Source organism: Ihubacter massiliensis (genome assembly GCF_024125305.1).
GTDB classification, from domain to species: Bacteria; Bacillota; Clostridia; order Peptostreptococcales; family Anaerovoracaceae; genus Hominibacterium; species Hominibacterium faecale.
Window position 1 is genome coordinate 518,264 of sequence record NZ_JAMXVH010000001.1, and the last position, 57,671, is coordinate 575,934.

The window sequence follows — 57,671 nt, forward strand, 5'->3', positions numbered from 1 at the left end:
AGAGAACTCCAATGTCTTGAGGCAGGCGAATCCCTGGCTGATTTTCTTGCTGCCGCTGGGCGGGCTTTTGATTGTGAGCTGTTACCAGCTTTGCGGGATCAAATCCCCCATCGGAACTGACCGGGTAATCGGGTCGGTTCGGGCCGAAGAAGAGGTGCCGGTTATCCTGGGGCCGCTGATTTTTATCAGTACGGTCATCACCCACCTTTTGGGCGGATCTGCCGGCCGTGAAGGCGCGGCGCTCCAGCTGGGAGGCAGCATCGGCACCCACGTGGGAAAACTATTCCGTTTGGACGAAAAGGATATGTCGCTGATCGTGCTCAGCGGCATGAGCGGCGTCTTCGCCGCCCTCTTCGGAACGCCGCTGACTTCTGTGTTCTTTGCGCTGGAAGTCATTAGCGTGGGCGTCATCTATTATTCCGGCCTGGTGCCTTGTCTGGTTTCCGCGTTGGTAGCATACAGTATTTCCGGCTATTTTGGCTTTGATCTGGAGATTGAAAAAGTGCTGGCAATACCGGACTTGGGACTCTTTCCTGTCCTGCGTGTAGCAGTCCTAGGCGTTTGCTGCGCTGTGATCAGCATTGTCTATATCTTTACCATGGATCGCATTGACGACGGTTTTGAAAAACTGTTCCGCAATCCGTATTTGCGCATTTTAGCAGGAGGAGTGATTTTGGTTGGGCTATCAATGCTGTTTCCATCGGGAAATTATAACGGATCGGGCATGGGAGTGATCTTTCAGGCGTTGGACGGACATGCGGATTGGTGGGCCTTCCTGGTTAAAATTCTGTTTACTGCTATTACCCTTGGAGCAGGGTTTAAAGGCGGAGAGATTGTACCGACTTTCTTCATCGGCTCAACGATGGGATGCTGGGTTGGAAGCCTTTTGGGGCTGGAGCCTGGATTTGCAGCGGCTATCGGCCTGATCGCTACCTTTTGTGCGGTGGTTAACAGTCCGGTAGCATCGATTTTGCTGGGGATTGAGCTCTTTGGCGCTCAGGGTTTAATCTTTTTCGGTATCGCCTGCAGCATCAGCTATATGCTTTCCGGCTATTATGGGCTGTACGGAAGCCAGAAAATCATGTATAGTAAGACTAAAGCAAAATATATCAATATAAATGCAAGATAATAAGGAGGATGTTATGAAAATCGCTTTTGTAAACGGGCTTCTGATTGACGGCAACGGCGGAGAACCTGTAAAAGATTCATTGGTGCTGGTGGAAGACAAAAAGATCGCTTATGCGGGCCCGAAAAAGGAGTTTGACGGCAGCTACCAGGTGCGGGACATTTCCGGCAAGACGATCATGCCGGGACTGATCGACACACATCTTCACTACAGCGGAAACCTGAGCGATAACGATACGGAATGGGTCATGGAGCCGATCTTCCAGAAAGCGGTAGTAGCTGTGGCTCAGGCCAGAGAAGCGCTGGAAAACGGTCTGACCTCCGTAGGCGAAATCTCCCGTTTTGGCCCTTATATCAGAGATATGATTGAAGCGGGCGTTGTCCCAGGTCCGAGAACTGTGACCGCTGGAGTTGGATTCTGCAGGACTGCCGGCCATGGCGATTCTCATAAACTGCCTTTGGAATACAATGAGGCGTCACACCCCTGGGCGGAGCGGGTGGACGGCCCGTGGGAACTGCGTAAGGCAATTCGCCGCAGAATCCGCGAGAATCCGGACGCTATAAAAATCTGGTCCACCGGCGGCGGAATCTGGAGGCACGATGCAAAGGCGGATTCCCATTACACGATGGAAGAAATTCAAGCTGTGGTAGATGAAAGCAATATGATCGGACTTCCGGTCTGGTCCCATGCCGAAGGCTACGAAGGAGCCCTCAATTCCTGCAAAGCGGGTGTTTCCGTTATCATTCACGGCCAGGAACTGAACGAAGAATGCCTGGAGATTATGAAGGAAAAGGACATCACCTTCTGCCCGACCTATCAGTTCTTTACAGAATGGTTTACTGTTTATGAACCGCCGTACCGTCCGATTCACGATCAGTATCCAGGAGAAACGACGGCGGAAAAAGAGCTGAACCGAATTACCGACAACCTGCTCAATGCCAACAAGAAAGGGATCCGCATTACAATCGGATCGGATTCTTTCTGCAGCACCTTGACGCCTTACGGCAAGTATGCGATTACAGAGATGTATGCTCTCAACAAGGCGGGAATGACCAACATGGAGGTGCTGGTGGCAGCGACTAAAAACGGCGCTGAAATGCTTCGGATCGATGACATTACCGGCACTCTGGAGGAAGGAAAATTTGCCGATTTGCTGGTGCTTGACGGAAATCCGGCGGAAGATATGAAGGCTGTTTCCACTGATCATATGGAGGTGATCATGAAGGAAGGGGCCTTTGTAAAGGGCGAATAATCAAAAGCACCAAAAGTTTGAACGCTTATTTTACGGGACTGATAAACTTTGTCAGTCCTGTTTTAATGCAATGGATCGTTTTTGAAAAGAGCTGCATTTTGTGATATAATTTTCCTAGTTTCATATTTCTGAGAGATAAAAACACGGTCCGGCTGGTAGTCCGGGCGCAGAGCATCCGCTCTGTCAGTAACCTGCCTCCTTTGGTTGTCCATTCTCTTTTTTGAAAAAAGAAGGAGGATTTTGTCATGCAAAAAATCAGGGCTACGTTTACCGTGTTTTTTGAAGAACCTTTCTGGATCGGCGTTTATGAGCGAATCTGTGAAGGGCAGTATCAAGTCTATAAAGTGACTTTCGGCGCCGAACCGAAAGATTATCAAATCTATGAGTTTTTATCCGAGAATTGGAGAACGTTTCGTTTCAGCAAGCCGCAGCCAATGGAAAAATTTCCTGAGCGGCGCATCAATCCAAAACGAATGCGCAGGGCAATCGCAAAGGACCTGTCCCAAACAGGGGTGGGGACAAAGGCGCAGCAGGCCCTGAAACAGCAGCAGGAGGAACGCAAAGCAGAGACGAAAAAAACAAATCGACAGAGAAAGCAGAGAATGAAGCAGGAGCAGTTCCAGTTAAAGCAGAAAAAGCGGAAAGAAAAGCATAAAGGGCATTAATCGAGAGTGGCCCAATCGCCTATATCAAACCGGTAAACAGCTGGTTTATTCTATTCGGTTGTCATCCAGATCGATACCGATGTCGTTATTGATCACTCGGCCGAAGTTGATGGCATTGTCGCCGAACTTGGCCCGGATATTGTCGATGGTACGTTCAATCTTTTCCTGTTCCTGGCGGGCATGGCCCTCCAGATCAAAGAGAGAGAGCTGTTCCGATTCGTTTTCATCGCATAAGTTGATCGCCGTAATGGTCAGCATGCGGATCGGATCCCGCAGACGCCAGGATGAAGCGATGATCTCAATGGAAGCGTGAAAAATCTCTTCGGCCAAATTGGTCGGCGCAGACAGTTGTTTTTGCCTGGAAATTACCTTAAACTCCGGGTCCTTGATATCCACTTTTACACCAAACCCTTTCATCTGATATTTGCGCAGCCGGCTGGCTACTATATCGGAAAGGGCTGTAACAGCGACCTTAATATCGTCCATCCCCTGAAGGTTGCGGCGAAAGGTGGTTCCGTTGCCCACTGATTTTATTTTTTCCCGCTCGCTGTAGCGGCTGACCGGACTGCTGTCCAAACCGTTGGCGTATTCGTAGAGCATGCTTCCCTGCTTGCCCAAGAGCGCGGTCAGCAGCGTCCGGTCAGCACGGGCCAGATCGCCGATGGTTTGGATCCCTGTCTTATTGAGTTTGTCTGCCGTAGCGGCGCCGACAAAAAACATGCTTCGAACATTCATCGGCCACAAAATATCTTTATAATTGTCTCTGCTTATCACGGTTGTACCGTCCGGCTTATGATAATCGCTGCCCATCTTTGCAAAGATCTTGTTGAAGGAAACGCCTACGGAAAGGGTAAGTTCCAGCTCTTTTTTGATGGTTTCCCGCAGAGTATCCGCGATTTCCCGCCCTGTTCCAAAAAGCTTAAGGGAGGCTGAGACATCCAGCCAGGATTCGTCGATGCTGAAAGGCTCCACCATGTCGGTAAAGCGTTGATAAATTTCATTGATCTTGAGGCTGTATTCTTTGTATTTATGATGATGAGGCGGCAAAAGCTGCAGCTTCGGACATTTTTTCTTCGCCTGCCATACGGTCTCTGCTGTCTTAATTCCATATTTCTTCGCTTGGGCGTTTTTGGCTAATATAATACCGTGACGGTTCTCCGGATTCCCGCAGACCGCTACCGGGTGATTCTTTAATTGAGGATATTTTAATAATTCAACAGAGGCGTAAAAGCCATCCATGTCGCAATGAAGTATTGTTCTGTCCATGTCTTTATTATAGCTGATTTCGCCGCAGGTATCTACGGTAAGTTGCAAGATTGATCATATGCTGCTGCACCGGTTTCATGATGTTTTTTTGTGAATAATATCAAAACAGCTGAAATTATGATATACTAAAAAGGCGAAGTCTGAATAATCAAACAATGAAGTGGAGGAAGGAATAATGGATCGCAAAGAAGATGCACGCAGCAAAAAGATTATTTTCGTGTCCAGTTGTCTGCTGAACACCAACAATAAAGTCCTGGGCCTGGCCAGATATCCAGGGATGTGCAAAGAGGTATTCGATACATTACATAAATATGGACTAGGGATCAACCAAATGCAATGTCCGGAGACCCTTTATCTGGGAATCAAACGGTGGTGGGCGACCAAAAATCTGTATGACAATCATGGCTTTCGCAGCTTTTGCAGAGAGCTTGCGGAGCAGGCGGTCACATATATGGAAGAATATGAGCGGGCCGGATATGAAACGGTCGGCGTTCTGAGCTGTGACGGTTCTCCCACCTGCGGCGTGGATATAACCAGCTGGGATGATCGGTGGGGTGCCAGCCCGGTTGACCTTTCATACAATGATGCCATTGTTGAGGGCTCAGGTGTTTACATAGAGGAATTGAAAAAGGCAATTCAGGCACGGGGGCTGAAGATGCCGCCGTTCTATGGCTTGGCGCTGGATGACGAATCTGTGGATATGAATCAGATCCTTTCTGATTATGAGGCGTTTATTAAAAGCATTTGCGAATAAGTGGATTTTTCGTGAAAGAACCGGATAGGGGTAGATGAAACAGCTGCATGTGTGATATAATCTTAAATAGTTTCGATCAATTGTCCCGTGCTTGAAATGGGACAAGGAATAAGAATGCTTAGATGAGAAAGGGTTGATGAGATGTTAAAAAAGATCAATAAGGTACTTAGAATTATATTTATTGGATTTATTTTGATTTATGGAATCATTAAAATATTTGATGTCGTTCCCAAGGAAAAGAAGGAGAAGCGAGTAAGACACGTGGATAAGACTACCAGTGAATTTGACGAATTATGGTAGCAGTATTAGGGCTAAGGGGATATTATGAAAAATGTGATGGTGTGTGTTACGCAGCAGAAGACCTGTGACCGGCTTATACGGTACGGACATGAGGTTTTGAATGGACAGGACGGAGAACTGTTCATTATTCATGTTGCGCCGAAGGATTTTAAAATCCTGGGAAGTTCTGAAGAAGGGGAAGCTTTGGATTATCTGTATGGTAAGGCCATTGAATATGGCGCCAATCTGACAGTGGTACGTTCCAACAATATTTTGGAAACGCTGGTAGATTTAGTGGAAAAAAATCAAATTACTCAGGTGATCTTAGGAAAATCCGGACAAGTAAAAAACGAAACGAACCTGATTTCGAAATTTGGAGAAAAGATTAGTGAGCAGGCGGAACTGATTGTCGTTCCGTGAGCCTGACAGCAAGGGAGGACATAAATTTGAGAGTATTGACGATTATCAGCGGTATACTATTGGTTTTAACGGGTGTTTTCTGCTTTGCCAATCCGGGAGAAACCTTTTTATCGCTGGCATTTGTGCTGGGACTGATTATGGTTATCAACAGCATCATACAAGGCATCGCTTACTGCTGGGGCAGGAGCGGTCAAAATGATAATAACGGCTGGATCCTGACGGAAGCGATTATAACGTTTATTCTAGGCATTTTGGTATTGAGCAACCAGATTGCGGCTGACGTGGCTATTCCCATGGTGTTCGGAATGTGGGCGATGTTTTCCGGCGTGCTGCGGGTCGTTACGGCGACGATGATTGACCGGGCGCATAAGAAATTGAATTTTGCTTGGACGTTGATAACAGGAGTTTTGTGCGCGCTGGGAGGTATCTATGCTTTCCTGAACCCAATTATCGCAGGTCTTGCCATTGCCGTGCTTCTAGGCATTATGTTTATGCTGCAGGGGATCAGTACCTTGGAGCTGGGAATACATATGCCCCATGAAAAGAAAGTGAAAAAGCCGAAAACCAAGAAAGATAAAAGAGCAAAGAAAAAGCAGCAAGCTAAAGAAGCTGCAGAAGTGATAGATGATTATTCAAACAAATCCGATGAGCCGGACTCTCCGGTCAAGGCGGGAGAATTTTCAGTTCAGCAAATTGCTGAGGAGAACAGTACTCCAGCAGCAGAGCCTGTCCAGGAAATGGCACAGCCAGCTATGACGTCAGGTGTTGAACCTACGGAAAAGAAGGCGGCTGAGCCTGACACAGCGGTTTCTCAGGAAAAGGAGAACGCTGATAACGCACCTGTTGATCCTGTGCAAGAGGAAGAGGATCGAATTGCTGCTGCCATTAGGCAGGCGGAGGAAGCGCAGATAGCCGCAGCGCTAAAGAAAGCTGCGTCCATCAAAAACAGTGCAGACGTTAAAGATGACGATCGGCCCGATTTTTCTAATATATTTAAGGATTAAATTGATAAAGTATATGGAAAAAGCCTGTACCTATTTAGCGGAGGACAGGCTTTTTTATTACGTTAGATTTTTTCTTTTCCCACGATGAAAAATCATCGCAAACTTAGATCAAAATAAGCTGGAGCGATCAGCCAAGCACTCTTTTTTGCCTAACATGAGGCCCCGCAAACTCCTCGCTGGCTAGAGCAGTATGGGGATTAATCAGCGCTCACCGGGTGAAATGGTGATGTATGTCAGTTCGGGTACAGCTCCCAGCCTTGCAGGTATTTTCGTGGTTCCAAGGCCGGAGTTGACGTAGAGGATCGTCTTGTTTTTGTTATCCAGCTTATACTCACCTTTCACGTACTTTTCGCCGTAGGAAGGAAGATACTTTTCCGTATAAAACGGAATCCGAATCTGCCCGCCGTGGGTGTGGCCGGCTACCATATAATCCGTATTAGAATTTAAAATCTTGTCAACAATATCCGGCTCGTGACATAATACCAGGTTATACATGGACGCATCCGCACGATTGACAACGGATGGATCGCCGTAACCGATGAGCAGATCATCGATTCCGATCAGCCGCAGATTGTTTTTTTGGAAGGTAACCGTTTCATTGACTAGGACTTTAAACCCGCCCTGATTCATAATGTTTTCGTATTTATATTCAGCGCCGCCGCCGTAGTCATGATTGCCAAATACTGCGTATTTCCCCAAGTTCGCTTTCATCATGGAAAGCTTTCTTGATATTTCTGAAGTGTCTCCGGAATATTGGTTGAGATTGTCGATTAAATCGCCTGCGAAAAGCAAGATGTCCGGCGGATTTTCATTGACCTTGTCAACGACTTTCTGGAACATATCCGTATCATATTGAAAGCCGAAGTGCGTATCTGCGAATACTGCAACGGTGATCGGCTCTTCCATGGAATAACTGGTATCCTGTGTTTCTCTGACTGTAAGGCGGTTCGGTTCGATAAAATGGGCGTAACCTACACCAAGAACGCCGACGAGCACGATGATGATTGCAAATATAAAAATCCATTTCAAAAGCTTCCCAATTGCTTTTAACATTTCAAAACCCCTTTTCTGTCTTACTAAAACTGCTCTATTATAATACCACTTATTATGTCCTGGTTCAATGCGCCGCAGGTGGTAAAAGCTTAAATTCTGTGGTATAATTCATTAACATTTTATGAATGATTGTGGAGGAATTATGTGGGATATTGGTATTATCGGCGGCGGAGCCTCTGCCATGGCGGCTGCAATTGCTGCTGCTTCACAATGCGAAGGGCTGTCCATTTGCATTTTGGAAAAAAAAGATTCGCTTGGGAAAAAACTGACGGCCACAGGCAATGGCAAATGCAACCTGACCAACGCGGCATGTCCCAACGTGAGGGAGACGCTGGAGTTTTTTTCTTCCTTGGGTATTATAACAAGAACCGATGAACAAGGGCGGATTTATCCCTACTCCCAGCAGGCAGCGGATGTGGTTTATGGAATGGTGCGGCAGTTGAAGGCCCTGGGCGTTCAGGCGAAGTGCGGCTGCGGGGCCCAGCAGGTTGACAAAGATGCAAATGGTTTTGCTGTCACCTGCAGCGGCGGAGAAAAGCTGTCTGCCGGACGCCTTTTAATTGCGGCAGGGGGAAAAGCGGCGCCCCAGTTCGGTACATCCGGCGACGGCTATTCTTTTGCCAGACGGCTGGGTCATAAGGTTACCAGGCTGTCGCCGTCCCTGACCGCTTTGGATGTGCAGGAAGATTTTCGCCGGCTCAAGGGCATCCGCGTTAGGGCTGCTGCAGGATTGTGGAAAGATGATCAATTGGTTTCTCAGGAAGAAGGCGAAGTCCAGTTTACAGCCGATGGCGTTTCTGGGATCTGTATTTTTAATTTAAGCCGCTTTGTCAAATTGGAGGAGCATGAATCCTTCCTCGAGGGAATCGGACGATATCGGATCTGCCTGGATGTTCTGCCCCATATGAATTTGCCCCAGACGGAGGATTTTCTATGGGAACGGCGCCGTATTTCTCGATTGAAAGCAAAAGACCTGCTGCTTTCTGTCGTACCGGCGGCTTTGGCTGAAAAGCTGATGAGCACAATCCAGACGGACGGAGATATGAAGGCAGCGGACCTTTCCCATGAGCAGATTGCTTCTTTGGCGGGAATTTTAAAGCAATGGAACCTGCATCTTTCCGGTGTGAAAGGGTGGAAACAAGCCCAGTGCACTTCCGGCGGAGTGGATCTTTCCCAAGTTAATGAAATGACTATGGAATCGCGCCTAGTCAGCGGGTTATATTTCGCTGGCGAAGTCCTTGACTATGACGGGCCTTGCGGCGGGTTTAATCTGCAGAACGCATGGGAGACCGGGATCAAAGCGGGAAAGGCCATGGCTGCCAGTCTGCAAAGCGAAAAAACAAAGGAGGAATAGAATTATGAGTTTAACAACCGATCTGAAAGACTACGCACTCAGTATCGGATTTACGAAAGTGGGAATCACAACGGCAGAAGATTTTACCGACTTTGAAGATGAACTTGCGTCCCGCGGCAGCATTTATGAATGCTATCATGACTACTTTAGACCCAGTTCAAAGCCAAATGAAATATATCCGTCCGCCAAATCGATCATTGTTCTGGCTTATGATTATGCGCAATACACATTCCCGGAAGAGCTGACCCAAAAGATTGCGCGGGCCTATCAATCGAGAAGCTACCTGCCTTTGCTTGAATCACCTGCCGGGAAGAGAATTGAACGGTTCAAGGACTTTCTAAATCAAAATCGGATTCCTTTTTCTGATGATAAGAACCTTTTGATCATGCGAAGAGCTGCCGCCCGGGCGGGTGTCGCCAATTTTGGAAGAAATAATTTTTCCTATGTTGACGGCGCAGGTTCGTTTGTCATTTTATATGGGTTTCTTGTGGATCAGGAATTGGAGCCGGATGAGCCGACAATGGAGTGCAAATGTCCGCCAAACTGCAGAAAATGCATGGACGCATGTCCGACGAAGGCCATCTATGAACCTTTTAAATTGAATCCTGCAAAATGTATCGCTTTTAATAACTTTGAAACCATCTACGATAGAGAACCGTTTTCTCCCATTATTCCGCGTGATATGCGGCCAAAGCTGGGGATGCATATACATGGCTGCGATGTATGTCAGGAAGTATGTCCAAGGAACGCAAAGAAACTGAATAAAAGCCTGCCGCAAAATGATTATTTGGAAATGTTGAACCGCAAAATCACACTGGCCGATGTACTGAAAATGCCGGATGGCTATTACGAAGAATATTTGTACCCGATCGTATATAACTACATACGGGACAAGGCTTTTCTCCAACGAAATGCTGCTGTCGCAATCGGCAACACCAAGGATGAGAAATACGTCAAAGATTTAGAAGCCCAGCTTTCACACCCGAAAGAAGCGGTGCGCACCCATGTGGCCTGGGCTCTCGGCAATATCGGCGGTAATAAGGCGATGGAAATATTGGAAAAACACAGAAAAATTGAGGCATCGGAAAAAGTACGAAGCGAAATCGTGATAGCACTTGACGCCTAGCGGCTGCCGCAATACGATGCCGGCGTGTAAATCGGTCGGGCTTGAAAAGGGCAGGAGCGGACAGGCTGGCGTTAAGAGAAAAACGAAGACTCAGGACAGAGAACGAACCTCTGCCAGGGGTCTTTTTTTGTGAATAAAGGGCAGATTTGGAAGGGCGCATTCCCTCGGAATCCCTTGATATTCCTTGATTTAGGAACTTACACTGCAGAAAGACTCCGTTACTTAAAATTGATGCAAAAACATGGAAAGATCGGGAATGGAATTCGGGCCGATGATCTTACAAAAGGATAATTGAGTTTGCCCCAAAAAGGATAAAAGGGGTTGCCCGGAGACAATGGCTGTCAGCGAACAAAACGAAAGAGCCTGAAAAGGGCAAGCGCGGATAACTTAGTGAATCTGACAATTCTCACAGTTTTGCGTTTTTTTATTCCATCTGAAAAGGTGTTATGTTAAACTAAAATATATAACTTTATGATATAATAGGAAGCGATCCTGCTTTCTGTTTTGCTAATTCCACAGAGGAGGAAAAACGTGAAGCTGCCTGATCATCAAACAATTCGCAGACCGGAAAAACTGCTGCTTTGTATCGCGCTGCCGCTGATGCTGCTTTTCTGTGCCGCTACATGGTTGATCCAGGGCAGCGTGCCAGTGACGACCGTTCACTCAGACAACGGTATATGGGATCTTCGTGATGTGGATTTTCAGTCAACCAATGTGCGTTTTTCTGGTCCTGTCGAATACATTCCGGAAGAATTGCTGACGCCAAAGGAGTTCTCCGCTCGCCAATCAGAGGCAAAGATCGTCGATACCTATCAGTACCCGGCCGCTTATGGTACCAGCCGGATACGGCTGCGCGTCCCACCGGGCACACATTATGTCGTGTCCGAAAGCTCCCCCTTGTCTTCGGATCGTTTCTATCTGAATGGACAGTGGGTGGAAGATATTGGAAATCCCGGTGAAACTGCTGAGTCCACGACAGAGGGAGATGTCCTGTTTTCCTATACCGTCGCGCCTAAGGACGGTACAATCGAGATCGTACAGCAAGTGTCCAACTATGCCCATCGAAAAAATGAAAGCCATGCTGGTTATGTGGTTGGGACTGTGCCTATGATGCGAGCCTTTGTGGCCTGTACCTATGGTGTGGCGGCCCTGCTGATCGGCTGTTTTATAACGTTGTTTTTGGTGCATATTACCCTCTGGTTTTTATTCCGGGGATACCGGGCGAATCTGTATTTTTCCCTGTTCTGCCTGACTTTCGTGTTTCGTACCTTTGTTACCGGGCCAAAGCTGGCGACGGCTTTGTTCCCTGATTTTTCCTGGTTCGTGGCCTTTGCCATTGAATACTGCACCTTGCCGGTGGCATCGGTGCTCTATGTGCTGATTTTTCATTCCATGTTTCCCGGTACGATGCAGCGGTGGTTCCGTATCTTCCTTATCGCGGCATCGGGCTTGTTTATTGGGTGCCATTTCGTATTGGATTCCATGACAATCTCCAGGCTGCTGATCTATTACCAGGCGGTGATGGGCATTACCATCGTATACGTTATTGTCCGGGCTGTCATGAAGCTTCGAAGGATCGCGCTGCCACAGGCTTTGTTCCTCGCCGGCGGCGGAATCATGATGTATGCGACTGTGCGCGATATCCTTTTTTACCGGGATATCTTCATCCCTCCCTATGGCAGTTATGCCAACGCGCCGCTATCAGAAATGGGGCTGCTGCTGTTCGTATTCCTGCAAATGACAGCGGTGTTTATCGGCACGATTCGAGAGATGGACGCAGTGCGGGCAAAGGAGCAAAAGCTGCAGGCAGAAAACGCAGCTTTGGATCGGGTGAATAAGCTGCGGGCCGATTTGCTGGACACCCTTTCGCACGAATTGCGTACTCCACTGGCAGTAATGATGGGTTACGCGGAGCTTGCAGTCAAGGAACTCAGGATGAAAGGGATTGACGAAGAGACGACTGCAGACCTGGATGCGATTGCAGCGGAAGCAGGGCGCCTGGCCCTGCTGGTAGAGGAAGCGCGCCGCCTCACGCTTTCCCGTGATGTGGCAGAGCACAAGCGGCCTTTTTCTCCGGAAGGGATTATTCGCCAGACGGCACGGCTCTATCAACCGATCCTAGAACGGAGGGGCACGGCGCTTTCTCTGGACTTAGCGCCGGAATTACCGAAAATCTACGGCAGCGCCGATGAGCTGACTCAAGTGATGTTCAACTTGCTGACCAATGCGGGCAAGCATACGGAGGATGGCAGAGTTTGTGTTACGGGAGAGCAGGAGGATCATGTCATTACTGTGACGGTATCGGATGATGGCAGCGGAATCGCGCCGGACTTTCTGCCTCATGCGTTTGAACGATATGCACATGACGATAGAGACGGCTCGGGATTGGGCCTTGCCATCTGCAAGGAGATTATCGAGGGGCACGGCGGTAAGATTGTCCTTGAAAGCCAGCTGGGCAAAGGAACGACCGTTACCTTTACTCTGCCTGTGTACAAGGGGGAATAATCGATGGAAGAAAACAAGATAATCCTGCTGGTAGAGGATAATAAACATCTGAATAAAATCAACAGCCGAGCGCTGACGCTTTCCGGCTACAAGGTACTGACTGCTATGACTCTGGCCGAGGCCAGGGAGCATCTTGCAAAGACAGAACCCGACGCGATCATCCTGGACATACTGCTTCCGGATGGCAACGGAGTGGAATTTTGCCGTGAAATACGTGAACAGACAGCCGCGCCCATCCTCTTTCTGACATCGGTGGCAGGGGTTGACCAGGCATTGGAGGGCATCCGGGCCGGGGGAGACGATTATCTCAACAAACCCTTCCACATCGAGCTTTTGCTGGCCAGGATTGAGGCCTTCTGGCGCAGGGATGCCATCAAACAGCGCATGAAACCCGAAGGCCTTATGACGGTGGGCCCATTGACGCTGAATGAAGTGGCAAATGTAGCCTATCTGCGTGGCGAGGATCTGTTATTGACGACCAAAGAATTCGCGCTGCTGCGATTGCTTGTACAAAATGAAGGGCGTACGATCTCCAAGGAAGCCATTTACGAAAAGGTATGGGGGCAAGCGATGGGAGGCGACAGCCAGGCCCTGTACGCAGTCGTGTCCAGGCTGAAGAAAAAGATGGAACCGGGCAAGGATTCTATTCGGCTGCTGACAGTGCGCCCGGAAGGCTACCTGTTGTCGATCAAAAAAAACAAAAAATAAAGTGTTATCGAAAGAACCAACCCTGTGAAACTGACAATTCTGCAAGGTTTTGATTCCTTTCGAACGAAAAGCCTGATAAACGAAAAAGATAACAGGCTTTATTGATAAATATATGCTATATTGGAAACAAAACGGAGGAAAAAGGAATGGACGGCAAGAAGAGAAAGACGGCAGTTCTTACAATGGCAGCAGTGCTCAGCGCCATGATAATCGCCAGCCCACTGGCTGTCACGGCACAGGAGACTGCCCTTGCTGCCCCAGCGATCACGCGGGACGGGAACGTACAGAAGGAAACCGCCCCAGCCATCCGCTTGCCGGAGAACCTGCGGGCGAAAGCCGGAACAGCATTGAAAGACGTGGCGCTTCCGGAACCTTGGACCTGGGCGGACGGCAGCACAGTTATTCCGGCAGAAACGGCAGAATACCCGGCACGGCTTTGCGTAGATGACACCACATATGATTACAGCAAGGTAGAGGGCTATAATGCGGGGGGGGGGTCTTACGTAGAGAGGATGGTTGCGGTCACTGCAGAAGCAGCGAAAGCAACAAATCCAGTAAAGGGGAAACCACGCGGATTGCCTGGGGATCCCCCTACAACCTATGCTGTGGGGGATATAGAAATCAATGCAGACAACTTTCCGGACGCAGAGTTTCAGAATTACATAAGAAACAATTTTGACAATGGTGACGGCAAGTTATCTGCAGCAGAGATTGATGCTATTACAAGGATAGATGTTCATGGTGAGACCGGCATTAAAAGCTTAACAGGGATTGAACATTTTACGGCTCTGGAGACCTTGATGTGCACTAACACCGGGATCGGAAGCTTGGATGTCAGCCACAATGAGAAGCTGACTTTCTTGTCTTGCGGTGATAATGCAAGCCTTACAAGTTTAACCGTAGAAGGTGCTGCGGCTCTGACTGACTTGAATTGCGCTAACACAGGGATAGGAAGCTTGGATGTCAGCAGCAATATGAAGTTGGAGAACTTGTATTGCCCAAACACGCCAAGCCTTACAAGTTTAACCGTAGAAGGTGCTACGGCTCTGACGTACTTGTATTGCGCTAACACCGGGATAGGAAGCTTGGATGTCAGCAGCAATAAAAAACTGATGACCTTGCGTTGCGAGAACAATGCAAGCCTTACAAGTTTAACCGTAGAAGGAGCTGAGGCTCTGATTAAATTGTGGTGCTATAACACTGGGATAGGAAGCTTGGATGTCAGCAGCAATAAGAAGCTGGAGAACATGGATTGCGGTAACACTACAAGCCTTACAAATTTAAAAGTAGAGGGTGCTGCGGCTCTGAGTTTCTTGGATTGCGATAACACAGGGATAGGAAGCTTGGATGTCAGCCGCAATCCGAATTTGACTGAATTGGATTGCTCTAAAAATGCAAGCCTTACAAGTTTAACCGTAGAAGGAGCTGAGGCTCTGACTGAATTGTATTGCGCTAACACCGGGATCGGAAGCTTGGATGTCAGCCACAATGAGAAGCTGAAGTACTTGTCTTGCAGTGATAATGCAAGCCTTACAAGTTTAACCGTAGAAGGAGCTGAGGCTCTGATTAAATTGTGGTGCTATAACACTGGGATAGGAAGCTTGGATGTCAGCAGCAATAAGAAGCTGGAGAACATGGATTGCGGTAACACTACAAGCCTTACAAATTTAAAAGTAGAGGGTGCTGCGGCTCTGAGTTTCTTGGATTGCGATAACACAGGGATAGGAAGCTTGGATGTCAGCAGCAATCAGGATCTGGTCAGTTTGAATTGCGAGAACAATGCAAGCCTTACCAATTTAAAAGTAGAAGGAGCTGAGGCTCTGAAGAGCTTGAGGTGCTTTAACACCGGGATCGGAAGCTTGGATGTCAGCCGCAATACGGAGCTGACGTACTTGAATTGCTCTAACAATCCACTTGCCTATCTGAATATAGGAACAAACACCAACTTAAACGTAGACAGTACTGGCCTGAAACCTGTAGAAGTAACGGTTCCAAGCGATCGCTTTCAGATGGCGGATAAATTTGCTGGCATTGACGCCGGCGCGGTTGATAATACGACGGTACAAGGTGCAGTTTACGACAAAACAAGCGGTACTATGAGCAATTACCATGCAGGGGGACAGATTACCTATACATACCATTGCGGTACATCATCTAGTGGAGAGGTGACAATCGAGGTAACTTTGAAGATTACATTGGAGAGTACCATTACCAGGACCTATACCGTGGAAGAGAAAGCGCCTTCCGGCGGCGTTAAGGATTCGGATAACAATCATGACGGTACAAAGACGGATAAAAAAGCGGCGCAGACAGACGATCCTGCCAACGTTGGCGTGCTTGCCGCAATGATCCTGTTATCTGCCGGATGCATGTTCGTTCTTATAAGGAAAAAAGGACAGAAAAAATAGTTAAGCTTCGCAGTTAAAATGACCCGGACAGTAAGGCAGACCCTGTGAAACTGACAATTCTGCAAGTTTCACAGGGTTTTGATTTCTTTCGAACGAAAAGCCTGATAAACTAAAAAGATAACAGGCTTTATCGATTTTTTAATTATTCGGCTATATTGGAAACAAAACGGAGGAAAAAAGGAATGAAGGGCAAGAAGAGAAAGACGGCAGTTCTTACAATGGCAGCAGTGCTCAGCGTCATGATGATCGCCAGTCCGCTGGCTGTCATGGCAGAGGAGACTGCCTCCGCTGCCCCAGCGATCACGCAGGACGGGAACGTACAGAAGGAAACAGCCCCAGCCATCCGCTTACCGGAGAACCTGCGGGCGAAAGCCGGAACAGCATTGAAAGACGTGGCGCTTCCGGAACCTTGGACCTGGGCGGACGGCAGCACAGTTATTCCGGCAGAAACGGCAGAATATCCGGCCCGGCTTTGCGTAGATGACACCGCATATGATTACAGCAAGGTAGAGGGCTACAACGCTGGGGGACATTACGTAGAGAGGATGGTTGTGGTCACTGCAGAAGCAGCGAAAGCAGAAGCAGCAGGTCCAGTACAGGGGAAATCACGCGGACTGCCTGGGGATACCCCGGTAACCTATGATGCCGGCGATATAAAAATCGATGATGGGACCAACTTTCCGGACGCAGAGTTTCGGAAGTATATAGGAAATTTTGACCAGGATGGCAACAGCAAGTTATCTGCAGCAGAGATTGCAGATATTAAAAAGGTGGATGTTCATGGTAATACCGGCATTCGAAACTTAAAAGGGATTGAACACTTTACGGCCCTGGAGACCTTGAATTGCTATGAAATGGGATCGGAAGCTTGGATGTCAGCAACAATAAAAAACTGACTTACTTGGATTGCGGTGACAATGTAAGCCTTACAGATTTAACAGTAGACGGTGCTGCGGCCCTGGAGACCTTGTATTGCTATAAAACCGGGATCGGAAGCTTGGATGTCAGCAGCAATAAAAAACTGACTGACTTGGCTTGTAGTAACAATGCAAGCCTTGCAAGTTTAACAGTAGACGGTGCTGAGGATCTGGAGACCTTGAATTGCGGTAACACAAAGCTAGGAAGCTTGGATGTCAGCAACAATCAGGCTCTGAAGGCCTTGTATTGCTATGAAACTGGGATCGGAAGCTTGGATGTCAGCAACAATAAAAAACTGACTTACTTGGATTGTAGTAACAATGCAAGCCTTACAAGTTTAACAGTAGACGGTGCTGAGGATCTGGGGACCTTGAATTGCGGTAACACAAAGCTAGGAAGCTTGGATGTCAGCCGCAATCCGAATCTGGTGCACTTGTATTGCGATAACAATCCACTTGCCTATCTGAAGATCGGAACCAACAACAAGTTAACTAACGTACACAGTACTGGCTTGAAACCTGTAGAAGTAACGGTTACAAGCGATCACTTTCAGATGGCGGATAAATTTGCTGGCATTGACCCCAACGCGGTTGAAGGCGTAAGCGGTGCAACTTACAACAGCGGTACTATGAGCAATTACCGTGAAGGAACACCGATTACCTATACATACCATTGTGGGACATCATCTGGTGGAGAGGTGACAATCGGGGTAACTTTGAACATTACATTGGGGAGTACCATTTTCATTACAGAAAATTTGAACAAGACCTATGACGGAAAGGCGGTCAGCGCGGCGCCACAGGTCAGCACGGAAGGAAGCAGCGGTGCGGTTAGTTTCACGTGGGAGCGAGAAAACGGCGCGAACACTTGGGAAATAATAAACTCCGCGCCGACGGACGCGGGCACCTACCAGGTAACGGCAGCCTTAGAGTCCGACGGTACTTACAAAGAGGCTACCTCTGAACCAGTGCGATTCACCATTTCGCCAAAAGACATCACAACAGACAGCCAGATCATTGTGCCGGATATCACGGCTGACACGGACCTTGATAAACTGGTCATTCAAGATGGGGATCGGGTCCTGGTACAGGGAACGGACTATGATGTGACCAAGACGCAAGACGGAGCTAAAGTGACCGTGGCAATCACAGGCAAGGGCAACTACACAGGAACGATTACCAGGACCTATACCGTGAACGGCCCGGACAGCAATAAAGACGGCACAAAGACGGCACAGACAGGAGATCCTGCGAACGTTGGATTGCTTGCCGCGATGGTCCTGTTATCTGCCGGATGCATGTTCGTTCTTATAAGGAAAAAAGGACAGAAAAAATAGCGAAGCTTCGCAGTTAAAATGACCCGGACAGTAAGGCAGTGAAAGAGCTGGCCGGATAGATTCCTGCAGCCGATCTGCATGGCGAGGATATGCTATTGACGCCCAAAGATGGGGCAAGGCTTCCATTCGGCTGCCGGTTGTCGATCAAAAAATAGAGAAACGAAAAGCGATATAAAAAGAAGACCCTGTGAAACTGACAATTCTGTAAGTTTCGCGGGGTTTTGATTTCTTTAGTAATCAAAGATTGATAAACTAGAAATATAGCAGAATATATCGATCAAATGGAGGAACACTTATGAAGAAACATGATATGTATCAGCATCCAATTGCCCCAATGATTGCACTAACCCTTTGTTTGGGGATTGTATTTTCAATCACTATGCTGTTTCCTGCACAGGCGCAGGCGGCTTCTGCTGCAAATGCAGAAAACTACTTTAGCGGGAAAGCCTATCAGGCATTTGGGCTTTCTTCTGTAAACAGTGCCGGCTCTCAGCCGGGTGATTTTATAAAAAACGTGGAAGAACCCCTGGCAGGCTATACGCCCATGGGCCTTTCCGAACTCTACGTGGCCTCCATGAACCAAAATGCCGCTTACAGCGGAGAGGCGCAGATTAAAAAAGGGCCGGAGAATTTTTCCAACGACAGCATCAAGCTGGAGAACATGAAGCCGGTGTCGTCCCTGCCTTATTCCTCCGGTAACCATTATCAGGCCCAAAACGCCACAGCAGTTTCTTATGACTCTCCACGCGATCAAAGCGCGGCGGAGGGAATTGCGGAGTCTGTGCTTTATAGTGAAGGTGGGAACAGTTACCAGAAGATTACCCTCTACGACAGCGGGATGAAGAAACTTGATTCCCTTATAATCCCGATTTCAGACAAAACGAGCGGCGATTGGGTCAAGGGAATCGAGGCAGACGGCGCCCGGGGACTGACAGCCATCACAGCCGGGAGGTATTATGACGACCTGCCGTGTATTGCGGCTTACGTGCCCGCCCGTACGGCCTCAAATGGCAGCAAAGACGGCCCATACATTATGATTGCCTCAGTGGATTCCCAAAAAATAAAGATCAGGCAGAAAATCAACCTTCGCGATTTGAGTCAGGACTCAAAACAGAATTCCTTCAGCGATACCAGGTATAAGGATTGGTATTTGCCGGTTGTAGACCTGCACACTACGGGGATTGCAGGCTATGATGACCTTGTAATTAACGCGTCCCTGCCGTTTGCAGAAATCTACAAAGGCCGCAGCCAGAGCGGAGCATCCGTCATCTACAGCTCTAAAAATAAAAAGGCGATAGGCGCAAGTAAATTTGTTATGGGCCGTCTTTACGACATCCCCATGAATGCCGGGACTTGCGCGCGTTTTGCCGCCGCCTGCGACACGGATCTCAACGGCAACGGCGCAGGCGAGCTAGTCGTTGCCGCCCACAAAAGCAAAACGGGCGGAAAGGGAAAAGGAACGATGGACACGGAGAAAAACGTCGTGCAAATGGTGACGTGGAACCCGGTAAAGAAAGAATATCAATATGTGTGGCCCTATGCAAAGGACGTCAGCAAAATAAAAGGTATCTGTGTGGAAAAAGAAATCACGGAACCGGCGGCAGTTACTGCAGGAAGGTATTTCGAGGGCGACAATCAGGATTATCTTTTCGTGGAGGGCGTCACCTACCGGTTCAAGGGCGCTTTTCCCGCGGCTGCAGAAACAGAAGCGGATTATTTCAGGAACAGCTCGCTGGAAGAAAGCCACAGGATGTCACTGCATGGAAAGGGGAATCTGTTCGTTTCCCACGCAGTTACGGCCTGCTTTGCAAAGGACAAATATGGTACGGAACAAACCGCAGTAGTAAGCGGTGTAGCCGGGAAGTCCGATTCCCGTGTCAGCTATGACATTAGCTGGGTACACACAGACGGAGCGTCCGGTTCGCTTACGCAAACGGAATCAAATACCGGATATCTCACAAATAAGGAGATCAGTGGCAGCGGCACCTTTTTGACATTGACAAATGTGGATGTAGACAACGATTCCGTATTTTTCAAATACAAGGGCAAGCGCTGCGGCTTTAGCGCACCCACCCCGGTTGCGGTGCTGCCCGCCGCGCCTTACTATGACGAACTGTCATATCTGGACGACTATGACGCCGGAAGCGTCTCCTTTACCATTTCCAGTCAGGAGAAATCCGGCGCGGATGGAAGCTGGACCATCAGCGGCGGGGTTAATATGGGGCTGGAACAGAAAGGCGGTGCGGGCGCTGCCGGGAAAGATTCCATCATAAACGGAGCATTCCAGGATGAGCGTATGCTATCCCGTCTCCGTATACGCTACGATGCACAGAACATCGAAACGTCCGTTCATTACGCTTCTGACGGAGGAGGGGCGAACGTGGTGTGCGCCGCTTCGCCTATGACAAGCTATCTCTACGACGTATGGGTGCCGGAATATACGGTGACGGCCAAGATGCGTGAAGAATACAAGAAGCAGACGGGTTCAGACTGTCCTTTCAAAAAAGGCTCGGTTCAGGGAGGGACTTTTGAAACTTACGCTGTCAACAACATTTATAACCCGCAGTATGGCATCATTTCCGTGGAGCAGTATAACAAGGCGGCGAAAACTTATGGCACGCCCGACACTCCGGTTTCTGAAATCCCTATGGATGAAATCTACGCGGATTACGTCCCGGGGGCGCCGGACACCTATCCCAAAGCAGAGGCTGACCTTAAAAACGTTGCCTCCGGCAGCTGCCGCGCAGGCGGTACACAGAAAGTATCCACAGATGCGGCGTATGGATTCTCTGTGGAGGATGACCAGAAGAACGAACTGAAAAATGGGTTCAGCCTGGATTTCAGCCCGTCGCTGGATTACATGGCCAGCACCAAGGTAGGTCTGTTCACAAGCGGTGAAAGCTCTGTCCAGGGGAGCCAAAATCCTGCGATAAGCAGCGGGGCTTCCTGGATTGCCTCCAATAGAACGGGAAAGGCGTTGGAGGCCTCCCTTACCGGACTGCCCCAAGAGGCATCTGCCTATGTGTTTGACGCCACCCCCGCTTTGTGGCGGACTACCGCGCTTTCCGGGGCGGACGGTGACGGCAGAAACCCCTATGTATTCGGCTTTCTCGCCGACGGCGCCGATACCGCGCCGCCCACCGTGCCCGATATGTGGGTATACGACACACAGCTCGAGAGGTTAGGCGTGGGTGCCCGAACATCGTATATCACGCTCTGCTGGGATGACAAAGACGGCACGCGCCCGGCGGCGGAATACGAGGTGTTACAGGTGGACGGAAACACGGCCATCCCGGTCGGTACGTCCAAAACAAACATGCTGACAGTCGAAAAACTGCTGTCGGGACAGCCGTTCACCTTCCGGCTTCGCGCCAAGGGAGCCGGAGGAGAAGAAAGCATCCTCGGCAGACCGCTCCAAGCGGCATCGCAGCCCAAGGAACAGCCTGCCATTAAGGTCCAGCCACAAAACGTGAGCGCCAACGTGGGGGACAGCGCGACGTTCAACGTGGACGCGCAGCCCGGCATACCGGACGGGACGCTCTATTACCAATGGCAGCGGTTCGAATTAAGCCCGAACTCCCTTCTGGGGAGCTGGAAGAACCTGACGGAGCACCCGGTGGAAGGGAAAACGTCCTATACGCTGGAGAACGTACAGGAGAAGGACAACAACGCCAAAGTACGCGTGGTGGTGTATCAGACACCCACCGTCGGCGGCATCTGCCCGATGGTGTGCTCACAGGAAGCGGGGCTGGCGGTTGGTCCGGATGCGAATGAATGTACCCTGCAGCTTTCACTCCAAAGTAGTCTGATGGATTATAACACAGGCCATGACACTACCTTTTCAGTTACCGATAATACGGACGGTTGGCCTATAGTTATATCGGGACTTCCGAAAGGTGATTTAAAAGGGCAGAAACTTTATCTCCTGTTTGTGGATGAAACCGGAACCGCAGTTCTGGACCAAATATACATAGAGGTTCTTGCAGGGCCTATTGTAACTGCGAGTTATTATATTACGGGCCTGTTCAATGTTGGTCAGGATGGCCAACCGGCTTTGCAGGAAGGGCGTATCCAGATGTACGCGATTTTTTCAGGGTCACTCGATCTGTCTCTTTCCGATCCGGACGATCCGTCCAGCCCGACCCTGGCGGACAGTGAAATCATAGAAAGGCTGAAAAACTTCCTGCAGACCGGAGATCCGTCTGTGTGGTCCACTGCTTTGGCGCCAAGGGCAGCGGGAAGCATGTATCTGCCGTGCTATGCCACGGCGGTCATGAACTACCATTCCGTGGACGAGGACATCAACTCCGTGGAGATGGGCTTTGAAACGGGGCGCGGCAGGAACAGCCCGCTGAACATCAGGCATGTGACGCGCGCCACGCCCGAATTTGAATTACTGCCGGCTGAAGTAGACGGGGGAAGATTCCTCGGCTGGTATGCGGATGCCGGCCATACCACCGGCGTTAGCAGCATCGGTCCGGCTTCGCTCTCATCGCTGCCGCCTGTGCTGTACGCGGCATATGAGGATACATCATACAGCATTACCTACCATCTTGACGGCGGTACGAACGACCCGCTCAACCCGGATTCTTATACCATCGTGTCCCCGTCAATCGGCCTGCGCGCACCCCAAAAGCCCGGTTACCGCTTTACCGGCTGGTTCACCGATGCGGGGCTTAAAACGCCGGTGAAGGTCATCCCACACGGTTCGGAGGGAAAGGTAGAACTTTATGCGGGGTGGGAATTAATAAACTACCATGTTTATTACACTGCAGGCGCGGGAAAAGTGCCGGGAAATAATCCGCAGACATACACGATACTCGACGCCGTGTCTCCGGCTCCGCCCGTGTATGGTGAAGAAAACGGCGCGTGGTACACCGATTCTCTATTCTCGGGCGCCTTCAGCGGACTTCCCGTCGGAAGTACAGGGACCCTCGTGTTATACGGAAAAGCGCCTAAGGAACCAGACACGCCGCCTACCAAACCGGAAGAACCAGGCACGTCGCCTACTGAACCGGAAAAGCCAGTTACGCCGCCTGCCAAACCAGGGGAACCGGGTACGCAGGGGAGTATAAAGACGGGCGATGACAGTACAATCTGGCCGTATCTCGTTTTGATGGCAGGCACGGGCGCCGTTATCATTATCATATGGCGAAACCGCAGGAAATTCTGATTATTTTTTGTAGGCCATGCATAAATAATTACAAATAAATCGTAAACAAAACGGAGGAAAAAAGGAATGAACGGCAAGAAGCGAAAGACGGCAGTTCTTACAATGGCAGCAGTGCTTTGCGTTATGATGATCGCCAGCCCACTGGCTGTCATGGCACAGGAAACTGCCCCTGCTGTCCCAGCGGTCACGTGGGACGGAAACGTACAGAAGGAAACAGCCCCAGCCATCCGCTTGCCGGAGAATTTGCGGGCGAAAGAAGGAACAGCATTGAAAGACGTGGCGCTTCCGGAACCTTGGACCTGGGCGGACGACAGCACAGTTATTCCGGCAGAAACAGCAGAATATCCGGCACGGCTTTGCGTAGATGACGCAGCTTATGATTACAGCAAGGTAGAGGGATATAATGTGGGGGGGGGTCTTACGTAGAGAGGATGGTTGCGGTCACTGCAGAAGGAACGAAAGCAGAAGCAGCAGGTCCAGTAAAGGGGAAACCACGCAGGTTGCCTGGGGATCCCTCGGTAACCTATGGTGTAGGGGATATAGAAATCAATGGGAACAACTTTCCGGACGCAGAGTTTCAGAAATGGCTAAAACAGCAATCTTATGGTACAGACGGAACGATTACGCAGGCAGAGATTGCTGCTATTACAAGGATAGATGTTCGAGGTAAGGACAAGATTAAAAACTTAACAGGGATTGAACATTTTACGGCTCTGGAGACCTTGGATTGCTCTTACACAGGGATCGGAAGCTTGGATGTCAGCCACAATAAGAATTTGACTGACTTGTATTGCTATAACAATGTAAGCCTTACAAGCTTAACCGTAGAAGGTGCTACGGCTTTAAAGATCTTGAATTGCTATGGCACAAGGATCGGAAGCTTGGATGTCAGCAGCAATCCGAATTTGACTGACTTGCAGTGCCATGGCAATGCAAGCCTTACAAGTTTAACCGTAGAAGGTGCTGCGGCTCTGAATAGATTGTGGTGCTATAACACCGGGATCGGAAGCTTGGATGTCAGCAGCAATAAGAATTTGACTGACTTGCATTGCGCTCACAATGCAAGCCTTACAAGTTTAACCGTAGAAGGTGCTACGGCTCTAAAGATCTTGTATTGCTTTACCACAGGGATCAGAAGCTTGGATGTCAGCAGCAATCCGAATTTGACTGACTTGCAGTGCAATGCCAATGCAAGCCTTACAAGTTTAACCGTAGAAGGTGCTACGGCTCTTAAGACCTTGTATTGCTATACCACAGGGATCAGAAGCTTGGATGTTAGCAGCAATCCGAATTTGACTGACTTGGATTGCTTTAACAATGCAAACCTTACAAATTTAAAAGTAGAAGGCGCTAAGGAGCTGGAGACCTTGGATTGCTATAACACCGGGATCGGAAGCTTGGATGTCAGCAGCAATAAGAATTTGACTGACTTGCGTTGCTATAACAATGTAAGCCTTACCAATTTAACCGTAGAAGGTGCTGCGGCTCTGAATAGATTGTGGTGCTATAACACAGGGATCAGAAGCTTGGATGTCAGCAGCAATAAGAATTTGACTGACTTAAATTGCTCTGCCAATGCAAGCCTTACAAGTTTAAAAGTAGAAGGTGCTAAGGAGCTGACTGACTTGAGGTGCCAAAACACAGGGGTAGTAGGCTTGGATGTCAGCAGCAATAGGGAGCTGACGACCTTGAGGTGCCAAAACAATCCACTTGCCTATCTGAATATAGGAACCAACAATAAGTTAACTAACGTATCCAGTACTGGCCTGAAACCTGTAGAAGTAACGGTTCCAAGCGATCGCTTTCAGATGGCGGACAAATTTGCTGGCATTGATGCCGGTGCGGTTGATGATAAGACGGTACGAGGTGCAGATTACGACAAAACAACCGGTACTATGAGCAATTACCGTGCAGGAACACCGATTAAATATACATACCATTGCGGTACATCATCTGGTGGAAAAAAGGAGACAATCGAGGTAACTTTGAACATTAAATTGGAGAGTACCATTTCCATTACAGAAAATTTGAACAATACCTATACTGTCGAAGAAAAAGCGCTTTCCGGCGGCGTTAAAGATTCGGGCAACAATAAGTCTGACGGCACAAAGACAGATAAAAAAGCCGCACAGACAGGCGATCATACCAGTATTGGATTGCTTGCTGCAATGATCCTGTTATCTGCCGGATGCATGTTCCTTCTTACAAGAAAAGAAGAACATAAAAAATAGCTAATCATCGCATTTTAAAGTTAGGGCGGATATAAAAAAGTGTGAATGACGGCAGCAAAGCTCCCTATTCACACATGTCGGTCGCAAGGTACTTTCTTTGAAGTATACGGAAATATTGCTTTATGCGAAAAGGCGATATTCCCGATACTATAAGAAAAGGGAGATACACATGTTACATGTTCGATCTCCCTTTTTTTGTGCTGTCCTATCTAAACACTTTCGTATACGTTGAATTAGCTGTCATATCCGTTACAATCGGACAATTCTCCGGAATTTCAACTCCCATAAATGCGGTTGTTCCACTGTCCGTATTGAATCGATCAGTAGAACACGTCTCGCCGGCTTTGTAAACACCATATCCCAGAGTGGGAGAAGACGGTTTTGTCCGGCATTTGCGCCGATGGTCTGCTGACGGCTGGTTTGATTGCCCTAGCTTTTCATGATAACAAAGAATTTTTTATTGAGGTGTTTTTATAGGACGTTTGATTCATGGAATTGGCACGATAAAAAAATCGATTAAGAGGTATTTTTTTTTAATACCTCTTGACTATTTTCGAAAAAGTGAGATAATTAGACCATAGTCCAATTGGACTACAGTCCAATTTAAGAAAGGCAGATGGGAAAGCCTATGGAACTTGGAAAAAAAGAATTGACCAGGCGCACGATCATGCGTGCGGCCAGAGGGGTATATGAGGAGAAAGGGGTTGAACAGACAAACTTTCGTGATATTGCCGAAGCGGCCGGGGTTTCCCGCAGCACAGTTTTTAATTATTTTGCGGGCAGCAACGAATTGCTGACAGCTTTATGCAGCAGGGAAATCGATGACTTGGAGCAGGCATACCGTGAGAGCGGTTTTCAAGGAAAAGCGGCAATTATCTGCATCTTTGATAAATTTATTGAAGATACCGCCCGCTACCCGCAGCTTGTGACCCAGATTATTATCAGCGCAATTACAAGCGGCATTGCAGATAATCCGCTTAAATCGATTGAAGGACTGATCGCCAGAAATTTGGAGCAAGAGACGGACAGCGAAACAACCATGCTTTTGATGGGGGCTTATTACGGATTGATCAATCATTATCATTTGTATGGCAAGACATTTGATGGTGAAGCGATGAAAGTGGAGATGAGAAGGATGATAGAGCGGATAATCGGGGAGCCGCATCATGGTTAAATCCAACCAAACGAGCGGCGCAGGGGCTTGCTCTCTTGGGGATTGAAAGCATAAGGAGGAAAACAATGGCAGTGAAGGTTATTACTTACGACGTTGGAACAACTGGTATGAAAGCCTGTATGTTCGATATTTCTGCCGAAGACAGCGTACGGTATGTTGCAGGCGAAACCGAAGGCTATGAACTCCATGTCTTGAAAAACGGCGGCGTCGAGCAGGAGCCGGACGATTGGTGGCAGTCGATGGCAGTTGCCACGAAAAAGCTGCTCGGGAAAACGGGCGTTGCAAAGGAGGAAATCAAAGGGATTTCTTTCTGCTCTCAGTTTCAGACGGTCGTCATGGTAGATGAAAATGGCACACCGCTTCACAGAGGTATGAGCTGTATGGACAGCCGGGCAGATAAGCAATTTAAGGACCGCATGAGCACAGGAATCAAAGTAGAAGGCCTGGATATCATCAAAGTACTAAAATACCTGAAGATTACTGGAGCTGTTTCGGCCAGTGCCAAGGATCCGGCATGGAAATATCTGTGGATAAAAGAAAATGAGCCGGAGGTCTTTGACAAAACTTATAAATGGCTGGATGCCAAAGAGTATCTTACCTGCCGTGCTACCGGAAAGATGCTCGCCAGCAAAGATGACGCAGGGGGCACATTTCTATATGACGTACATAAAAATTGCTGGAGCCCGACCTTGTGCAAAATGCTGGGAATCAATATGGAGCATCTGCCGGAAATCTGTGATTCTACCGATGAGGTGGGTAAACTTTTGCCAAAGGCAGCGGAAGAGCTGGGGCTGGCGCAGGGAACTTCAGTTATTTCCGGCGGTAGTGATGTCAGCCTTTGCTCGGTAGGTGCAGGCTGTGTGGAGGTTGGAGATGTCCTGGTCTACTCAGGGACCAGTGGGTGGGTCGCGACTACGGTTGATAAGCTGCACCTGGACCTGAACAATCTGATTGGCGCGCTGGTAGGTGCCGACCCAGAGACTTACAACTATATTGCAGAAGTTGAAACTTCCGGCAAGTGTATCGAATGGGTGAAAGACCGTATCGACCAGATGGAGATGACCTATGACCAGATGATTGATTATGTCAGAGAGTCTCCTGCGGGAAGCAACGGCGTAATTTTTTCCCCTTGGATGCATGGCAACCGCTGCCCGTTTGATGACGCAAATTCCAGAGGTGTTTTTTTCAACCTGGATATTACAACCAAAGGCAGTGACTTGATGAAGGCTGTTATAGAAGGTGTGTGCATGCATATGCTCTGGCTTCTTGAAGCGACCGAAAAGACCTTTAAGACCAATCCGGTAATCCGCTTTTCCGGCGGAAGTGCCATCGCGCCGTTCATCTGTCAGGTCATGGCCGATGTTTTAGGCCGGGACGTGGAGACCATCGAGAATCCAAGACAGGTAGGGGCCATGGGAGCCGCGGCATTGATGGCAGTAAGCTTTGGAATGCTTGAAGATATCAAGGAGATCAAAAAGATCATCAAGGTCAGCGCCACCTATAAACCAAATGCTGAAAACCACGCAGTATATCAAAAGATTCTGCCAGTGTTTAAGGAATTATATAAGAACAATAAAAAGAGTTTTGCCGCATTAAACGGCTAAAAGGAGGTACAAGAAAATGGAAGCAAAGTACGGAGTGTCCCGTTGGCCGGACGAAAAAGAAGTTTTAAAAAAGATGGAGAGGCTGGTAAACGAGCCCCTTCACCACATTAAACCGGAAGCCATGGCCAAATACATGAAGCATTTTGAAGAGAAGTGCCAAGGCTCCAAAGCGATGATTGAAGAAGCAAAGAAGGTTGTTCCAGGCGGTATACAGCATAACCTGGCCTTCAATTATCCGTTCCCGCTGGTAGTAGAAAAAGCAGAGGGCGCATATCTTTACGATATTGACGGCAACCGCTATGTAGATTACCTGCAGGCAGGCGGTCCAACGCTCCTTGGAAGCAATTACGAACCTGTTAATCAGAAAGTGTGGGAAGTGGTGAAAGAATCCGGGCCAGTTACAGGAATGTTCCACCCTTATGAAATGAAACTGGCAGAAAAAATCCATGAATGCATGCCGTGGGTAGAGATGTACCGGTGCCTGGCCAGCGGTACGGAAGCGGACATGGTGGCAATCCGAATTGCCCGTACCCATACCGGAAAGCAGAACATTATCAAGGTGGGAGGCGCATACCACGGATGGAGCGACCAGCTTGTATATTCCCTCCATATTCCATATACCCAGACATTCGAAGCCCACGGAATTCCAAAGGAGGCTTCTCAGAATACAAAAGAATTCTTCCCTGGCGATCTAGACGGTCTTCGCAAGGTGCTGGAAGAAAATGAAAAGAACGGCGGTACGGCGGCCGTAATCATCGAGCCGTTCGGACCGGAAAGCGGAACTCGTCCGGTAGCAATGGACTTTGCTGCTAAGGTACGGGAACTGTGTGACGAATTCGAGGCCCTTTTGATCTTTGACGAAGTTGTAACCGCATTCCGTGTGGGACCTGGCGGTGCGCAAGGGTTCTTTAATGTAAAACCGGACCTTACCGTATTCGGTAAAATCGTCGCAGGCGGATATCCGATGGCCGGCGGCGTAGGCGGAAGCGCAGAAATCATGTCCTGTGTGGCCGCAGGCGTAAAAGCCGGCAAAAAGAAGGCTTATGTAGGCGGTACGCTGACAGCCAACCCGCTTAGCTGCGCAGCAGGATATTTTGCCATCGACGAAATTATCAAGCAGGATGCAGCGAGAAAAGCTGGAGAAAACGGCGACAAGCTGTGCGACGGAATCCAGGCCCTCATCGACAAATACGATTTGCCGTTCGTCACTTGGAACACCGGCTCCATCGTCCACTTTGAGGTTTCCGGCGTCATGTACCTCAGTGCGGCTGACCCGGACATCTTCAAGAAGATTCCTGAACGTCAGCACTATATCGAAGAGTTTGGCGCTGCCCTGACTGCAAATGGGGTCATCACCCTGGCCGGCAGCAGAATTTACACCAGCATGGCCGACAACGACGACACCATTGCGGAAACACTGGCTGCATTTGAAGAAGTATTCAGTAATATTGAAAGATAAAAAATTCTATCACGAATTTAGGAGGTAAATTTATGATTCGTAAATTAGACATGGAAAACCTGACCTACGCATTTCCGGAAGTGGCATTTTCGGAAGATTATGTGATTGCAACTTACCAGGCAAAGGTACAGACTTCCCACATTGAGAAGCTGGCAATGGCCATCGCAGCAGAACAGACTACCGGTACATGGATCAAGGTTGGAGCCGATTCACTGGAAAAAACCAAGCGCTTTGGCTCTAAGCTGGTTGCGCTGTATGAAGTTCCGGATATCGGCTGTGACTACAATTCTGACGAACCGCCGATCTATATCATTCAGGTGGCTTATCCGATGGAAAACTTCTCCACCAGCATGTCCGCCATTGAGACCATTTTATTCGGAAACATTTCTGCTTCCGGTATGATTCGTTTGATTGACGTGGCATTCCCGAAGAAGTTTATCGAAAAATTCCAGGGACCGAAGTTCGGCGTGGAAGGTATGAGAGAAGTGCTGGGCGTCAAAGACAGACCGCTGCTCAATGCGATGATTAAACCAAATATCGGCTGGACGCCGGATGAAGGGGCGGAACTCTTCTATCGCGCCTGCAAAGGCGGCGTGGATGTCATCAAAGATGACGAGCTGATGCTGGCTGACGGACCGTTCTGCCCGCTGGAAGAACGTGTTTCAAAGTTCATGGCCATGGAAAAGAAGGTCTATGAAGAAACAGGAGAGCATAGCTTATATGCAGTAAATATTTCGGACAGCACGGACAAAGTAAAAGAAAACGCATACAGAGCGCTGGAAGCAGGCGGAAACTGTCTCATGGTCAATGTTTATACCACAGGACACGATACGCTGAAAATGCTGGCCGATGATCCGAACATCAATGTACCGATCCTCGCCCACGTCAACTTTGCAGGAACTATGGCAGCTTCCACTTACACAGGTATCGCAGCTCCGCTGATGATTGGTAAGCTTACACGTCTTGCAGGTGCGGACTTCCAGATCAACGGCCACCCGTTCGGTAAATTCCCTGTTTCCCACAAGGTATTCTATCGCTGCTTCAAGTTCTTCACCCAGCCGTGGTGGAACATTAAGCCGATGATGTATGCATGCTCCGGCGGAACGACGCAGATGGCGGTTGAAAAGATTATCAAGGAAGTAGGCACTGACGTAATGCTGGCTGCAGGCGGCGGCGTCCACGGTCATCCAAATGGCAGTGAAGAAGGGGCAAAATCCATGCGTCAGGCGATCGATGCGGCGCTGCAGGGCATTCCGGTTACAGAATATGCAAAGGATCATGTGGAATTGGCAAGAATGCTGGCATTCCTCAATCCTGACCTGAAGAAGAATTTTGACTTGATGCTGTAATTTCAGATTGATAAAAATGGGGCTGTTATCCAGCCCCATTTTGGTAAGAATAGATCAAAATGATCGAAAACAGAGGTGAATGCATTGTACAAAAATATTGTATTTGTGGATTTTGACGGGACCATCACCACCGAAGATACTTTGACGGGAGCCATCCTTCCTTTCGTAGACCGCCAGGAATTCCTGGAGTATAACGGCAAGCTGGAAAAAGGGGAGATGACCCTCAGCGAAGTTGTCCGGTACGCCTATGACGGCAGGCCCGCAGAGTGGATGCCAAAAATGTTGGAATACATCGATACGGTTGAAATCCGTCCCGGCTTTGAGGAGTTCCTCGACAAGATGGCGGAGCAGGAGATTCCGGTTGTCGTTATTTCCGGCGGTTTTCGCCAATTTTCCGAGCGGAAGCTGGCCCCGTACATGGATCGGATCACAGCTCTCCACACGGTAGAGATGACCGTGGAAGGAGACGAAATCAAACTGGTATCCCAGTACGACGACGGCAACGAACTGCTGAAAAAAACCGACGTGATGAAACTTTATCAGTATGAACACGCAATCGGAATCGGCGACAGCTATACGGATAAAAATATGGCCCAGGCTGTGGACAGCTGCTTTGCCAGGGATGTACTGGCAAAATATCTGGATCAGATTGGAAAACCGTATTACCCTTACGAGGATTTTTATGAGGTCATGAACGGCCTGAAAGAAATCTTGTAGCGTTTTTCTCACAAACAAGTTTTAGATTACGGAAAAATAGGGGTTGCCTTGGAAAGGATGAAGGGGAGTGTTCTGAGATATGGTAAAATGTCACAGAGTTTGGCTGCCTTCGTCATCCAAGGCGACCCCATATTATTTTTCCAACCCTTCTGATTTTTTCTTAATATTCGCGATATAAACGCCTGCGATGATTACGACAGCACCAATGATCTGTGATATTGAAAAGATTTCATCCAGTATTACAGCCCCGGCAACAGCTGAGACAACCGTTGAGATACCGATGAAGGACGAAGTGCGATTCACACCAATCGTTGCAATCGCAACATTAGATAGAAAGAACGCAATCGCAGAGCATCCAATGCCCTGATATAAAATGGCAGCCAGAAATCCCATATCGTAAAATGGCAGGCTGAGCATATTCTTCAAATTCCCATTTAAGCCGCCTTCGATAAAGGCGAGGAGAGTAAAAACAATAGCACCGCATATAAGCATAGCGTAGGTTATTTCCATGCCGGAAAAGTCTGACGCTTTTTCGACGTATACACTGTACAGTGCAAAGCAGACAACTCCCAGAAGAAGACATAGATAGCCAACTAACGAAAGGCTTGATGACATACCAACTGCCAGTACCGTAATAAGGACACCGACTAATGTTATTAGTATTCCCAGAATCTGAGCCTTTGTAGGCCGCTTGTGGAGGATTAATGTGGAGGCTGCCAAAGAAGCTACTGGTATGCATGCGAGGAAAACTCCGCTTTCAGATGCGGTAGTGTGACTGATTCCCATCGTCTCTCCGATAAAATATATAACAGGATTAAAGATTACGATAGCGAATAAAGGCTGGAGCTTTTTTCCCCTTAGATTGATCTTAATAACGCCTGTGGCTGCAAGGAGGCTCATAACAATAAAAGCGATAAAAAACCGCCAGCCAAGAAGAGATAAAGCGCTTGCGTCATCCGTAGCATTCTTCGTGAAGACATAACTGAGCCCATAAAGGGTTTCAGCCGTTAAGGCGCAAAGACATCCGATTATTAAATTGTTTTGTTTTCTATTTTCTGTATTTTTCATTTCACTGATCGATTGGCTTTCTTTTTCTGTATATCAATATTATAATATACAGGCGCAGTAAAGTAAAACTGGAGTTACTTGATATAATAGCAAAGTAAACTTGACACCTTGTGAAAGGAGAAAACCAAATGGAGATGAGCCGGATGTGGCTGTTGTGGCAGAAAATCATCCCATGGCAAATGAAACGGTTTTTCCTGCTTCGGAAATGGAAAGTTATCCGTTTATCGGATATCCGGAAGAAGAGGCTCCATTTGTGTATAAAAAGGCGCGAGAGCTTGGCATTAAATTCAACCAGGTGATGACGGTAGATAATGATTATGGAAACCTTTCGATGATAAGCCAAAATTTAGGGTTTGGAATTTATCCGCGCATGATAGCTGAAAATTGCAGATTTCCAGTTAAAGTGATCCCGATTGATCATGGCTCATATACCCCAATATCGCTGGGAGTCAGGTCATACGAAAACGGTTCCCTTGCTGCTAAGGCATTCGTAGATTATGTCTTAAGTTTGGATTTTTCGTTGTAAGTGGAAGCTGTATCCCGTGTATTAATAGGAAAAGGAGGGGGAATCGGATGAAGAAAAAAGCTGTTATTCCGGTTGGATATGAAGATTTGAAAGAAATCATCAGGAGAGGCATGTATTACGTGGATAAAACCATAATGATCAAAGAACTGCTGTGGACGACCAGGATCAGCAGGTGGATAATGGGTATTTGTTTGACGGCTTCGCCATCGCCTCCTGCGGCCGGAGTACCTGGCTCACCAGAGCAGTATGCGGTCTTCAACTTATCGCTGAAATCTGCTAAATAGCCTGATTTTGATCTGGCGTATACCATGTTAAAATAATCGATCGCGGGGAACACGATCGAAAAACCGGTGCATGTCCTGCTCAAGCGTCCGGCTTGGCATTTTACCCATATTACTTTTCGAAAGTGTTAGATGCCCTTGCTCAACTTCTTCCATCGTCTCCATACTGTAGGCTGACTGATTCCTAATTTTTCGGCTATTTGATATGTACTCAAGCCCTCGCTCTTATAGTGCAGAATCAGTTCGTTTACCTCACGTTCTTTTTGATTTTTCCAAGAATGGTCTAATGGAGTATCGATGACGGGGCCCTGATCTTCTGTCATTGAATAACAATATCGAACATCGCGGGATAGAATATTATCATCGGCACATAACAGGATAATACGCTCGATCAAGGTTTTCAGCTGTCGGACATTACCATTGAAAGGCAAACGCAGCAGTTCATTGTATGCCTCTGTGGTAATGTTTTTGTTTTTGTTGTATTTTTGATTGAATTCTTGAATAAAATGATAGGCTAAAAGAGGGATATCTTCTTTGCGTTCCCTTAGTGGAGGAATATGGATCGGTATAATGTTCAATCTATAATAAAGATCTTCTCGGAAAGTATGATCTTGCACCATTTTCTCCAGATTTTTATTTGTTGCGGCTATAATTCTTACATCAACCGATATGTTTTGCATACCGCCGATTCGCCTGACTTCACTTTCCTGTAAGACCCGCAGTAATTTTGCCTGTAGATCCATTGGTAGTTCTGCAATCTCATCAAGAAATAATGTGCCGCCATTTACGGATTCAAAGATGCCGGATTTTCCTTTAGGATCGCTGTTGGTAAAAGCGCCTTTCTCATAACCAAAAAGCTCGGATTCCAATAGGTTTTCCGGAATGGCCGCGCAATTAAGAGCGATATAGGGTTTTGTATTTCTGTTGCTTTCCCGAAAGATAAGTTTGGCAACCTCCTCTTTGCCTGTCCCTGATTCCCCTGTGATCAGTACGGTGCTATTAGAATCTTTGATATAGTTTATCAATGTTTTGATTTCTTTCATTTTTTTGTTCTCAAAGATAAATTCCGTATCATTGCCCCTGGAAGTCAGAGTGCGGCGGTATATGGAGTTGATATGATCCTGAATGGATAAATGATTCGTATCCGCATCTAATTCAACTCGGAGTTTTCTTTCCAATGATACATCTAAAAAGAGGCTTACAACATATTCGACCTCCTGACTGCTGCCAAATATGGGGATAGAATTGACAAGGTACTGCTTGCCGTCCGACCGATTGGGGCTGCATAGATAAGGCTGCTTTGTATCGAGGACAATTAAAGTTCCAAGCTTATCTACAGCGCCCTCTTCCAAAAAAGTTTTTACATCTATTCCCATATGATATTCGGCTGGTCTGCCTACTATGTCGGCATGCGCTTGGTTTACATAGACAAATTCACCATTTTTATCACAGATAGCCAATCCGATAAGGGGACATTCAGCTAATAGGCTCCATGTGTTTTTTTCTTTTTTGAATACAAACGCTTCTAACTCTTTTAAAAGGATCGTCATTTTGTATAAACCTTTCTTTCGCTAAACAACAATTGATTATGCAATCATTATACTTGTAAAGGGATGATCGGTCAATTCTGTTTGAATTAATAATACACAATGAATCAATATAAATAGTAGTTAAAATTTCAGGGTTTTATAGTAATGTTTTCATAAAACAATACATAATGAATTAAAATAGACATTCCTCCGAATTGAAAAATGTCTATTTTCCAAGGTTTTTCAATTGGCATACCCCTTGCGTATTATAACTATAAAACGTTAATACTGTTGTATATTCAGGAGGTTATTATGTATGCGAGTTATGTTATAAGAAACGGTGAAATCGTCACGGTAGATGGGAAAAATTCAATCGCTGACACGATAGCAGTATACGAAGATAAAATTGTATATGTCGGCGATGAGCAAGGCGCGCGATCATTCACAGGCCCTCACACTGAAATGATTGATGCCCAAGGCAAAAGCGTACTGCCCGGGTTCATAGATTCTCATCTGCATTTAGATGCCATCGGAACGCGGATGCTTTACCCTGATTGCAGAGAAGCAGCGTGCATATCCGATATTCAAACAATTATCCGTAAAGAAGCGGAAAAATATCCGAAAGGAACCATTTTAAGAGCCTTTGGTTATGACCATTTGAATTTGAAAGAAAGAAGACATCCCAACAGATGGGAGCTCGATGAAGCTGCGCCAGAACATCCTGTTTACATCATTCATTCTTCTTATCATATCTCTGCTGCAAATACGAAAGCCTTGGCGCTGATTGGTGTAGATGACAATATCTGTGACCCGGAGGGAGGCAGCTATGAACGTATTGACGGCAAGGTTACCGGAGTTGCTTTTGAAAATGCGCATTATAATTTTTATACGAAGCTGGATTTCAGTGAAGAAGAAATCAAAAGTTGTTTAAAGACGGCGGATGAATATCTTTTGAGCAGGGGGATAACAACCGTATGCAGCGCGCTTGATTGTGCATTATCGGTGAAAGCTCTAACGGAGTTAAAACGAAAAAATACATTGAAAATACGTGTCGTTACTATGCCGTATCCCACTGGAAACCCTTTTGTTATGGATAAATATCTTAACACGGGATACCATACAGGATTTGGCTCTGATCAATGCAGAATCGGTCCTTTCAAATTAATGATCGATGGGAGCAGCTTGGGCGGAACCGCTGCGATGAAACGAGCTGACATGAAAGACCAGGGCTTTCTTGCAATAGATCAGGATACTTTAGATAGAATGATGCTGAATGCCCATTTGGATGGTTTTCAGTGTACAAGCCACGCCATAGGAGATCGTGCTGTTGAAATGCTTTTGACTTCATACGAGAAAGCCTTTAAAGCTTTGAACAGGTCCGATTGCAGACATCGTATTGAGCATTGCAATTTTGCGCCTAAAAGTTTAATTAAAAAAATTTCGCAAATGGGTGTAATCCCCATACCGCAGCCAGCTTTTTTAAAGGAGTTCGGCAGTACCTATTACAAAATATATGGAAAGCAAGCAGAAGAAATCTTTCCTATAAAGAGTTTTCTGAAAGCAGGGATTTGCGTTTCCTTTAGTACGGATGCTCCCATAATCGATGCCAATCCTTTTGTGGGAATGTCCGCCGCATGTAATAGAAAAAGCGATGAAGGTCTGATACTTGGAAAAGAAGAAAGGGTGACGCTGAAAGATGCCATCCGAATGTATACATATAATGGAGCGTATGCTAACTTTCAGGAAAACATAACAGGCAGTCTGGAGGTAGGGAAAAAAGCCGATCTGGTCGTATTGTCAGATCGAATATGGGAAGCGGCTCCAGAAAATATTAGCAAAACATCCGTAACACTGACAATGATAGATGGTGAGATTGTATATACGAAAGTTAAAGGAGGAGAATCAAATGAAAGATAATTATTTCAAGCAAAACGGCAAGTTTTATTATGGATGGGTGAATGTTTTATTGGCATTTTTGTTAATGACTTTTTCCTATGTCTCATTCCTGTCATTGACAACGGTATTTGTAATACCAGTTACGACAGACCTGGATATAAGCAGAAGTGAATTTTTATTGTATTCAACGATTCTTTCAATAAGCGGAATCATCGCCCTGGCCGTGATTGGCGATAGAATGGCGAAGGGCAATATCAAGCGCTATATGTCGGCGGCATTGGCTTTGGCCGGAATAGCCTTTTTGGGCTTTTCGCAGGCAACAGAAGCCTGGCATTTTTATATGTGGTCAGCAGCTATGGGAGTCAGCTTTGTAATGACGACCGTGATGCCTATTTCCGTAGTTCTGAATCTATGGTTTGGAGGAAAAATCAAGGGAAGAGCTATGGGGGCGGCCTTTACCGGAAGCGGGTTTGGCGGAGTTATGATGATTCCCATCGTTAATTACATTGTTACCGCATTTGGATGGAGAATTGGGTACATGGTTGTCGCAGGCATCTTTCTGCTGCTCCTGCTGCCGCTGGTGGCCATCTTCTTAAAAAAATTCCCGGAGCAAAAAGGATTTGTAAGAATGGGTCAAAAAGATGATGAGAAGGACTTCAATAGCGCTGGCGGAATGACGCTGAAAGAAGCCTGGAAAAATCCGATGCTGTATTTGATTTTACTCTCCATAATTATTTTTGTTTTCTGCTCTACAGGAATTTTAATGAACTCCACAGCCTTTTATATTGACACTGGATTTTCGCCGGCAAACGCGGCATTGTTTGCTTCCTTTACCGTAGGAGCTCTTATTATCGGCAAACTGTCCATGGGATGGATCAGTGATAAATTCGGTGCGAAAGCAGGTGCGATTTCCGCTTGTTTGATTTTCTCCGGAGCTTTTTTATCACTTGCTTTATTACCTATAAACCCATGGATATTTATTCCTTTTGTAATCCTCTGCTACGGAATTGGAGGAGGTGGTATTACGGTTAATCCTCCACTGATGACGAATCGTTTATTCGGAGAAAAAGATTATGGTAAAATCATTTCGGTACTTACCATGGGAAACAACATAGGCGGTGCATTTGGTGGAACCGTTGCAGCCTGGATTTTCGATGTTTCAGGCAGCTACCGGGCCTTTTGGATCATAGCAGCCACAGCGATGATCGTAGCGGCCGCAGCAAGAATTGCAGCATTCCGAATAAAAAAGAAGTATGAATAGCATCAGGCGAGCGTTTACGTCTGCCTTTAGAAATTTATACTGACAGCTAAAAATCCGAGAAACAGCTTAACAATGAATAAGCGTTCCAAACAAAAGGCTTCCTGGCTTTACCTCAAAGGAAGCCTTATATTTTTTGCGCATGGTTATGCGTTTAAATTGGGTTTTAATAGGGGAGCTTTCATTTATTTTCCGCTTATCCTCTTCCCCCAGATTGCTTTCCAAGTCCAGCTGCTGCCATAACTCATAAAACGCAAAGGGGTTTTCCAGCGTTTGATGGGTCAATTTATAGCTTGCTGCGCACAAAGGAAAAGTAACTTCATAGCAATGGGCGGCTTTCCCGTCTTTTCCAAAAAAAATCCAGGCATAATCATCCGCATCCTTCAAAACAATGGCGCCTTTGTCGCAGAAAAAGATCTGGCCGCTGAGACCTGTCAGAAACTGCATGAGATAATAAAGCGGTTTTATAAGGCCATTTTCCGTGACCATACCGCCTGCCGGAGCGTGATCGAAAAATGGGATGCTTTTAGCTTTATTATGGGTCAGGGCATGAAGAAACTGCTCCGCCTCCTTAGCTGGTGAATAGCCGTTCCTGTAGGTATCAAGTGAAGGGACTTTCTCCCGGTCTTCAAAAACATAGTTTGCTGTTTTGTTTCTTTTATAAAAAGCCATAAAGAGCTCATCAAGAAAACTTTCGGACAAAGAATGGTTATTGACCATAATACTTGGGACATGGAAAGCCGCTTTGCTCTTGGGCAAGCTTTCCAAATCAAGGACTGTGACGCCGGGCTCGTTTGCCAATGCACCCCCATCCAGCAATACATTGAACTGTTCCAGAGGAATTTCCTCAATGACAGGAGAACAGGAAGCGAGCGTTTTATCTCGATAAAGCTCCCGGTATTTTTTCGGATGCATTCCATACCATTTTATAAAATGTTCTACATAATATTTGGGTTTGGAGAATCCCGATTCCATGGCCAGTTGGGTAATGGAAACCGTGCTGCCAAGAAGGCGGCGCTCCGACATTTCCACCCGCACCATGTTGAGAAAGTTTTTAAAGCTCTGGCCCGTATAGCGGCTGAACATATGGGACAAGTAATCCTTATTCAAATGTTCTTTGCCTGCCAGTTCCTCCAGGCTCAATTTGTACGGATAGTAATCATAGAGATAATCGACGATCCGGGCAATACGGTCCCTTTGGGTAACATCCCCGGTGATGGCGCCTTCGAAGGTTTTGTCATCATCATCCACTCGAAATCCACGAAAATTCTCATAGAGGTTATCGATCAGATTTGTGACAGCATGATCGATTCTAGCCTGGTAGCCGTCGTGTTTTCGGTATAATTCGGATAAAATGCGAAAAATATCATTTCGCAGCTCAATCTTTTTTTGGTAAGTAACTAAATTTTTGTCCACCTTTGTGGTGAAGATTTGGCAGTGCAGATCCGGGTAGCGGTCGATCAGAGACTTTGTATTGAGGCTGATCACAAGGACCAGGTTGTCCTCCGAACTGCGGATAATGCCGTGGAGATCACCGCCGTGGATGAAATGAATATCGCTTTCTTCCAAGTGATAAGTATTGCACGTTAACTTCAGATCAAGAAAGCCTTTCATGACACAGAGAAGCTGAATGTCATCGTTGTAATGCAGCGGATATTCCTGCACATGATAAAGTTTCATGTTCACTGGCAGATCGTTTTCATATTGAATCGCTTCAAACATACCAATACCTCCAAAGGGCATAATCGTGAAAAAAAGGACAAAGATGCGCTCTTTCATTATATCATACCGGCAGATCTCTATCACAAAGAGGTTTTTTTCGGAAACTCTTTTTAATAAGACCATCTTTAGAGCGGGTAAAGGATAGCTTTGCTGAAAAAGAACGAATAGAATGAATTGTAAGAAAATTTAAAGGAGGCGATTCGTTGTTATGAGCACAAAAAACCAAGGCGTAGGCGCTTTGAAAAAACACAAGGTAGGATTATTGTCCGTGGTAGCAATGCTTTATTGCGCTTGTGCGGCCGGGGCTTTTGGCATCGAAGAGATGATAACCGAAAGCGGACCGGGACTATCCATTCTGATGCTGGTCTTTTTTCCCTTTGTGTGGTCGGTTCCCATCTGTTTAGGGGTGGCGGAGCTAGGCTCTGTGCTGCCGGGAGAAGGAGGACCCTTTGTCTGGATCAAGGAAGCGTTCGGCGAGTTCTGGTCCTTTATGAGCACCTTTCTTTTCGGTATTTCATTCTATGTAGGCAATGCCATATTCGTTGTTCTGTCCGTGGGATATCTTTCTTATATTGTTGAACTGACTGTCTTGCAAGAAGCCTTGATAAAGCTGTTTTTTGTGATTATCTTCACGGTTATCAATCTCATGGGCGTCAAGGAAGTCGGCAAGGTCAGCGTTGTGCTGACGGCGCTTGTATTATTGGCGTTTGCCCTTGTGGCAGTGGTGGGTTTTGCCAACTGGAACCAGAATCCGATGGAGCCGATGATCCCCCAGGGCAGCGGCGTCATGGAGGGAATCGGCGGCTGCGCGGCCATTTGCGTATGGATGTATACCGGCTACTTGAGTATACCGGCTCTGGCGGGCGAAATGGAAAATCCGCAGCTGATACCAAAAGCAACGATTATCTCTTTGCCGCTGGTCACGCTGACTTATGTGCTGCCAACGCTGGCAGGCTTGGCGTCTGTGGGAAACTGGGAAAACTGGACAACGGACGGAGCGACGGGAGGAGTCGGCTATTCCACCGTTCTGACAGAAAATATAGGACCGTACATGGGTTTATTCTTCTGCGTGGTTGCGATTGCGTCAAACCTGGCCATCTTCAACAGCCAGATCGCATCGGGGTCGAGGGGATTCTTCGTATTGTCGGATGCCAATCTTTTCCCCAGATTTATGAGCAAGGTATCAAAGAACAAAGGTGTGCCTTACGTAAGTATTCTTGTATATTCAGCTGTGACAATCTTATTGCTCAAGTATGATTTTACGGCCCTTGTTTTGCTGGAGGTAGCTTTCAGCCTGGGAACTTACGCGCTAGTGGCCCTGTCCTTGCTGCGAATCAGAAAAAAGATTCCGCTGGAGCAGAGAGACAAAGCCTTGTTCAAAGTTCCCGGAGGCAAGCTGGGCTTGAAATACTGCGGGTATACGCCAGCTGCGGCTGCTGCTTTTGTCATGCTGATCAATGGAACCGACTACTTTCTGGGAGGGATCATGCTGCTGCCCCTTGCTGTGGTTTTTTATATCTTTTTTAAAAAATGTTATGGCGGCTTTTATAAAGAAAATCCAGTTTTATATCCCATCAACCCGGCGACCGGTCTTGCTGCCGGCGATATTGTCAGGATCGGGGTGTTCGGCCTGTTTGTCGGCGTATATTCCATGATCAGCGTACCGTTTCTAAGATGGTACGAAGGCGGTTGGGGCCCTGAATATTATGCCCAGACCTACGGAACAGGATTCTTGAGCGATTTTGACTGCATGCTCAACATTCTGCTCATCTATGGAATCGTCATGACTTTGGTCGGTGCTGCGGTCTTTGCCGTTGGACGGAAAAAGGATCATTGTTTAGCAAAGGAGTTGGTATCATGAATTTAGATCAAAATAAAACACCATTATTTGATGCGATCATCGCTTACACAAAGAGGGACATTGCGCCGATGTTTATGCCGGCCCATATGATGGGCAGGGCCATAAACCCCAAGTGGACGGACTTTGCAGGCGAAAATATCTTTAAAATGGATATCTGCGAGGTGGACGGATTGGATGATTTGAACGAGCCGGACGGGGTTATCATGGAAGCGCAGAGGCTGGCTGCCCAAGCTTGGGCAGCCAAGGAAAGCTTTTTCATGGTAAACGGCACTTCCGGCGCAAATATCGCAGCCATCTGCTCGGTGGTTTCGGAAGGAGAAACGATCATTGTGCCGAGAAACTGTCACAAATCCGTCATATACGGACTGATTATCAGCGGCGCGGTACCTGTTTTCGCATTCCCTGATGTGAGCGATGAGCTGGGGCTCATTGGAGGCATGGATCCAGCTGAAATCGAAAGGGTCTATGGAGAACACCCGGAAGCAAAAGCGGTCCTGTCAGTCGTGCCCACTTATCACGGCGTATACAGTGATCTGAATGCGATTTCAGAAATTGTACATATGCGCGGGGGCGTTCATATGGTCGATGAGGCCCACGGCAACCACGTGTACTTTCATGATAAATATCCGGCCGGCGGACTTCGCTGCGGGGCGGACCTTGTAACACAGAGCACTCACAAGGTCTCCGGGTCCCTGTCCCAAAGCTCCATGGTCCACGTGAACAGCGATCGGATCGATTTGGACAGGCTGCGCTTTAACTTACAGATGGCCCAAAACACAAGCCCGTCGGCGCTGCTGGAGGTTTCGCTGGATCTTGCCCGCCATTATATGGCCGTGCAGGGGGAAGGTGTTCTCCAACGGGTCTATAACCTGGTCGAATACGGAAAAGCGGAGATTGAATCCATAGAAGGATTTTCGGTTCTTGATCGGCGCATTGCCGGAAGCTGTCATATTTTTGATATGGAGCCGGGAAGATTGGTCATTTCCGCAAAAGACCTGGGCGTTACCGGTTATGCGCTGGAGCGCGCGCTGATCGATGATTACGGCATACAGATCGAATTTTCGGATAACTTTTATGTGGTCTGTATGGTCGGCCTGGGTGGAACGCGCTCTGATTTGGACAGACTCATTGCCGCGTGCCGGGAGATATCCGTCCGGCACAAAGGAGAAGCGCCCCTTGCCAAATGGAGGAATAAACTGCCCAAAATGGCGGAGGCCGTTATGACGCCCCGTCAGGCATATGTGTCCCAGACGGAAAAGATTCCATGGGAAGATGCCTGCGGCCGCATCAGCGCTGAGATGATCGTGCCTTATCCGCCGGGAATACCGGCCATTTGCCCGGGAGAAAGGATCAATGATGAGATTCTAAGATTTTTAGGGGATCAGAATGAGCAAGGAAGGCATCTTCATGGGATCCACGGCGGCACGTTGGATATGGTCCGGGTTGTAAAGTGAAAGAAAATGACAATGCTGGCTTGATACTGTCCGGCTCTTTATGTATCTTGTCCGCGGAAGGATTGTGCGATATAATAGTGCTGTCTTTGAAAAATTACGGGGTCTGCCCTGGAAAGGATACGGGGAGTTGATTTGCCCCGGACAGCAAAAAATGTATAGAATTCATCAAATTCGTTTAAAACCGGGAGAGGATCAAAGCCTGATCCCACAAAAAATAAAAAAGAAAACCGGGGCGGCTGTCACGGATTGGATTATCCGCCGGGAGTCGGTGGATGCGAGGGACAAAAGCCGCATCAGTTTGGTGTATACGGTGGACTTTTCCTGTGATAAAAAGCTCAAACTGCCTTTGGCGCCCGATCTGACCTATCAATATGCAAAGTCGGGAAACACTCCCATGAGCGAGCGTCCGCTCATTGTTGGGTTCGGTCCCTGCGGAATGTTTGCGGCGTTGATTTTGGCAGAGATGGGCTACCGGCCTATTGTTGCTGAGCGGGGGCGGGCTATGGAGCAGCGGGTAAAAGATGTGGAGCGGTTCTGGCAGACCGGCCAGCTGGACGAGGTTTCCAATGTGCAGTTTGGAGAAGGCGGCGCAGGGACCTTTTCCGATGGAAAGCTGACGACAGGCATCAAAGACCCAAGAATTTTTAAAGTGCTGGAAACCTTTGCGGATGCCGGAGCCAGCCGGGATATTTTGTACAAGCATAAACCCCATATCGGAACGGACGTGCTGCGCCGCGTGGTTGTAAATCTGCGCAAAAGAATCCAGGAACAGGGCGGCGAAATTTTGTTTGAAAGCCAAGTCACGGATTTGCTGGTGTCGGACGGTGAATTGCATGGTGCAGTCATCAATGACGGGCCGATTTTTCATACGGAGCATTTGATTCTGGCCTTGGGCCATAGCTCCCGGGATACCTTGCGCATGCTCAGAAAGCGGCGGCTTCCAATGGAGCAAAAACCCTTTTCCATCGGCGTCAGAATCGAGCATCCTCAGGAATGGATCGACAGGGCTCAGTACGGGGACCCGGCTCTGGCGGAGCTGCTTGGCCCGGCGGATTACAAGCTAAGTTACCATTGTGAAAATGGGAGAGGTGTTTATACTTTTTGCATGTGCCCGGGCGGCGAAGTGATTATGGCTGCTTCACAGAAAGGAATGACGGTGACCAATGGGATGAGCAACCACGCGCGGGACAGCCGGTTTGCCAACAGCGGTCTTCTGGTAGATGTGAGAACTTCTGATTTCCCATCCGCCGATGTGCTGGCAGGGGTGGAATTTCAGGAAAAATATGAACGGATGGCATTTGAGAACGGCAATCCACCGCGCACAACCTGGGGAGCCTTTTCGGATAAAATGAATCCGGTGGCAGCCAGCCTTCCTGATTTCGCAGTTCAGTCGATAAAAGAAGCCATGCCCCATCTGGGGAAGAAGCTGCGCGGGTTCGATGATCCAAGCGCAAGGATGACCGCTGTGGAAAGCCGCAGTTCTTCTCCGGTCCGCATCTTGCGAAACGAGGGGATGGAGTCTGAAATTCAAGGCATTTATCCGGCCGGCGAAGGTGCGGGATACGCCGGCGGTATTATGTCGGCGGCCGTAGATGGGATTAAGGCTGCTGAACAGATTATCCGTAAGTGCCGCCCTCCCGAAAAGAAGTGAATGGAAAGACGTATGTCGTGTTCTAGCAGTGAAAGCGGAATTTCAATATGGGGGGTGCGTGGGTTGAAATAGCTTCGGAGATCGAAAGCTTCTGGGTAATCGCAGTCGCATCCCTTACGGGGTGCGTGGATTGAAATAGTTTTAGGAATGGATGTAATAGTAACAGATGCCGTCGCATCCCTTACGGGGTGCGTGGATTGAAATAAAGATGAGATAACGACAAATGCCCAAGGTGAAGCGTCGCATCCCTTACAGGGTGCGGAGATTGAAATTTGATCCGAGACTGTTCCCTGCTGGACTTGGTAACTGGGAAAATTTCATGAAAATTTTGTACTTTTTTTCGCAAAGTTGTGGGCCAGAGAGGCCTCATATTGAGAAAAAGGCCGTCTGGCTGCTCGAAGTTTAATTTGAGAGGGCTCAATCGTTGAAAAAGGCGTAAATTTTAAAAAGATTGTTCTGTTTTTTCCAAAGGATAGCACTTCCATTTAAAAAGCATGATTCACTCTCGCTGGTCAGAATGGTATTTTGAAAATTGCTTGCCGCATCAGTGGTTTCATATGTTACAATTAAAGAAATAACGAATATTTTGTAAATAGGAAATGAATGAAAGGATTGAAATTATGATAAAGATTGAATTGCTAAACGTTTCCGGACAAACCATACAAGGGCTTTCGATCAAAGAACCCGGCGGTGAAGGACACCCCAATATGCTGATTTTACTTTGCAAAAGGGGATATATTATGTGTGGATATTTGAATCAAGCCGCAGCGGAAAAGTTTAGCGACGCCGCTGCGATCATCAGTGGCAGCAGCTTTGATGAACTGTTGGAAAACGCTGTAAAAACGGTAACTCCCGAAGCTGAAAAACTGGGTGTTACCGTTGGGATGAAAGGCGCAGAGGCTGTTGTAAAACTAAACGGATAAGGGAAATTGTAAATGCGAGGTGCGAAAGGCAAGCGAACATGGATTCCCTGGGGCTTTCGCACCTAGAATAAGCTGAATTTAATCGTAAATTGTAAGAGATTTGGAAAAGTAGTTTGAAAACAAGTAGAGTAAAAGCAAAATAGTAATAAATATCGGAGATATTTTTAACAGTTTTGCAGTCGCACCCTTTGTGGGTGCGTGGATTGAAATAGAAATTGTTTAATATTATAGTCTTTATCCCACGTCGCACCCTTTGTGGGTGCGTGGATTGAAATCGCAAACCAGCCCGTACCGTTATGTTCCCAGCCAGGTCGCACCCTTTGTGGGTGCGTGGATTGAAATATTTATCAATTAGTTCTAAAGAACGCACTATACTGTCGCACCCTTTGTGGGTGCGTGGATTGAAATAATATTGATTAGGGCTTGGAGCTGTGGTGAAAGCCCGTCGCACCCTTTGTGGGTGCGTGGATTGAAATGGATCCAGGTCCTCAAAGAGGATCGCCCGAACATCGTCGCACCCTTTGTGGGTGCGTGGATTGAAATTGGACACACCAGAAATTCTTGCAAGTTCTTCTTGTGTCGCACCCTTTGTGGGTGCGTGGATTGAAATTTTAGCTCTGTCAGGAGCATCCGAAGATGCAATAGTCGCACCCTTTGTGGGTGCGTGGATTGAAATTCTAAAAAGTAAATCGCCAGCTCATAAGCGGTTCTGTCGCACCCTTTGTGGGTGCGTGGATTGAAATCACATATGCAGATCCAGACCACCGCCATGTTTTGGTCGCACCCTTTGTGGGTGCGTGGATTGAAATCGCAAGCCAGTCATTAGCCGCTGGTATTGCTCTAGTCGCACCCTTTGTGGGTGCGTGGATTGAAATCAATTATGCGATAAGAAACACGAACCGATTTGCAGGTCGCACCCTTTGTGGGTGCGTGGATTGAAATTATGAAAATAAAATCTGATTCATCCAATCTCTCGTCGCACCCTTTGTGGGTGCGTGGATTGAAATCAAGACGATACTACCACTACTGCTCAGAAGATGGGTCGCACCCTTTGTGGGTGCGTGGATTGAAATGAGGGTTATTTCCAGCGACCGGTCACTCTGATTGAGGTCGCACCCTTTGTGGGTGCGTGGATTGAAATCTCCAAGTCGTCTGCATCTTTGAGTTTGGTCAATAGTCGCACCCTTTGTGGGTGCGTGGATTGAAATGACATAAAGCGATCAACAGCATCCGAACTGCCAAGTCGCACCCTTTGTGGGTGCGTGGATTGAAATCGGTACTGATAATTTACTCATACTACTGTTTTCGTCGCACCCTTTGTGGGTGCGTGGATTGAAATTCCTTTGTTATTAGCCTGCTGCCTGTGTAGTCTTCGTCGCACCCTTTGTGGGTGCGTGGATTGAAATTCCTTTGTTATTAGCCTGCTGCCTGTGTAGTCTTCGTCGCACCCTTTGTGGGTGCGTGGATTGAAATTGATCGCCGTCAATCTGAAAGAGCAGAGCGAACGTCGCACCCTTTGTGGGTGCGTGGATTGAAATTCCCTTACTGAGGGTATAAAAATAGACCCCTTGAGTCGCACCCTTTGTGGGTGCGTGGATTGAAATGATGTAGAAAAAAATATCATATCGGACAGCGCCGTGTCGCACCCTTTGTGGGTGCGTGGATTGAAATATATTCTTGGAAACCCATTTTAACCGGGTCTATAGTCGCACCCTTTGTGGGTGCGTGGATTGAAATGTAATGGCTTCGATTAAAGCAGCTTCCATTTTACGTCGCACCCTTTGTGGGTGCGTAGATTGAAATGGCAAAATCTCACAGCCGAGTGCACTGCAGGTATGTAATTAGCTCCCGGCATCCCCATATACTCCAAGTTGCCGGTACCCTGTATTGTAGATGCTTTTGAATTGTTCAAATAAGGCAATATTCAGCATGCTATGAGCATGGCACCAGACAAGATCGTTATCTCGTAACCCAATCCCTCCAATAATCGTCATAATAGACGAAAAATTTCACTTTTTATCCACGATTGAATTCCATTTATGGTATGATACAAGTAAGAAAATTATGGAAGCGAGCATGGGTATGAAAAACAGCAAACTATTCGCGCATATTACAAAGATCAATGAACAGCGAAACGAACAGACCATAAAAGAGCACTCTGTAAAAGTCGCTGAATACGCCGGGGAAGCGCTAAAGGGAATCGGACTCTTTTTTATCAGTTATCTTGGCGGGCTGCTTCATGACATGGGTAAGGCCAGAGAGAGGTTTACCAAATACCTTGAGGAGCAATATGCAGGTGGACAGCCGGCACGGGGAAGCGTTAACCACACCTTTGCGGCAGTTCGCTACATTATGGAACGCTACCATTCACCGGACGCGCCGAAAATTGAGCGGATAACCTGCGAAATCCTTGCTGCTGCCATGGGGTCTCATCACGGACTGTTTGACATACAAGATCCGACCGATCAGGAAAAGACCAATGGATTTCTGCATCGAATGGAGTGCGATGCAGAAGAAATCGGCTATCAGGAAGTAAAAGAAAATTTCTTTCGAGAAGTCGCTGACGAAGAACAAATTGACACCTTATTCCAACAGGCCTGCGAAGAAGTTGAACATTTTCTGGAAGCCATCGGCAAACAGAATAAAACCCCCAACAATCGGAGTGAGCGGATGATGTACAGCTATCTTGAGAGGTTGATTTTATCCGCAATTATTGAAGGGGATCGAAGAGATACGGCGGAGTTTATGAGCGGAAACCTGATTGAACAACTTCAGCCGGACCGCAGATTTTGGATAGAACAATGCGCGCACATGGAAGAGAAAATAAAAGATTTTAAAAAGGACTCGCCGATCAATGAAGCGCGCTCCTATATTTCACAAGAATGCAAAAAGGCCGCTTTCAAGAGAGGCAGTATCTACCGATTAACGGTTCCTACCGGCGGGGGAAAAACACTGGCCTCGCTGAGATACGCACTGAATCATGCTGCGGAATATGAAAAAGACCGCATCATTTTTATCATACCTTTGCTGAGCGTACTGGATCAAAACAGCAAAGATATAAGAGACTATGTGAAGGATCATAATTTGGTCTTAGAACACCATTCCAATATCGTAAACACGAACATGGAGCAAGACGAGCTGGACAAGAACGAACTATTGATGGAAACCTGGGCAGCTCCTTTTGTGGTATCGACCATGGTGCAGCTTTTGAATATCCTCTTCTCCCATAAAACTTCCGCTGTTCGCAGGATGAAATCGCTATGCAACAGCGTAATCATCATCGACGAAGTACAATCCCTTCCGTTAAAATTTACCGAACTATTCACCACTGCAATTAACTTTCTGGCGGATTTCTGCGGCAGCACCGTAATCCTATGTTCCGCAACACAACCGGCATTTGAGCGAGTGAGCCTGTCGCTTCACCTGGCGGATAACCCGGATATCGTCCAAATCGACAAAGAAAGAATGGAGGTCTTTAAGAGAGTCAGGTTAATTGATAAAACAGAAGGTCCGGGCATGACACTGGACGAACTCACTGATTTCACAAGGGAAAAGATCGAAGACAGAGATTCCATTCTGGTTATTTGCAATACGAAAACCACAGCCAGGAGGCTGTATCAGAAAGTAAAAATAGCATGTCCAAGGGACTATGAGATTTATCACTTATCAACCGCCATGTGCAAACAGCATAGGCAGGACATTCTTGATAAGATTGGCAGGACGCCCGGGCTTCACGAAGATCGAAAAGTGATCTGCATATCGACACAGCTTGTAGAAGCTGGTATCGACTTTTCCTTTGAAAGCGTTATCCGAATTTGGGCAGGCATTGACAACATCGTACAAGCAGCGGGAAGATGCAATCGAAATAATGATTGGCAGCATATCTGCGATGCCTTTCTTGTAAAACTGAAGGAAGAATCCCTGGGGCCGCTGAAGGAGATTGAAACCGCGCAAAAATGCTGCAGCAAGGTACTTTATGACTTTAAGAAAAAGCCGCAGCTGTATGGAGACGACATCCTGTCGCAGGAATTAATCCAGTTTTATTACAAACGCTTGTTTGGCGATACTCGCGTTAAAATGCAATTCAAATACCCAGTTACCATCGACGACACCGAACAATTTATCCGCACCATGCTCATGGACTGTGAAACCATGGAGGCTGAGTGCCCGCCGTTTTATTTTAGACAAGCATTTAAAACAGCAGGCAAATACTGCAAAGTCTTTGACGATGATAAGACGGATGTTGTGGTAAAATACGATGAGAAGGTTGATACATACATTGCGAATTTGTGCTCCGAAAAGGCAAAATGGAACTATGCTTATCAAAAAGAACAGCTGGATGCCATGAAACCCTATACCGTGAGCCTGTTTCCATATGAATTGAACAAGTTGAGAGAAAATGGACGTTTAGCAGACGACCTCATAGAGGGGGTGATCATTTTGGACAAAACCGCTTATAACGATGACACCGGTGTTTGTCCTGACGAATACGTACAGTCCGATGATTTTTTGTCCATGTAATGCAAAGGAAGGAGAAAGTCTATGAAGCACGATAATTTTGTGGAATTTCAAGTCTCCGGAGATTATGCGCTTTTTTCCGACCCCATGACAAGAGTGGGCGGAGAAAAATTCACCTATCAGGTTCCGACCTACGAAGCGCTGAAGGGAATTCTACAAAGCATCTACTGGAAACCTACGCTCGTCTGGGTGATTGATTCGGTGCGGATCATGAATCCAATACAGACCGAGGCCAAAGGAATTCGGCCCATCAAATACACCTGCAATAAAAATGACCTTTCCTATTATACATATCTGAAAAACTGCTGTTATCAGGTCAAGGCCCATTTTATCTGGAATGAAAACCGGCCGGAGCTTTCCCAGGACCGAAATGAAAACAAGCATCATAATATCGCCAAGCGCATGATTAAAAAAGGCGGAAGGCGGGATATTTTTCTCGGCACCAGGGAGTGTCAGGGCTATGTGGAGCCTTGTGTTTTTGGAGAAGGAAAAGGCGCATATGATGAGATACCGGAATTGGATTTTGGTATGATGTATCATGGAATCACTTATGCGGATGAAGCTTATTGCGAGGAAACAAAAGGGAAAATGACCGTTCGTCTATGGCACTGCATTATGCGTTCGGGCGTGATCGACTTTGCTCCGCCGCAAAGCTGTATTCACCGACCTGTGCGGGAAATGTCCATGAAGGCTTTCGGCGAAGAACACTGCAATTTTCAAAGTGTGGATAAGACGGGGAGGGATATCGATGAGTCTCTTTAAAATGCTGTATGACACCTACGAATCCAATCAAGCGATGGTCGCTAATCCCTATACCCAATATCCGCTTTGCCCCGTATCGCACATGACTGCCAGTGTCCAGATCGAAGTGACCATTGATGATGAAGGGAATTTCCAAAGCGCCAGTATGATCTCCGATAAGGAAGACAGTGAAACGATCATTCCGGTAACCGAGGAATCGGCCAGCAGATCCAGCGGCATTGCCCCTCATCCATTGTGCGACAACCTTACCTATTTGGCAGGGGACTATCAATGGTATGCGGCCACTAAGAAAGAAGCGGATACCGGAAAAAATCGATTTGAAGCCTATATGAAAGAACTGGAACAATGGAACGGGTCGGAGTTTTGCCATGAGAAGGTGAGCGCAATCTGCAAATACCTTTCCCAAAAGAGATTGATCAAAGATTTATCGGAATATGGCATTGTCAATCTGGATGAAACGGGAAAACTGACTAAAGACAAGATTGCGGGCAGAACTTATGATAAATGTATGGTTCGTTTTCTTGTTTTCGGCACAGAAGAACCGGAAGAATGCTGGCTGGACAAGACGTTGTTCCAAGCATGGCAGGACTACTATATTCACGAGAAAAAAGGACGGGAAGATATTTGTTATTTGACCGCAAAACCAGCGGCCGTCTCGGATAACCATCCCAAGGGGATTCTCGCCTCCAGTTACGGAGCAAAACTATTTTCTGCCAACGATAATACGGACTTCACTTATCGAGGCCGCTTCCGGGATGGTGAACAGGCATATGCCTTCGGATACGAAGCATCTCAAAAAGCGCACAATGCGTTGAAGTGGCTTGCTAAGCAGCAGGGCTATTCGATAGGAAACAGCGATAAAAGGACGTATATCTGCTGGAATTTGAAAAATATCAAGATGCCGAGAGCAGGGGAGGACTTGGAATATGAGGAAGATGTTCGGCCCAATACCATGCCGGAATATCGCAAGAAATTACAGAAGTTTTTAAATGGTTATGCGGATAACTTTAATGCAACAGACGAGATCGCTCTGCTTACCCTGCAGGCAGCGACGACTGGCCGCCTTTCAATCACCTATTATAATCAGCTGAATGCGCTGGATTATTTTGCACGGATTCGCAGCTGGTACGAAAGCTGCTGCTGGCAGTTTACCACCTTCGACAGTCAGAAAAAGCCCCATCAGGAGGTGAAAACACCGGCTATCGGCAAAATCATAGCTTATGCCTTCGGCAGCGAACAAGGGGGAATGGTAAAAGTGGATGACAAGCTGATGATTATGCAGTACCAGAGATTATTTCATTGTATCGTGGATCAGCAGCGTATTCCAAGTGACTTTATTCATGCTATTTTTCAAAAGGCATCCCATCCGCAGGGGTATACTTACGGCAACCGGGAACGGATTTTATCGACCGCATGTGCATTAATTGCAAAATACTACAAAGACAAAGGAGTGGAAATCGAAATGAATTTGGAACAAAATCTGGAAAAGCTGACGGGGCAGGACCGAAGAAGTTTTCTTTACGGAATGCTCCTGGCTGTTTATGAACTAGCTGAGCGAAGTACATATGATGATAAGGAAAGACGGGAACCGAAGGCCATTCGTTTCCAGACGGCCTTTGCACAGCACCCGGGTGCAACCCGTAAAATCATCGAAGAGGCGCTGAACCCTTATTTCAATCGCATGACACCGGGAACAAGGAATTATTTCAGAAAAGAAATCGGAACGATTTCCGAAATCCTGGGAGTAGAATCCCGTATAGAACAAAATAAGGCTTTGAACGAACTGTATCTGACCGGCTATTGGCTGGAAAGGGCGGAATTGTATAAGAGTAAAAAAGATGCATAGAGGAGGAATATAGAATGAGTACTTTAAATCATAAAATCGATTTTGTTGTATTAGCAGCAGTCCGCAATGCCAATCCCAACGGCGATCCGCTGAATGGAAACCGGCCAAGAACAACCTATGAAGGATATGGCGAAATTTCCGATGTTTGTATAAAACGGAAATTGCGTAACCGGCTTCAGGATGAAGGCGAGTCAATTTTTGTTCAGTCTGATGATCGTGCGGACGACGGTTTTTCTAATCTAAATGACCGGGCGAAAAACACACTTCCGGAAAAGCTCAGTAAGGAAGATTTTGCAAAACAGGCTTGCGAGGCCTGGTTCGATGTTCGTGCTTTTGGACAGGTGTTTGCATTTAAAGGCGCAGCACCAAAGGAGGGTGTCTCCGTTGGTGTCAGAGGTCCGGTATCCATTCACCAGGCCAGGAGCATCACACCGGTAGATGTGTCCAGCATGCAGATCACAAAGAGCGTAAACAGTGAGGATGATAAGAAAAAAGGATCCGATACAATGGGTATGAAACATATGGTCAATTTTGGACTGTATGAAATAAAAGGGTCCATCAACGTTCAGCTGGCTGAAAAAACCGGTTTTTCGGCTGAGGATGCTGAGAAATTAAAAGAATGCCTCAGAACTTTGTTCGTCAACGATGCTTCTTCGGCCAGACCGGACGGGAGCATGGAAGTGATCAGAGTATATTGGTGGGAGCATAATAATAAGATCGGACAGTATTCTTCCGCAAAGGTTCATCGCAGCCTGGAAATCAAGGAAAAGGATCCATCTCAAGTTCCAACCTCCATCGACGACTATGATATCAGAATTATTCCATTGGAGGGCCTGGAACCTGAATATATTGAGGGGATTTAGTATGCCGCGCTATGAAGAAGAGGAATATTTGCTGCTTTCCGGTATCCAGCACTTTGAGTTTTGCAGGAGGCAGTGGGCGTTAATTCATATTGAGCAGCAGTGGGCGGAAAATTACAGGACCACAGCCGGCGAACTGATGCATAAAAAGGCTCATGAAGAAATGTCGGTTGAAAAGCGGGGAAAGCTGCTTATTATGCGGGGGCTTCGCATCGCCTCCGCCAGCCTTGGAATATCTGGGCAGTGCGATGTGGTGGAGTTTCACCAAAGGAAGCAAGGCATAAACCTGGAAGGTTACGATGGACTTTGGCAGGTAGTGCCGGTGGAATACAAGCGGGGCACGAAAAAAGATGGGCTGGAGGATGAAGTTCAGCTTTGTGCACAGGCGATATGTTTGGAGGAAATGTTTCTGACCGAAATATCAAAGGGATATTTGTTCTATGGAGAGAACAAACGGCGGGAGGAAGTGGCTTTTACCAGTGAACTGCGCAGCCATGTGGAAGAGATCTGTGAGGAAATGCACAGGCTTTATAAAAGAGGATATACACCTAAGGTAAAAACCACGAAAAAGTGCAGATCTTGCTCGCTGAAAGACCTCTGTCTGCCCAAGCTGAATAAAAATCTGGATGTGACCAAGTACATAAATGATCAGATCGGTGAGGCGGGTGAAGGTGAATGAAAAAACTCTTGAATACGTTGTATGTCCTTTCTGAGGATGTGTATCTGGCACTGGACGGAGAGAATGTTGTTGTTCTGCGTGAAGAAGAAACGGCAGGACGCTTTCCCCTCCACACTCTGGAAAATATCGTCAGCTTTAGCTATAAGGGAGCATCACCTGCCCTGATGGGAGCATGCGCATCCAGAGAAGTGGGAATGAGTTTTTATTCTCCCCGCGGTAAATTTTTGGCCCGTACTGCAGGGACGTCCTTTGGCAATGTTTTATTGCGGAAAGAACAATATCGGATTTCCGATCATGAAGAAAAAAGCCTTTCATATGCCAAAAACATGATCATCGGGAAGGTGTTCAACTGCCGCTGGAGTTTGGAACGTACCATTCGGGACAACGGCATGCGTATTGATACTGACCGGGTGAAAGCAGTTTCTCAATCCTTGAACGAAGGTCTGCCTCATATCAAAAACTGCGAAAATTTGGATTCTCTGCGAGGCCTTGAGGGAGAGCTGGCTTCCAAATATTTTTCTGTCTTTGATAATTTGATCATCAATCAGAAAGAGGACTTTAAGTTCCATGGGCGCAGCCGCAGACCGCCTATGGACAATATCAATGCGCTCCTGTCCTTTGCCTATACCATTTTGGGCAATGAGTGCGCCGGAGCATTGGAAGGCGCGGGGCTAGATGCATATGTGGGTTTTCTTCACTGCGATCGGCCCGGAAGAACCTCGCTGGCTCTAGACATGCTGGAAGAATTGCGGGGAATTATGGCAGATCGCTTTGTGCTCACCTTGGTAAATAAAAAGATAATAAAAGGGGAGCATTTCGACTGTCAAGGCGATGGAGCGGTTTTGCTCAACGAAGATGGCCGAAAGCAGTTCTTTTCTGCGTGGCAGTCTCATAAAAAGGAGACGCTGACTCATCCCTTTTTAAAGGAAAAAATTCCCTGGGGTCTGGTGCCTTATGTTCAGGCGCTGCTCTTGGCGAGGACAATCCGTGGGGATCTGGAAGCGTATCCGCCGTTTTTATGGAAATAAAGGAGTGATTTTATGTTGATATTGATTACTTATGATGTATCCACTCAGAATAGCGGCGGGAAGCGGCGACTACGGAAAGTGGCCAAAGAATGTGTGAATTATGGGCAGCGGGTGCAGAACTCTGTGTTTGAATGCATCCTCGATCCGTCCCAGGTGCTGCTTTTGAAGGACAAGTTGTTATCTATTATTGATACGGAAGTAGACAGCCTTCGGTTTTATTATCTTGGAAATAACTATGCGAATAAGGTTGAACATTTTGGGGCCAAGGTGGGTTATGAGGCAGAAGGCGTTTTAATGGTCTGAAAGCAGCCTGATGCGCTTGGTGCGAAGGCCAAGCGAACATGAAATCCCCGGGTCTTTCGCACTAAAATTCGATTGAGTTTTTACAGAAAATGGTTAGTTATTCAGGGAATTGAATTGAAAGTTTCGTGTTTAAAGCAAGATTGTACAGAATCTATTTGAAATTTTGTGTTGTTTTGCAGTCGCATCCCATACGGGGTGCGTGGATTGAAATTCCACCATCTGGTGGTTCATTCGCTGCTACGGCAAGTCGCATCCCATACGGGGTGCGTGGATTGAAATATTTTGTATCCATTGTTTGTCGTATTCTATCCGGGTCGCATCCCATACGGGGTGCGTGGATTGAAATCAAAAATCGGCATATCCTTTGCCGATCGTATCGTAGTCGCATCCCATACGGGGTGCGTGGATTGAAATTTGAGCATAACAAAAATATTGCGCTTTTAGCCGAGTCGCATCCCATACGGGGTGCGTGGATTGAAATATGCACATACTACTCCTTTTATGGTTAGTATGTGGTCGCATCCCATACGGGGTGCGTGGATTGAAATTCTGTATTTTTTGAGAAGCTCAGCGGCAACGTTAGTCGCATCCCATACGGGGTGCGTGGATTGAAATAAAGCAATCTACGACACTAAATACATACATGCAGTCGCATCCCATACGGGGTGCGTGGATTGAAATGTCGATATAATCTTTTTTAGGCTCCTCATATGTAAGTCGCATCCCATACGGGGTGCGTGGATTGAAATTACTCTGCTGGCTATTTACAAAATGAAGCTACAAGTCGCATCCCATACGGGGTGCGTGGATTGAAATTCTGTGGGGAAAAGGAATGATATACGACAGATGTAGTCGCATCCCATACGGGGTGCGTGGATTGAAATGGATACTCTCTTGATCTGGAGGGCATGCAGGCAAAAGTCGCATCCCATACGGGGTGCGTGGATTGAAATTATGGATACGGATACATTAAAAACAAATTATACGTCGCATCCCATACGGGGTGCGTGGATTGAAATCGCAGAATCTTGACGTAATAAAAACGGAAAATGGTGTCGCATCCCATACGGGGTGCGTGGATTGAAATGGATACTCTCTTGATCTGGAGGGCATGCAGGCAAAAGTCGCATCCCATACGGGGGTAGTGGATTGAAATGCAAGCGGGATCTCATAGCAGTTTGCGAGATATTTGTGCCGTACCATACTACAGGGTGTATAAATACTAGATTTGAAATACGAACGCAAAATATGATAGCATAAACCATATAGAGGCTGTATTGTATATGTGACCAAAAAGGATTTATATACTGATCATATAGTTCTTGCTATTTTTTAACGACATTGTCGAAGGGAGAGCTATAATTTGCAGCGACGTGATTTGCATATTGGGTCAGCAGAAAAAAGCAAGTCTTTAGAATCTGTCAATATCGAAATTTCAGATAGGAAAGAATTAGTTTGATAGTTTACTGTCCCAAATCACATCGATTGGAAGTAAGCAACTTAAAAATTGTCAAAGATTGGTTTGAATTCTTCCAAATTTGATACTTTGCCGACTTTCTTCAAGCTTGTATAGAAAAAGTATCAATATAAAGATAATTACTCTTAAATCCTGATAGTTTTGGATG

41 protein-coding genes and 2 CRISPR repeat arrays (1 of these 43 cut by a window edge) are annotated in these 57,671 nt (G+C 47.1%); of the genes, 36 read left to right on the forward strand and 5 right to left on the reverse strand.

All coding sequences use genetic code 11. The features are described 5' to 3' along the window. The 3 genes from NIA71_RS02370 to NIA71_RS02380 all read left to right on the forward strand — a co-directional run. Positions 1-1,129 carry the 3' portion of a chloride channel protein gene (locus NIA71_RS02370; RefSeq protein ID WP_148394885.1) on the forward strand. 143 nt of this gene lie to the left of the window's left edge, so the window shows 1,129 of its 1,272 coding nt (coding positions 144-1,272); its start codon lies beyond the left edge, outside the window; it ends in the stop codon at positions 1,127-1,129. 13 nt (positions 1,130-1,142) lie between these two features. Then, entirely contained in the window at positions 1,143-2,378 is a 1,236-nt protein-coding gene (locus tag NIA71_RS02375; protein WP_253019602.1) for a metal-dependent hydrolase family protein, read from the forward strand. 245 nt (positions 2,379-2,623) lie between these two features. Next, positions 2,624-3,043: a YjdF family protein gene (locus NIA71_RS02380; RefSeq protein ID WP_227755270.1), complete on the forward strand. Its 420-nt coding sequence runs from the start codon at positions 2,624-2,626 to the stop codon at positions 3,041-3,043. 45 nt (positions 3,044-3,088) lie between these two features. Here the strand turns inward: NIA71_RS02380 and dinB are convergent, their stop codons facing one another. After that, positions 3,089-4,357, reverse strand: a complete 1,269-nt coding sequence (gene dinB / locus NIA71_RS02385) for a DNA polymerase IV (RefSeq protein ID WP_253019603.1) — start codon at positions 4,355-4,357, stop codon at positions 3,089-3,091. Between the two features lie 127 nt (positions 4,358-4,484). Between dinB and NIA71_RS02390 the strand changes: the two genes are divergently transcribed. From NIA71_RS02390 to NIA71_RS02400, 3 genes are all read left to right on the forward strand, one after another. Then, positions 4,485-5,063, forward strand: coding sequence for a CD3072 family TudS-related putative desulfidase (locus tag NIA71_RS02390; protein ID WP_148394891.1), 579 nt, complete (start codon positions 4,485-4,487; stop codon positions 5,061-5,063). A gap of 324 nt (positions 5,064-5,387) precedes the next feature. Further along, entirely contained in the window at positions 5,388-5,762 is a 375-nt protein-coding gene (locus tag NIA71_RS02395) for a universal stress protein UspA (RefSeq protein ID WP_148394893.1), read from the forward strand. Positions 5,763-5,788: 26 nt separating this feature from the next. Continuing rightward, complete coding sequence (locus NIA71_RS02400) at positions 5,789-6,766, forward strand: DUF308 domain-containing protein (protein WP_253019604.1); 978 nt, start codon at positions 5,789-5,791, stop codon at positions 6,764-6,766. Between the two features lie 201 nt (positions 6,767-6,967). Here NIA71_RS02400 and NIA71_RS02405 read toward each other — a convergent pair whose 3' ends face one another. Continuing rightward, complete coding sequence (locus NIA71_RS02405) at positions 6,968-7,819, reverse strand: metallophosphoesterase (RefSeq protein ID WP_227755266.1); 852 nt, start codon at positions 7,817-7,819, stop codon at positions 6,968-6,970. A gap of 142 nt (positions 7,820-7,961) precedes the next feature. On the opposite strand from NIA71_RS02405, the gene NIA71_RS02410 reads away from it, so the two are divergent. The 15 genes from NIA71_RS02410 (at position 7,962) to NIA71_RS02480 (ending at position 31,881) form a co-directional block, all read left to right on the forward strand. Beyond that, positions 7,962-9,173 (forward strand): NAD(P)/FAD-dependent oxidoreductase, encoded by a 1,212-nt coding sequence (locus NIA71_RS02410; protein ID WP_253019605.1) that lies wholly within the window; start codon positions 7,962-7,964, stop codon positions 9,171-9,173. A gap of 4 nt (positions 9,174-9,177) precedes the next feature. Beyond that, positions 9,178-10,299, forward strand: a complete 1,122-nt coding sequence (locus tag NIA71_RS02415; protein ID WP_227755264.1) for an epoxyqueuosine reductase — start codon at positions 9,178-9,180, stop codon at positions 10,297-10,299. Between the two features lie 531 nt (positions 10,300-10,830). Further along, on the forward strand, positions 10,831-12,804 hold the full coding sequence (locus tag NIA71_RS02420; RefSeq protein ID WP_253019606.1) for a sensor histidine kinase: 1,974 nt from the start codon (positions 10,831-10,833) through the stop codon (positions 12,802-12,804). A 3-nt stretch (positions 12,805-12,807) separates the two neighbouring features. Further along, the gene (locus NIA71_RS02425) at positions 12,808-13,512 is read left to right on the forward strand and encodes a response regulator transcription factor (protein WP_253019607.1); all 705 of its coding nucleotides are present in this window, start codon (positions 12,808-12,810) and stop codon (positions 13,510-13,512) included. 146 nt (positions 13,513-13,658) lie between these two features. Then, entirely contained in the window at positions 13,659-15,920 is a 2,262-nt protein-coding gene (locus NIA71_RS02430; protein ID WP_253019608.1) for a hypothetical protein, read from the forward strand. 182 nt (positions 15,921-16,102) lie between these two features. After that, positions 16,103-16,816 carry a hypothetical protein gene (locus tag NIA71_RS02435; RefSeq protein ID WP_253019609.1) on the forward strand — a complete coding sequence of 238 codons (714 nt, stop codon included), beginning with the start codon at positions 16,103-16,105 and terminating at the stop codon, positions 16,814-16,816. After that, positions 16,789-18,174: an MBG domain-containing protein gene (locus NIA71_RS02440; protein WP_253019610.1), complete on the forward strand. Its 1,386-nt coding sequence runs from the start codon at positions 16,789-16,791 to the stop codon at positions 18,172-18,174. The genes NIA71_RS02435 and NIA71_RS02440 overlap by 28 nt, the downstream gene beginning before the upstream one ends. 295 nt (positions 18,175-18,469) lie before the next feature. Next, the gene (locus tag NIA71_RS02445) at positions 18,470-23,347 is read left to right on the forward strand and encodes an InlB B-repeat-containing protein (protein WP_253019611.1); all 4,878 of its coding nucleotides are present in this window, start codon (positions 18,470-18,472) and stop codon (positions 23,345-23,347) included. A 66-nt stretch (positions 23,348-23,413) separates the two neighbouring features. After that, complete coding sequence (locus NIA71_RS02450) at positions 23,414-23,773, forward strand: hypothetical protein (protein WP_253019612.1); 360 nt, start codon at positions 23,414-23,416, stop codon at positions 23,771-23,773. Positions 23,774-23,778: 5 nt separating this feature from the next. Next, the gene (locus tag NIA71_RS02455) at positions 23,779-25,578 is read left to right on the forward strand and encodes a leucine-rich repeat domain-containing protein (RefSeq protein ID WP_253019613.1); all 1,800 of its coding nucleotides are present in this window, start codon (positions 23,779-23,781) and stop codon (positions 25,576-25,578) included. Between the two features lie 628 nt (positions 25,579-26,206). Then, positions 26,207-26,752 carry a TetR/AcrR family transcriptional regulator gene (locus tag NIA71_RS02460; RefSeq protein WP_227755259.1) on the forward strand — a complete coding sequence of 182 codons (546 nt, stop codon included), beginning with the start codon at positions 26,207-26,209 and terminating at the stop codon, positions 26,750-26,752. A gap of 65 nt (positions 26,753-26,817) precedes the next feature. Next, on the forward strand, positions 26,818-28,356 hold the full coding sequence (locus NIA71_RS02465) for a xylulokinase (protein ID WP_148394916.1): 1,539 nt from the start codon (positions 26,818-26,820) through the stop codon (positions 28,354-28,356). A gap of 16 nt (positions 28,357-28,372) precedes the next feature. Continuing rightward, positions 28,373-29,815 (forward strand): aspartate aminotransferase family protein, encoded by a 1,443-nt coding sequence (locus tag NIA71_RS02470; protein ID WP_227755258.1) that lies wholly within the window; start codon positions 28,373-28,375, stop codon positions 29,813-29,815. Positions 29,816-29,847: 32 nt separating this feature from the next. Then, a complete protein-coding gene (locus NIA71_RS02475; protein ID WP_148394918.1) occupies positions 29,848-31,164 on the forward strand; it encodes a RuBisCO large subunit C-terminal-like domain-containing protein in 1,317 nt (438 codons plus the stop codon). An 84-nt stretch (positions 31,165-31,248) separates the two neighbouring features. Further along, the gene (locus NIA71_RS02480) at positions 31,249-31,881 is read left to right on the forward strand and encodes an HAD-IB family phosphatase (RefSeq protein WP_227755257.1); all 633 of its coding nucleotides are present in this window, start codon (positions 31,249-31,251) and stop codon (positions 31,879-31,881) included. Positions 31,882-32,013: 132 nt separating this feature from the next. Here the strand turns inward: NIA71_RS02480 and NIA71_RS02485 are convergent, their stop codons facing one another. After that, positions 32,014-32,949 (reverse strand): DMT family transporter, encoded by a 936-nt coding sequence (locus tag NIA71_RS02485; protein ID WP_253019614.1) that lies wholly within the window; start codon positions 32,947-32,949, stop codon positions 32,014-32,016. Between the two features lie 100 nt (positions 32,950-33,049). Between NIA71_RS02485 and NIA71_RS02490 the strand changes: the two genes are divergently transcribed. Both NIA71_RS02490 and NIA71_RS02495 read left to right on the forward strand, forming a co-directional pair. Continuing rightward, a complete protein-coding gene (locus NIA71_RS02490) occupies positions 33,050-33,475 on the forward strand; it encodes a LysR family transcriptional regulator substrate-binding protein (RefSeq protein ID WP_269478399.1) in 426 nt (141 codons plus the stop codon). Between the two features lie 47 nt (positions 33,476-33,522). Beyond that, positions 33,523-33,759: a hypothetical protein gene (locus NIA71_RS02495; protein WP_253019616.1), complete on the forward strand. Its 237-nt coding sequence runs from the start codon at positions 33,523-33,525 to the stop codon at positions 33,757-33,759. Positions 33,760-33,884: 125 nt separating this feature from the next. Here NIA71_RS02495 and NIA71_RS19855 read toward each other — a convergent pair whose 3' ends face one another. After that, a complete protein-coding gene (locus NIA71_RS19855) occupies positions 33,885-35,306 on the reverse strand; it encodes a sigma-54 interaction domain-containing protein (protein WP_290445960.1) in 1,422 nt (473 codons plus the stop codon). Between the two features lie 201 nt (positions 35,307-35,507). On the opposite strand from NIA71_RS19855, the gene NIA71_RS02515 reads away from it, so the two are divergent. Next, positions 35,508-37,202: an amidohydrolase gene (locus tag NIA71_RS02515; RefSeq protein ID WP_253019617.1), complete on the forward strand. Its 1,695-nt coding sequence runs from the start codon at positions 35,508-35,510 to the stop codon at positions 37,200-37,202. After that, positions 37,192-38,442: an MFS transporter gene (locus NIA71_RS02520; RefSeq protein ID WP_253019618.1), complete on the forward strand. Its 1,251-nt coding sequence runs from the start codon at positions 37,192-37,194 to the stop codon at positions 38,440-38,442. Before NIA71_RS02515 ends, NIA71_RS02520 begins: the two co-directional genes overlap by 11 nt. Positions 38,443-38,508: 66 nt before the next feature. Here NIA71_RS02520 and NIA71_RS02525 read toward each other — a convergent pair whose 3' ends face one another. After that, the gene (locus NIA71_RS02525; RefSeq protein WP_227755254.1) at positions 38,509-40,161 is read right to left on the reverse strand and encodes a helix-turn-helix transcriptional regulator; all 1,653 of its coding nucleotides are present in this window, start codon (positions 40,159-40,161) and stop codon (positions 38,509-38,511) included. 208 nt (positions 40,162-40,369) lie between these two features. Between NIA71_RS02525 and NIA71_RS02530 the strand changes: the two genes are divergently transcribed. From NIA71_RS02530 to cas2, 11 genes are all read left to right on the forward strand, one after another. Further along, positions 40,370-42,022: an APC family permease gene (locus NIA71_RS02530; protein WP_253019619.1), complete on the forward strand. Its 1,653-nt coding sequence runs from the start codon at positions 40,370-40,372 to the stop codon at positions 42,020-42,022. Beyond that, positions 42,019-43,476 carry an aminotransferase class I/II-fold pyridoxal phosphate-dependent enzyme gene (locus NIA71_RS02535; protein WP_253019620.1) on the forward strand — a complete coding sequence of 486 codons (1,458 nt, stop codon included), beginning with the start codon at positions 42,019-42,021 and terminating at the stop codon, positions 43,474-43,476. Before NIA71_RS02530 ends, NIA71_RS02535 begins: the two co-directional genes overlap by 4 nt. Before the next feature lie 151 nt (positions 43,477-43,627). Next, positions 43,628-45,127 (forward strand): NAD(P)/FAD-dependent oxidoreductase, encoded by a 1,500-nt coding sequence (locus tag NIA71_RS02540; protein ID WP_253019621.1) that lies wholly within the window; start codon positions 43,628-43,630, stop codon positions 45,125-45,127. Between the two features lie 620 nt (positions 45,128-45,747). Beyond that, complete coding sequence (locus NIA71_RS02545; RefSeq protein WP_227755249.1) at positions 45,748-46,050, forward strand: YunC family protein; 303 nt, start codon at positions 45,748-45,750, stop codon at positions 46,048-46,050. A 178-nt stretch (positions 46,051-46,228) separates the two neighbouring features. Continuing rightward, positions 46,229-47,853: direct repeats of the CRISPR family, unit length 32 nt; unit sequence GTCGCACCCTTTGTGGGTGCGTGGATTGAAAT. A gap of 273 nt (positions 47,854-48,126) precedes the next feature. Continuing rightward, positions 48,127-50,571 carry a CRISPR-associated helicase Cas3' gene (gene cas3 / locus NIA71_RS02550; protein ID WP_253019622.1) on the forward strand — a complete coding sequence of 815 codons (2,445 nt, stop codon included), beginning with the start codon at positions 48,127-48,129 and terminating at the stop codon, positions 50,569-50,571. A 21-nt stretch (positions 50,572-50,592) separates the two neighbouring features. Next, complete coding sequence (cas5c, locus tag NIA71_RS02555) at positions 50,593-51,330, forward strand: type I-C CRISPR-associated protein Cas5c (RefSeq protein ID WP_253019623.1); 738 nt, start codon at positions 50,593-50,595, stop codon at positions 51,328-51,330. Next, positions 51,317-53,176, forward strand: a complete 1,860-nt coding sequence (cas8c, locus tag NIA71_RS02560) for a type I-C CRISPR-associated protein Cas8c/Csd1 (RefSeq protein ID WP_253019624.1) — start codon at positions 51,317-51,319, stop codon at positions 53,174-53,176. Before cas5c ends, cas8c begins: the two co-directional genes overlap by 14 nt. A gap of 14 nt (positions 53,177-53,190) precedes the next feature. Then, entirely contained in the window at positions 53,191-54,039 is an 849-nt protein-coding gene (gene cas7c, locus NIA71_RS02565; protein WP_227755245.1) for a type I-C CRISPR-associated protein Cas7/Csd2, read from the forward strand. 1 nt (position 54,040) lies between these two features. Then, positions 54,041-54,715, forward strand: a complete 675-nt coding sequence (gene cas4, locus NIA71_RS02570; RefSeq protein WP_227755244.1) for a CRISPR-associated protein Cas4 — start codon at positions 54,041-54,043, stop codon at positions 54,713-54,715. After that, complete coding sequence (cas1c, locus tag NIA71_RS02575; protein WP_253019625.1) at positions 54,712-55,743, forward strand: type I-C CRISPR-associated endonuclease Cas1c; 1,032 nt, start codon at positions 54,712-54,714, stop codon at positions 55,741-55,743. Before cas4 ends, cas1c begins: the two co-directional genes overlap by 4 nt. Before the next feature lie 12 nt (positions 55,744-55,755). Next, positions 55,756-56,046, forward strand: coding sequence for a CRISPR-associated endonuclease Cas2 (gene cas2 / locus NIA71_RS02580; protein WP_227755242.1), 291 nt, complete (start codon positions 55,756-55,758; stop codon positions 56,044-56,046). A 178-nt stretch (positions 56,047-56,224) separates the two neighbouring features. Next, a CRISPR array of direct repeats spans positions 56,225-57,202; the repeat unit is 33 nt; unit sequence GTCGCATCCCATACGGGGTGCGTGGATTGAAAT. Positions 57,203-57,671: the final 469 nt, after the last annotated feature.

Bases quoted from the DNA above. Each gene is read 5' to 3' on its own strand.
- NIA71_RS02375 (WP_253019602.1), top strand. From the start codon at position 1,143: ATGAAAATCGCTTTTGTAAACGGGCTTCTGATTGACGGCAACGGCGGA.
- NIA71_RS02380 (WP_227755270.1), top strand. From the start codon at position 2,624: ATGCAAAAAATCAGGGCTACGTTTACCGTGTTTTTTGAAGAACCTTTC.
- NIA71_RS02390 (WP_148394891.1), top strand. From the start codon at position 4,485: ATGGATCGCAAAGAAGATGCACGCAGCAAAAAGATTATTTTCGTGTCC.
- NIA71_RS02395 (WP_148394893.1), top strand. From the start codon at position 5,388: ATGAAAAATGTGATGGTGTGTGTTACGCAGCAGAAGACCTGTGACCGG.
- NIA71_RS02405 (WP_227755266.1), bottom strand. From the start codon at position 7,819: ATGTTAAAAGCAATTGGGAAGCTTTTGAAATGGATTTTTATATTTGCA.
- NIA71_RS02410 (WP_253019605.1), top strand. From the start codon at position 7,962: ATGTGGGATATTGGTATTATCGGCGGCGGAGCCTCTGCCATGGCGGCT.
- NIA71_RS02415 (WP_227755264.1), top strand. From the start codon at position 9,178: ATGAGTTTAACAACCGATCTGAAAGACTACGCACTCAGTATCGGATTT.
- NIA71_RS02425 (WP_253019607.1), top strand. From the start codon at position 12,808: ATGGAAGAAAACAAGATAATCCTGCTGGTAGAGGATAATAAACATCTG.
- NIA71_RS02430 (WP_253019608.1), top strand. From the start codon at position 13,659: ATGGACGGCAAGAAGAGAAAGACGGCAGTTCTTACAATGGCAGCAGTG.
- NIA71_RS02435 (WP_253019609.1), top strand. From the start codon at position 16,103: ATGAAGGGCAAGAAGAGAAAGACGGCAGTTCTTACAATGGCAGCAGTG.
- NIA71_RS02445 (WP_253019611.1), top strand. From the start codon at position 18,470: ATGAAGAAACATGATATGTATCAGCATCCAATTGCCCCAATGATTGCA.
- NIA71_RS02450 (WP_253019612.1), top strand. From the start codon at position 23,414: ATGAACGGCAAGAAGCGAAAGACGGCAGTTCTTACAATGGCAGCAGTG.
- NIA71_RS02455 (WP_253019613.1), top strand. From the start codon at position 23,779: ATGGTTGCGGTCACTGCAGAAGGAACGAAAGCAGAAGCAGCAGGTCCA.
- NIA71_RS02460 (WP_227755259.1), top strand. From the start codon at position 26,207: ATGGAACTTGGAAAAAAAGAATTGACCAGGCGCACGATCATGCGTGCG.
- NIA71_RS02465 (WP_148394916.1), top strand. From the start codon at position 26,818: ATGGCAGTGAAGGTTATTACTTACGACGTTGGAACAACTGGTATGAAA.
- NIA71_RS02470 (WP_227755258.1), top strand. From the start codon at position 28,373: ATGGAAGCAAAGTACGGAGTGTCCCGTTGGCCGGACGAAAAAGAAGTT.
- NIA71_RS02475 (WP_148394918.1), top strand. From the start codon at position 29,848: ATGATTCGTAAATTAGACATGGAAAACCTGACCTACGCATTTCCGGAA.
- NIA71_RS02485 (WP_253019614.1), bottom strand. From the start codon at position 32,949: ATGAAAAATACAGAAAATAGAAAACAAAACAATTTAATAATCGGATGT.
- NIA71_RS02495 (WP_253019616.1), top strand. From the start codon at position 33,523: ATGAAGAAAAAAGCTGTTATTCCGGTTGGATATGAAGATTTGAAAGAA.
- NIA71_RS19855 (WP_290445960.1), bottom strand. From the start codon at position 35,306: ATGACGATCCTTTTAAAAGAGTTAGAAGCGTTTGTATTCAAAAAAGAA.
- NIA71_RS02515 (WP_253019617.1), top strand. From the start codon at position 35,508: ATGTCTATTTTCCAAGGTTTTTCAATTGGCATACCCCTTGCGTATTAT.
- NIA71_RS02520 (WP_253019618.1), top strand. From the start codon at position 37,192: ATGAAAGATAATTATTTCAAGCAAAACGGCAAGTTTTATTATGGATGG.
- NIA71_RS02525 (WP_227755254.1), bottom strand. From the start codon at position 40,161: ATGTTTGAAGCGATTCAATATGAAAACGATCTGCCAGTGAACATGAAA.
- NIA71_RS02530 (WP_253019619.1), top strand. From the start codon at position 40,370: ATGAGCACAAAAAACCAAGGCGTAGGCGCTTTGAAAAAACACAAGGTA.
- NIA71_RS02535 (WP_253019620.1), top strand. From the start codon at position 42,019: ATGAATTTAGATCAAAATAAAACACCATTATTTGATGCGATCATCGCT.
- NIA71_RS02540 (WP_253019621.1), top strand. From the start codon at position 43,628: ATGTATAGAATTCATCAAATTCGTTTAAAACCGGGAGAGGATCAAAGC.
- NIA71_RS02545 (WP_227755249.1), top strand. From the start codon at position 45,748: ATGATAAAGATTGAATTGCTAAACGTTTCCGGACAAACCATACAAGGG.
- cas3 (WP_253019622.1), top strand. From the start codon at position 48,127: ATGGGTATGAAAAACAGCAAACTATTCGCGCATATTACAAAGATCAAT.
- cas5c (WP_253019623.1), top strand. From the start codon at position 50,593: ATGAAGCACGATAATTTTGTGGAATTTCAAGTCTCCGGAGATTATGCG.
- cas8c (WP_253019624.1), top strand. From the start codon at position 51,317: ATGAGTCTCTTTAAAATGCTGTATGACACCTACGAATCCAATCAAGCG.
- cas7c (WP_227755245.1), top strand. From the start codon at position 53,191: ATGAGTACTTTAAATCATAAAATCGATTTTGTTGTATTAGCAGCAGTC.
- cas4 (WP_227755244.1), top strand. From the start codon at position 54,041: ATGCCGCGCTATGAAGAAGAGGAATATTTGCTGCTTTCCGGTATCCAG.
- cas1c (WP_253019625.1), top strand. From the start codon at position 54,712: ATGAAAAAACTCTTGAATACGTTGTATGTCCTTTCTGAGGATGTGTAT.
- cas2 (WP_227755242.1), top strand. From the start codon at position 55,756: ATGTTGATATTGATTACTTATGATGTATCCACTCAGAATAGCGGCGGG.